Origin of the sequence: Brevundimonas albigilva, from assembly GCF_023503965.1 — a bacterium.
Classification (GTDB): Bacteria; Pseudomonadota; Alphaproteobacteria; order Caulobacterales; family Caulobacteraceae; genus Brevundimonas; species Brevundimonas albigilva.
The window spans coordinates 2,718,076-2,774,726 of sequence record NZ_CP097298.1 but is presented as its reverse complement, the minus strand read 5'-3'; the positions used below and the strand labels follow the sequence as shown (position 1 = coordinate 2,774,726).

Annotated in this window: 49 protein-coding genes, 2 tRNA genes and 6 pseudogenes (2 of these 57 only partly in view); 16 read left to right on the top strand and 41 right to left on the bottom strand. The window is 68.1% G+C overall.

Annotated elements, in window-relative coordinates; all coding sequences use genetic code 11:
• Positions 1-972 (top strand): annotated as a pseudogene (gene alr, locus MU852_RS14620) (alanine racemase) (it extends 64 nt beyond the left edge of the window).
• A 10-nt stretch (positions 973-982) separates the two neighbouring features.
• Here alr and MU852_RS14615 read toward each other — a convergent pair.
• The gene (locus MU852_RS14615; protein WP_249750167.1) at positions 983-1,612 is read right to left on the bottom strand and encodes a Yip1 family protein; all 630 of its coding nucleotides are present in this window, start codon (positions 1,610-1,612) and stop codon (positions 983-985) included.
• A 167-nt stretch (positions 1,613-1,779) separates the two neighbouring features.
• On the opposite strand from MU852_RS14615, the gene radA reads away from it, so the two are divergent.
• The 4 genes from radA to MU852_RS14595 all read left to right on the top strand — a co-directional run bounded on the left by radA (position 1,780) and on the right by MU852_RS14595 (position 6,137).
• Positions 1,780-3,150 (top strand): DNA repair protein RadA, encoded by a 1,371-nt coding sequence (gene radA / locus MU852_RS14610; RefSeq protein WP_249750166.1) that lies wholly within the window; start codon positions 1,780-1,782, stop codon positions 3,148-3,150.
• 32 nt (positions 3,151-3,182) lie between these two features.
• Positions 3,183-3,779, top strand: coding sequence for a CvpA family protein (locus tag MU852_RS14605; protein ID WP_249750165.1), 597 nt, complete (start codon positions 3,183-3,185; stop codon positions 3,777-3,779).
• Between the two features lie 32 nt (positions 3,780-3,811).
• Positions 3,812-5,317 (top strand): amidophosphoribosyltransferase, encoded by a 1,506-nt coding sequence (gene purF / locus MU852_RS14600; protein ID WP_249750164.1) that lies wholly within the window; start codon positions 3,812-3,814, stop codon positions 5,315-5,317.
• 67 nt (positions 5,318-5,384) lie between these two features.
• Positions 5,385-6,137: an SDR family NAD(P)-dependent oxidoreductase gene (locus MU852_RS14595; RefSeq protein ID WP_249750163.1), complete on the top strand. Its 753-nt coding sequence runs from the start codon at positions 5,385-5,387 to the stop codon at positions 6,135-6,137.
• Here MU852_RS14595 and MU852_RS14590 read toward each other — a convergent pair.
• The 8 genes and pseudogenes from MU852_RS14590 to MU852_RS14555 all read right to left on the bottom strand — a co-directional run bounded on the left by MU852_RS14590 (position 6,134) and on the right by MU852_RS14555 (position 12,820).
• A complete protein-coding gene (locus MU852_RS14590; RefSeq protein ID WP_249750162.1) occupies positions 6,134-6,601 on the bottom strand; it encodes an NUDIX hydrolase in 468 nt (155 codons plus the stop codon). The two genes, MU852_RS14595 and MU852_RS14590, sit on opposite strands and share 4 nt — an antisense overlap.
• Before the next feature lie 5 nt (positions 6,602-6,606).
• Positions 6,607-8,235, bottom strand: coding sequence for a ribosome biogenesis GTPase Der (gene der, locus MU852_RS14585; RefSeq protein WP_249750161.1), 1,629 nt, complete (start codon positions 8,233-8,235; stop codon positions 6,607-6,609).
• Positions 8,236-8,267: 32 nt separating this feature from the next.
• On the bottom strand, positions 8,268-9,653 hold the full coding sequence (locus tag MU852_RS14580) for an outer membrane protein assembly factor BamB family protein (RefSeq protein WP_249750160.1): 1,386 nt from the start codon (positions 9,651-9,653) through the stop codon (positions 8,268-8,270).
• A gap of 23 nt (positions 9,654-9,676) precedes the next feature.
• Positions 9,677-10,456, bottom strand: a complete 780-nt coding sequence (locus MU852_RS14575; RefSeq protein WP_249750159.1) for a tetratricopeptide repeat protein — start codon at positions 10,454-10,456, stop codon at positions 9,677-9,679.
• 78 nt (positions 10,457-10,534) lie between these two features.
• Positions 10,535-11,369, bottom strand: a pseudogene (panB, locus tag MU852_RS14570) (3-methyl-2-oxobutanoate hydroxymethyltransferase).
• A gap of 57 nt (positions 11,370-11,426) precedes the next feature.
• On the bottom strand, positions 11,427-11,849 hold the full coding sequence (locus tag MU852_RS14565) for a hypothetical protein (protein WP_249750158.1): 423 nt from the start codon (positions 11,847-11,849) through the stop codon (positions 11,427-11,429).
• Positions 11,839-12,396 (bottom strand): RNA polymerase sigma factor, encoded by a 558-nt coding sequence (locus MU852_RS14560; RefSeq protein WP_249750157.1) that lies wholly within the window; start codon positions 12,394-12,396, stop codon positions 11,839-11,841. Before MU852_RS14560 ends, MU852_RS14565 begins: the two co-directional genes overlap by 11 nt.
• 25 nt (positions 12,397-12,421) lie before the next feature.
• Positions 12,422-12,820 (bottom strand): DUF6249 domain-containing protein, encoded by a 399-nt coding sequence (locus tag MU852_RS14555; RefSeq protein ID WP_249750156.1) that lies wholly within the window; start codon positions 12,818-12,820, stop codon positions 12,422-12,424.
• Positions 12,821-13,024: 204 nt separating this feature from the next.
• Between MU852_RS14555 and MU852_RS14550 the strand changes: the two genes are divergently transcribed.
• From MU852_RS14550 to pip, 3 genes are read left to right on the top strand one after another with little or no spacing between them, the layout of a single operon-like run.
• Positions 13,025-13,264: a hypothetical protein gene (locus MU852_RS14550; RefSeq protein ID WP_249750155.1), complete on the top strand. Its 240-nt coding sequence runs from the start codon at positions 13,025-13,027 to the stop codon at positions 13,262-13,264.
• Positions 13,265-13,266: 2 nt separating this feature from the next.
• A complete protein-coding gene (locus tag MU852_RS14545; protein ID WP_249750154.1) occupies positions 13,267-13,629 on the top strand; it encodes a DUF423 domain-containing protein in 363 nt (120 codons plus the stop codon).
• 37 nt (positions 13,630-13,666) lie between these two features.
• Complete coding sequence (gene pip / locus MU852_RS14540) at positions 13,667-14,641, top strand: prolyl aminopeptidase (RefSeq protein ID WP_249750153.1); 975 nt, start codon at positions 13,667-13,669, stop codon at positions 14,639-14,641.
• A gap of 3 nt (positions 14,642-14,644) precedes the next feature.
• Here pip and MU852_RS14535 read toward each other — a convergent pair whose 3' ends face one another.
• From MU852_RS14535 to rplJ, 3 genes are all read right to left on the bottom strand, one after another.
• On the bottom strand, positions 14,645-15,025 hold the full coding sequence (locus tag MU852_RS14535) for a hypothetical protein (RefSeq protein ID WP_249750152.1): 381 nt from the start codon (positions 15,023-15,025) through the stop codon (positions 14,645-14,647).
• A gap of 114 nt (positions 15,026-15,139) precedes the next feature.
• Positions 15,140-15,529, bottom strand: a complete 390-nt coding sequence (gene rplL / locus MU852_RS14530) for a 50S ribosomal protein L7/L12 (protein WP_249750151.1) — start codon at positions 15,527-15,529, stop codon at positions 15,140-15,142.
• A 62-nt stretch (positions 15,530-15,591) separates the two neighbouring features.
• Positions 15,592-16,107 (bottom strand): 50S ribosomal protein L10, encoded by a 516-nt coding sequence (gene rplJ / locus MU852_RS14525; protein WP_249750150.1) that lies wholly within the window; start codon positions 16,105-16,107, stop codon positions 15,592-15,594.
• A 318-nt stretch (positions 16,108-16,425) separates the two neighbouring features.
• Here rplJ and MU852_RS14520 point away from each other — a divergent pair, with 318 nt between their 5' ends.
• Positions 16,426-17,133 (top strand): glutathione S-transferase, encoded by a 708-nt coding sequence (locus MU852_RS14520; protein WP_249750149.1) that lies wholly within the window; start codon positions 16,426-16,428, stop codon positions 17,131-17,133.
• Here the strand turns inward: MU852_RS14520 and MU852_RS14515 are convergent.
• From MU852_RS14515 to rpsL, 14 genes and pseudogenes are all read right to left on the bottom strand, one after another.
• Positions 17,130-17,645, bottom strand: coding sequence for a DUF2059 domain-containing protein (locus MU852_RS14515; RefSeq protein WP_249750148.1), 516 nt, complete (start codon positions 17,643-17,645; stop codon positions 17,130-17,132). The genes MU852_RS14520 and MU852_RS14515 overlap by 4 nt on opposite strands.
• A gap of 72 nt (positions 17,646-17,717) precedes the next feature.
• A complete protein-coding gene (locus tag MU852_RS14510) occupies positions 17,718-18,170 on the bottom strand; it encodes an NUDIX hydrolase (RefSeq protein WP_249750147.1) in 453 nt (150 codons plus the stop codon).
• Positions 18,171-18,282: 112 nt separating this feature from the next.
• Positions 18,283-19,365, bottom strand: a complete 1,083-nt coding sequence (locus tag MU852_RS14505) for an AI-2E family transporter (protein WP_249750146.1) — start codon at positions 19,363-19,365, stop codon at positions 18,283-18,285.
• 125 nt (positions 19,366-19,490) lie between these two features.
• Positions 19,491-20,182, bottom strand: a pseudogene (gene rplA / locus MU852_RS14500) (50S ribosomal protein L1).
• 4 nt (positions 20,183-20,186) lie between these two features.
• Positions 20,187-20,618 carry a 50S ribosomal protein L11 gene (gene rplK / locus MU852_RS14495; RefSeq protein ID WP_249750145.1) on the bottom strand — a complete coding sequence of 144 codons (432 nt, stop codon included), beginning with the start codon at positions 20,616-20,618 and terminating at the stop codon, positions 20,187-20,189.
• Between the two features lie 314 nt (positions 20,619-20,932).
• Positions 20,933-21,508, bottom strand: a complete 576-nt coding sequence (nusG, locus tag MU852_RS14490) for a transcription termination/antitermination protein NusG (RefSeq protein ID WP_249750144.1) — start codon at positions 21,506-21,508, stop codon at positions 20,933-20,935.
• Positions 21,509-21,521: 13 nt separating this feature from the next.
• A complete protein-coding gene (gene secE / locus MU852_RS14485) occupies positions 21,522-21,818 on the bottom strand; it encodes a preprotein translocase subunit SecE (protein WP_249750143.1) in 297 nt (98 codons plus the stop codon).
• 70 nt (positions 21,819-21,888) lie between these two features.
• Positions 21,889-21,964, bottom strand: a tRNA-Trp gene (locus MU852_RS14480).
• 92 nt (positions 21,965-22,056) lie between these two features.
• Positions 22,057-23,394: a hemolysin family protein gene (locus MU852_RS14475; RefSeq protein WP_249750142.1), complete on the bottom strand. Its 1,338-nt coding sequence runs from the start codon at positions 23,392-23,394 to the stop codon at positions 22,057-22,059.
• Between the two features lie 95 nt (positions 23,395-23,489).
• A complete protein-coding gene (locus tag MU852_RS17550; protein ID WP_283843656.1) occupies positions 23,490-23,624 on the bottom strand; it encodes a hypothetical protein in 135 nt (44 codons plus the stop codon).
• Between the two features lie 291 nt (positions 23,625-23,915).
• A complete protein-coding gene (gene tuf / locus MU852_RS14470) occupies positions 23,916-25,106 on the bottom strand; it encodes an elongation factor Tu (RefSeq protein WP_201216432.1) in 1,191 nt (396 codons plus the stop codon).
• A 110-nt stretch (positions 25,107-25,216) separates the two neighbouring features.
• Positions 25,217-27,295: an elongation factor G gene (gene fusA, locus MU852_RS14465; protein WP_249750141.1), complete on the bottom strand. Its 2,079-nt coding sequence runs from the start codon at positions 27,293-27,295 to the stop codon at positions 25,217-25,219.
• Between the two features lie 136 nt (positions 27,296-27,431).
• Positions 27,432-27,905, bottom strand: coding sequence for a 30S ribosomal protein S7 (gene rpsG, locus MU852_RS14460; protein ID WP_201216437.1), 474 nt, complete (start codon positions 27,903-27,905; stop codon positions 27,432-27,434).
• Between the two features lie 39 nt (positions 27,906-27,944).
• Positions 27,945-28,319, bottom strand: a complete 375-nt coding sequence (gene rpsL, locus MU852_RS14455) for a 30S ribosomal protein S12 (protein ID WP_021697983.1) — start codon at positions 28,317-28,319, stop codon at positions 27,945-27,947.
• 388 nt (positions 28,320-28,707) lie between these two features.
• Here rpsL and MU852_RS14450 point away from each other — a divergent pair, with 388 nt between their 5' ends.
• Positions 28,708-29,505 (top strand): hypothetical protein, encoded by a 798-nt coding sequence (locus tag MU852_RS14450; protein ID WP_249750140.1) that lies wholly within the window; start codon positions 28,708-28,710, stop codon positions 29,503-29,505.
• A gap of 59 nt (positions 29,506-29,564) precedes the next feature.
• On the opposite strand, the pseudogene rpoC reads toward MU852_RS14450, so the two are convergent.
• Positions 29,565-33,760: pseudogene (gene rpoC / locus MU852_RS14445) on the bottom strand (DNA-directed RNA polymerase subunit beta').
• A 117-nt stretch (positions 33,761-33,877) separates the two neighbouring features.
• A pseudogene (gene rpoB / locus MU852_RS14440) lies at positions 33,878-37,991 on the bottom strand (DNA-directed RNA polymerase subunit beta).
• 362 nt (positions 37,992-38,353) lie between these two features.
• Between rpoB and MU852_RS14435 the strand changes: the two are divergent.
• Together MU852_RS14435 and MU852_RS14430 are read left to right on the top strand one after the other, a co-directional pair.
• Positions 38,354-39,330, top strand: a pseudogene (locus MU852_RS14435) (NAD(P)H-quinone oxidoreductase).
• 111 nt (positions 39,331-39,441) lie between these two features.
• Entirely contained in the window at positions 39,442-39,669 is a 228-nt protein-coding gene (locus MU852_RS14430) for a con-10 family general stress protein (protein ID WP_249751975.1), read from the top strand.
• Between the two features lie 69 nt (positions 39,670-39,738).
• On the opposite strand, the gene egtB is transcribed toward MU852_RS14430, so the two are convergent.
• From egtB to MU852_RS14400, 7 genes are all read right to left on the bottom strand, one after another.
• Positions 39,739-41,901 carry an ergothioneine biosynthesis protein EgtB gene (gene egtB, locus MU852_RS14425; RefSeq protein WP_249750139.1) on the bottom strand — a complete coding sequence of 721 codons (2,163 nt, stop codon included), beginning with the start codon at positions 41,899-41,901 and terminating at the stop codon, positions 39,739-39,741.
• 102 nt (positions 41,902-42,003) lie between these two features.
• Entirely contained in the window at positions 42,004-43,215 is a 1,212-nt protein-coding gene (locus MU852_RS14420; protein WP_249750138.1) for an acyl-CoA dehydrogenase family protein, read from the bottom strand.
• Between the two features lie 105 nt (positions 43,216-43,320).
• Complete coding sequence (locus MU852_RS14415; RefSeq protein WP_154726859.1) at positions 43,321-43,626, bottom strand: SCP2 sterol-binding domain-containing protein; 306 nt, start codon at positions 43,624-43,626, stop codon at positions 43,321-43,323.
• Between the two features lie 259 nt (positions 43,627-43,885).
• Positions 43,886-44,176 carry a SemiSWEET family sugar transporter gene (locus MU852_RS14410; protein WP_249750137.1) on the bottom strand — a complete coding sequence of 97 codons (291 nt, stop codon included), beginning with the start codon at positions 44,174-44,176 and terminating at the stop codon, positions 43,886-43,888.
• 70 nt (positions 44,177-44,246) lie between these two features.
• A complete protein-coding gene (locus tag MU852_RS14405) occupies positions 44,247-45,737 on the bottom strand; it encodes an amidase (protein ID WP_249750136.1) in 1,491 nt (496 codons plus the stop codon).
• Complete coding sequence (locus tag MU852_RS17980) at positions 45,671-46,000, bottom strand: prolyl oligopeptidase family serine peptidase (protein ID WP_347342399.1); 330 nt, start codon at positions 45,998-46,000, stop codon at positions 45,671-45,673. Before MU852_RS17980 ends, MU852_RS14405 begins: the two co-directional genes overlap by 67 nt.
• Entirely contained in the window at positions 45,889-47,937 is a 2,049-nt protein-coding gene (locus tag MU852_RS14400) for a S9 family peptidase (RefSeq protein WP_347342312.1), read from the bottom strand. The genes MU852_RS17980 and MU852_RS14400 overlap by 112 nt, the downstream gene beginning before the upstream one ends.
• Positions 47,938-48,074: 137 nt before the next feature.
• Between MU852_RS14400 and MU852_RS14395 the strand changes: the two genes are divergently transcribed.
• On the top strand, positions 48,075-48,860 hold the full coding sequence (locus tag MU852_RS14395) for a ferredoxin--NADP reductase (RefSeq protein WP_249750135.1): 786 nt from the start codon (positions 48,075-48,077) through the stop codon (positions 48,858-48,860).
• Positions 48,861-48,898: 38 nt separating this feature from the next.
• On the top strand, positions 48,899-49,231 hold the full coding sequence (locus MU852_RS14390) for a chorismate mutase (RefSeq protein WP_249750134.1): 333 nt from the start codon (positions 48,899-48,901) through the stop codon (positions 49,229-49,231).
• Here MU852_RS14390 and MU852_RS14385 read toward each other — a convergent pair.
• The gene (locus MU852_RS14385; protein ID WP_249750133.1) at positions 49,228-49,581 is read right to left on the bottom strand and encodes an Hpt domain-containing protein; all 354 of its coding nucleotides are present in this window, start codon (positions 49,579-49,581) and stop codon (positions 49,228-49,230) included. The two genes, MU852_RS14390 and MU852_RS14385, sit on opposite strands and share 4 nt — an antisense overlap.
• 181 nt (positions 49,582-49,762) lie before the next feature.
• Here MU852_RS14385 and MU852_RS14380 point away from each other — a divergent pair.
• Positions 49,763-49,838: transfer RNA gene (locus tag MU852_RS14380), tRNA-Lys, on the top strand.
• A gap of 36 nt (positions 49,839-49,874) precedes the next feature.
• Here MU852_RS14380 and MU852_RS14375 read toward each other — a convergent pair.
• The 5 genes from MU852_RS14375 to MU852_RS14355 form a co-directional block, all read right to left on the bottom strand.
• Complete coding sequence (locus tag MU852_RS14375; protein WP_347342311.1) at positions 49,875-50,834, bottom strand: aldo/keto reductase; 960 nt, start codon at positions 50,832-50,834, stop codon at positions 49,875-49,877.
• Positions 50,835-50,904: 70 nt separating this feature from the next.
• Positions 50,905-51,312: a response regulator gene (locus MU852_RS14370; protein WP_249750132.1), complete on the bottom strand. Its 408-nt coding sequence runs from the start codon at positions 51,310-51,312 to the stop codon at positions 50,905-50,907.
• A 68-nt stretch (positions 51,313-51,380) separates the two neighbouring features.
• Positions 51,381-53,321 carry a PAS domain-containing protein gene (locus MU852_RS14365; protein WP_249750131.1) on the bottom strand — a complete coding sequence of 647 codons (1,941 nt, stop codon included), beginning with the start codon at positions 53,319-53,321 and terminating at the stop codon, positions 51,381-51,383.
• Between the two features lie 58 nt (positions 53,322-53,379).
• A complete protein-coding gene (locus tag MU852_RS14360; RefSeq protein ID WP_249750130.1) occupies positions 53,380-54,588 on the bottom strand; it encodes a cell wall hydrolase in 1,209 nt (402 codons plus the stop codon).
• A gap of 93 nt (positions 54,589-54,681) precedes the next feature.
• Positions 54,682-55,161: a Dps family protein gene (locus tag MU852_RS14355; RefSeq protein ID WP_249750129.1), complete on the bottom strand. Its 480-nt coding sequence runs from the start codon at positions 55,159-55,161 to the stop codon at positions 54,682-54,684.
• Positions 55,162-55,291: 130 nt separating this feature from the next.
• On the opposite strand from MU852_RS14355, the gene MU852_RS14350 reads away from it, so the two are divergent.
• Positions 55,292-56,651: the beginning of a PAS domain S-box protein gene (locus tag MU852_RS14350; RefSeq protein ID WP_249750128.1), read on the top strand. The gene runs 2,108 nt beyond the window's last position; only the first 1,360 of its 3,468 coding nucleotides appear in the window; the start codon lies at positions 55,292-55,294; its stop codon lies off the right edge, out of view.

Below are 56,651 nucleotides of genomic sequence, written 5' to 3'. Positions count from 1 at the left end.
AGGCCCTGACCGGCGCGCCCGTGCATCCTGTGGTCAAGGCCGACGGCTACGGCCTGGCGCCCCGGCCTGCGCGACCCGCCTGATGGCCGAGGGCGCGCGGACCTTCTTCGTGGCGCGCGCCGCCGAGGGCCAGGCCCTGCGCGCGGCCCTGGGCGCCGAGCCGACCATCTATGTGCTGGACGGCTGCCATGAGGGCGCGGCGGCGGAACTGAAGGCGACCGACCTGCGGCCGGTGCTGAACCAGCCGCGCCAGATCGACGCCTGGCGCCAGGCCGGCGGCGGCGCCTGCGGCCTTCAGATCGACACCGGCATGAACCGGCTGGGCTTCCGGCCCGAGGACGCCCCCGAAACGTTCGACGGCGTCTCTTTGGTGATGAGCCACCTGGCCTGCGCCGACGAACCGGCCCAGCCGATGAACCGCCGCCAGCGCGACCTCTTCGCCGCGGCCGCCCAGCGCTATCCCGGCGCGATCCGCTCCTTCGCCAACTCCGGCGGCTGTTTCCTGGGGCCGGACTTCGCCTTCGACGCCGTGCGGCCGGGCATCTGCCTCTACGGCGGCGGGCCCGAGGGGCGGACCGACGACCGGATCGCGCCCGTCGCCACGCTCTGGGCCGAGGTGCTGCAGGTGCGCGAGGTTCCGGCGGGCGAGAGCGTCGGCTATTCGCGCGGCTTCCGGGCCGACGCGCCCGTGCGGGTCGCCACCGTGGCGGCCGGCTACGCCGACGGCCTGCTTCGGTCCTACAGCCCGCGCGGGGCGGCCTGGGTGGCGGGCCAGACGCGGCCGCTGCTGGGCCGGGTGTCGATGGACGTCTGCGCCGTGGACGTCACGGGCCTGGACGTCGCCGTCGGCGACCGGGTCGAACTGTTCGGCCCCAACCGCCGGCTGGACGACGCGGCGGCGGCGGCGGGCACCATCGCCTACGAACTGCTGACCTCGATCACCCCCGCGTCCCGCGCGCCTATGTCGATTGACGCCGGCGGGTCAGAGACCGGCCAGGCCGCTCATCGCCGCCGTGCTGGCCACGAACATCATGCTGATGCTGCCGATCACGGCGCTGATGATGAAATAGACCACGATGCTGAGGATCAGCGTGACGATGAAATAGCCGACCTTCTTGTCTTCCGGCGTCTTCATCAGGATCGGCAGGCCGACGAACAGCAGATAGAAGGAGTAAAGGCCCAGGATCGCCAGCACGCCCAGCATGGGAATCAGGCCGAACACCCCGGCCAGCCAGGCCGCCGTCCACGAATAGACCGCCACCTTCATCGCCTGGATCTTGCTGGGGACCGAGCCGAAGCTGGGGGCCAGGGCGTTGATGATCAGGCCCAGCAGGAAGACGCCCAGCAGCGACAGCAGATAGCTGACCACGGCCACCACCAGCGCCGCGGTGATCGGCATCCGCATTCCGAAGATCGGCAACAGCTGGCCGCCCAGCAGGCTGCACACCGGGCCGATGGCGGCCAGGATCATGGCGTAGCGGGTGAACAGGGTCTGGGTGGTGGCGAACTCGCCGTCGATCCGCTCCCACTCCGCCCGGGGCTGAAGCAGGATGCCCTTGACGCGCGCCACCAGGGCGGGATCGACGGCGGGTTGGCTCGGCTGGTCGGTCATGGAGGGCGCTCGGGGGCTGGGAGAACAGGGTGCGGCATACTGACCCCGGCTTGGCCATAGATGCAAGATGCTGAGAGTCAGTCTCATTTCCACACCCACGTCAGTTCCGGTCGCAGACGGGCGGCGGGCGGATAGCCCCCGCCGCGGCATCTGCTAGACAGGCCCACATGGCTCGCGACACCGCCCTCTACGTCTGTCAGTCCTGCGGGACGGTCCACGGCAAATGGTCCGGCCAGTGCGGATCGTGCGGCCAGTGGAACACCCTGAGCGAGGAGAGCCGATCCGCCCCGCCCGGCGCCATCAAGCCGGCCGCCTCGGCCGCCGCGCGCGGCCGGGGCCTTCAGTTCGAGACGCTTCAGTGCGACACGCCCGAGCCGCCCCGCATCGCCACCGGCGTGGCCGAGTTCGACCGGGTCTGCGGCGGCGGGGTCGTGCCGGGATCGGCCATTCTGCTGTCGGGCGATCCGGGGGTGGGCAAGTCGACCCTGTTGCTGGAGGTCGCGGCCAAGGCCGCGCTGCGCGGCGCCAAGGTCGCCTACATCTCCGGCGAGGAGGCGGTCGAGCAGATCCGCGCCCGGGCCAAGCGGATGGGGCTGGCCGACGCGCCGGTCGATCTGGCCGCGGCCACGGCGCTGCGCGACATCCTGGGCACGCTGAAGCGCGAGACGTTCGACATCGTCATCGTCGATTCGGTGCAGACGCTATGGTCCGACGTGCACGAGAGCGGGCCGGGCTCCATCACCCAGGTGCGGGCCTGCGCCGGGGAACTGGTGCGGCTGGCCAAGAACGGCGGCCCCGCGGTGGTGCTGGTCGGCCACGTCACCAAGGACGGCCAGGTCGCCGGCCCCCGGGTGGTCGAACACATGGTCGACGCCGTCATGACCTTCGAGGGCGAGCGCGGCTATCCCTTCCGCATCCTGCGCGCCGGCAAAAACCGCTTTGGCGCGACCGACGAGATCGGCGTCTTCGAAATGGGCGACAGCGGCCTGCGCGAGGTCGCCAACCCCTCGGCCCTGTTCCTGGGCGAGGGCAAGGACCGCGCGCCGGGCGCGGCCGTGTTCGCCGGCATCGAGGGTTCGCGGCCCGTGCTGGTCGAGATGCAGGCCCTGGTCGCGCCCTCGGCCTACGGCACGCCGCGCCGGGCCGTGGTCGGCTGGGATTCGGGCCGGCTGGCCATGCTGCTGGCGGTCTTGGAAGCGCGCTGCGGCCTGGGGTTCGGGGACAAGGACGTCTATCTGAACGTCGCGGGGGGCCTGCGCATCAACGAGCCGGCGGCGGATCTGGCCGCGGCGGCGGCGCTGATCAGCTCGGCCCTGGACGTGCCCCTGCCGCAGGGTTGCGTCGTCTTCGGCGAAATCGGCCTGTCGGGCGAGGTCCGCAGCGTCGGCCGCGCCGAGGCCCGTCTGCGCGAGGCCCAGAAGCTGGGCTTCGACCAGGTCCTGTCCCCGCCCCTGTCGGCCAAGACCAGGGGCGTGAAGACCACGGCGGCCACGCGCCTGTCCGAAGTGGTCGAACGAATCTCGCAGAACCGGTATTAGAGAGCCGTGAGCCCCGCCAGGAACCCCGCCGCGTGACCGGATACGACGTCTTCGTCATCGTGGTTCTGCTGTTCTCGGCCGCCGCCGGCTGGGTGCGCGGGGGCGTCCGCGAGATCGTGACCCTGCTCAGCGCGCTGCTGGCCGCCCTGGTCGCCCTGATCGCCCTGCCCTTCACCGCCATGGCCGGGCGCGCCGTGGTCGATCCCGACTGGGCCGGCACGGTGCTGGCGGCCATCCTGACCTTCTTCGTCGTCTATTTCGGCCTGCGGATCGCCGGATCCCTGCTGTCCAAGAGCGCCAAGGCGCATCCGTCCCTGGGCGGCCTCGATCGCGTGCTTGGCCTTGCCGTGGGCGCCGTGCGCGCCCTGATCCTGATCGGAGCGGTCCATCTCGTCATCGTGGCCGCCTTGCCTGGCGAACGCACGCCCCGCTGGCTGAACGGCGCCCTGACCTATCCGGTCAGCGCGCTCGGCGCGCGGGCGATCCAGATGGTCCTGCCCGGCATCGGCCGGGGCGTCGACGCCATCTCCCCCGTGGTGGATTCCTCCGTACGCAAAGGGTTTTCCGATCGGGAAGCCTTGCCCCAGCCGCAATCCGGGACTACTTCGCCGCGCGAAGCCGCCCCCTAGTGTCCCAAGTCCCAGGTCATCGGAGCCCGACGATGCGCCACCATATCGCCGATCCCGTCGTTCACCGCGAACATTGGCGCGAGCCGGAGGACGACCAGCTTCGCCTGGAATGCGGCGTCTGCGGCGTCTGGGGCGCGGAAGAGGACGAGGGCTCGGCCGTCGTCGCCCTGGGCCTGCACGCCCTGCAGCATCGCGGCCAGGAAGCCTGCGGCATCGCCAGCATCAAGGACGAACGCTTCTACACCGAACGGCACCAGGGCCTGGTGGGCGAGGCCTTCGGCGGCGCCGACCTGGCCGGCCGGATGCCCGGCCGGGCGGCCGTGGGCCATACCCGCTATTCCACCGCCGGCGGATCGTTTCTGCGCAACATCCAGCCGATGTTCGCCGATCTGGACCAGGGCGGCATCGCCATCGCCCACAACGGCAACCTGACCAACTTCAAGTTCCTGCACAGCCAGCTGGTCGGCGAAGGCGCCATCTTCCAGTCGACGTCGGACTCCGAGGTCATCCTCCACCTGATCGCGCGCAGCCGTAAGGCCAAGATCGTCGATCGCTTCATCGACGCCCTGGCGCGGATCGAGGGCGGCTACGCCCTGGTCGCCCAGACGCGGCACAAGATGATCGGCGCCCGCGACCCGCTGGGCATCCGTCCGCTGGTGCTGGGCCGGGTCGGCGAGGCCTGGGTGCTGGCGTCCGAGACCTGCGCCCTGGACATGATCGGCGCGACCTTCGTGCGCGACGTCGAGCATGGCGAGGTCGTCGTCATCGACGAAAGCGGCCTGCGCTCGCTCAAGCCCTTCCCCGCCCGCGCCGCCCGCCCCTGCCTGTTCGAATATGTCTATTTCTCGCGCCCCGACTCGGTCGTGAACGGCCGCTCGGTCTATGAGGTCAGGAAGGAGATGGGGCGGGGCCTGGCGCGCGAATTGGGCGTGGAGGCCGACATCGTCGTGCCGGTGCCGGACTCTGGCGTGCCGGCGGCCTTGGGCTACGCCCAGGAGAGCGGCATCCCCTACGAGATGGGCATCATCCGCAGCCACTATCTGGGCCGCACCTTCATCCAGCCCAGCCAGGGCGCCCGTCAGAAGGGGGTGCGCATGAAGCACAGCCCCAACAAGTCGGCCCTGGCCGGCAAGCGCGTGGTGCTGATCGACGACTCCATCGTGCGCGGCACCACCTCGCTGAAGCTGGTCCGCGCCGTGCGGGCGGCGGGGGCGACCGAGGTCCACCTGCGCTCGGCCAGCCCGCAGATCCTGTTCCCGGACTTCTACGGCATCGACATGCCGGAACGCGCGCAGCTGCTGGCGGCCAACAAGACGCTGGAAGAGATGCGCGACATGCTGGAGGTCGACAGCCTGGGCTTCCTGTCCATCGACGGCCTGTACCGGGCGATGGGCGAGACGGGCCGCGACAAGGCCAACCCGCAGTTCACCGACCACTATTTCACCGGCGACTACCCGACCCGCCTGCTGGACCGGGAGATCGAGGAAGGCGGCCGCGAATTCGGCGCCCGGCAGTTGTCCCTGCTCGTCAGCGCCTGAAGCCAGGCGGACGGCGCCGGGCGAATAGCGGCTTGGCGGGCCGGCCTCGCGCGCGCTATCAGGCGCCATGTCCGAACTCCCCCTTTCCGGCCGTATCGCCCTGGTCGTCGGCGCCTCGCGCGGCATAGGCTATGAAAGCGCCCTGGCCCTGGCCAAGGCCGGCGCCCACGTCATCGCCACGGCGCGCACCCAGGGCGGCCTGGAAGAGCTGGACGACGCCGTCTTCGCCGCGACGGGCCAGCACGCCACCCTGGTTCCCTTCGACCTGGTGGACGGGGGCGCCATCGACCGGCTGGGCGGGGCCATCTTCGAGCGGTTCAAGAAGCTGGACATCTGGGTCCAGGCGGCGGCGACCATGGGGCCGTCGGGCCTGACGCCGGTGTCCCACGCCGACCCGCGCGAGTTCGCCAAGGTCGAAAAGACCAACTTCACCGCCGTCTATCGCCTGATCCGTTCGCTGGAGCCGCTGCTGCGCGCCTCCGACGCGGGGCGCGCCATCCACCTGACCACCAGCGTGGCGGCCAGGCCCCGCGCCTTCTGGGGCATGTACGCCGCCACCAAGGCGGGCGCCGAAGCCCTGGTGAAGGCCTGGGCCGACGAGATCGAGAGCACGCCGGTCGGCGTCAGCATCGTCGATCCCGGCCGGATGCGAACCCAGATGCGCGCCCAGGCCTATCCGGGCGAAGACCCGCAGGGCCTGCCCCATCCGTCCGAGATCGCCCCCCTGATCGTCGAACTGGCCCGCGGCGACCTGACGCCGCCGCTGACGGTGTCCTTCAGGGACTGGAAGTCGGAGCCGTCCCCGGAAGCCCTGGTCTAATCGCGAAGATCGTCGAGGAGATCGGGCAGTTCGGCGGGCCAGATCGCCTCGGTGGAGGCCCGGATGTCGGCCGCCGTCCACCAGCGGTGCTCGACCAGGACGCGCCGCTCCTCTTCCGTCCAGCCCCCGGGCGCGACGACGAAGCGCTCGGCGCGCAGCAGGAAGAAGCGCTGATCCACGTCGGCCATGCGGCCGTCAGGCAGGCGAAAGGCCACGCGGACGCGGGCGACCTGGGGACCGGGATCGGCGACGGACAGGCCCGTCTCCTCGAACAGTTCGCGACGCGCGGCGTCCTCGAAGCTTTCGCCCGGCTCGCAGCCGCCGCCGGGCGTGGCCCAGAAGACGGTTCCGGACAGCGGCCCCTCGGCGAAGACGAAGCGGAACAGCAGCACCCGGCCCTGCGGGTCCAGGATCAGCCAGCGGGCGGTCGGCCGCGCGGGAAGCGTCGCGTTCCCCTCGCTCATGGGCGTCAGCGCTTGGCGCCGCCCTTCTGGCCGCTGCGGACGCGGCCCGAGCGCGAGACCTGACGGGCGCCGCCACGCGCGCCCTTGCCGACGATGGCGTTGGTCCCGGACTTCTTGGAGGCGCTGGCCTTCAACCCGCCCAGAGGCTTCACCTTGGGCTTGATCCCCGCCTTGGCCTTCTGCTCCAGCGCCTTGCCCGGCAGATTGGACAGCCGCTCCTCGGCCTTTTCGGCCTTCTGGATGCGGCGCGGCGCGGTCTTGGCCGCGCCCTTGAACCGCTCCGGGCCCGACTTGGCGCCGCCGTCGACATAGGGGTTGGCCCCGCTGGTCTTGACGTTCAGCCGGATGGGCGTGCCCGGCAGGTCGAAGCTCTCGCGGATCGAGTTGATCAGATAGCGCTTGTAGTGGTCGGGCATGGCCGAGGCGCGGCTGGCCATCAGCACGAACGTCGGCGGACGCGCCTTGGTCTGGGCGATGTACTTGGGCTTGATCCGCTTGCCGTCCACCGCGGGCGGCGGATGGCGCTGGGTGGCCATGGACAGCCAGGTGTTGAGGTCCTTGGTCTTCACCTTGACCGACCAGATGTCATAGGCCTGGAGTACGGCCGGCATCAGGCGGTCGACGCCGCGGCCGCTGTGCGACGACAGGGCGACGAAGGGCGACCCCTTAAGCTGGGGCAGCTTGTCCTCGGCCAGCCGTTTCAACTCGGCCAGGCGCGCCTGCGGCTCCTCCTCCAGATCCCATTTGGAGGCGACATAGACCAGGGCCCGCCCCTCGCGCTCGACCAGGTCGGCCAGCTGCAGGTCCTGGGTGTCGAAGGCGTCGTCCTTGTCCATGACCAGGATGACCACCTCGGCGAAGGTGATGGCGCGGATGGTGTCGGCGACCGACAGCTTCTCCAGCTTCTCCTGAACCCGGGCCTTGCGCCGCATCCCCGCCGTGTCGATCAGGCGGATGTTCTTGTCTTCCCACACCCAGTCGACCGAGATGGAATCGCGCGTGATGCCGGCCTCCGGCCCGGTCAGCAGCCGGTCGTCGCCGATCAGGCGGTTGATCAGGGTCGACTTGCCGGCGTTCGGGCGGCCGATCACGGCGATGCGGATCGGCTTTTCCGGCTCGTCCTCTTCCTCGATGAAGATGTCTTCGGACGCGGTGACGATGGCCTGATACAGGTCGGCCATGCCCTCGCCGTGCTCGGCCGAGATGGCGACCGGCTCGCCGAAGCCCAGGGCGTGCGCTTCTCCGACACCGCCGCCCGAGGCCTGGCTTTCCGATTTGTTGGCCAGCAGGATCACCGGCTTGTGCTGGCGGCGCAGGCGTTCGGCGAAGATGCGGTCCAACTGGGTCACGCCCTCGCGCGCATCCATCATGAACAGGATCAGTTCGGCGTCGTCCAGCGCGGCCTCGGTCTGCTCGCGCATCCGGGCTTCCAGGCTTTCGTCGGTGACGTCCTCATACCCGGCCGTGTCGATCAGCGTCAGGTCCATGTCGCCGATATTGCCGTCGGCGTAGCGCCGGTCGCGGGTCACGCCGGGGCGATCGTCGACCAGCGCCAAACGCTTGCCAACGAGGCGGTTGAACAGGGTCGACTTGCCCACATTGGGGCGGCCGACAATGGCGACCTTCAGAGCCATGTCGGCCTTCTAACCCAGTTTGCGACGAAACGTCAGCGGATGCAGATCAGCTGACCGGAATCCGTCAGCACATAGAGGGCGCCGTTATAGGCGCTGGGGGCGATGAAGGCGGGCGCGCCCAGCTTCAGGGTCGCCTGCGGCGCGCCGGTCTTCGGGTCGAAGGCGACGGCCTCGCCGAACGAGTTGACCATCACCAGGCGGTTCGACGCCAGGATCGGCCCCGACCATTGCGGGCGAAGCTCATGATCGAAGAAGCCCAGGAAACCGCCTTCCTTGCGGACACGCCCCTCGTTCAGCTCGCGCGTCCAATAGACCTGGCCGGTGTCGCGGTTGGCGGCGATCAGTTCGCCGGCCTTGGAGACGACATAGACCGCGTCGCCGACCGGCAGCGGGGCGTTGACGCCGACGATGGGCAGCCGCCAGCGCGGCTGGCCCGAGCGGATGTCGATGGCCGCCATCTGGCCCGAATGGCTGACGCCATAGACCATGCCGCGGCTGATGACCGGACGCCCGGCGATGTCGCGCACCTCGGACAGGGCGCTGGTGCGGCTGGTGTTGGACAGGGTCTCTTCCCACACCGGCTGGCCGTTGTTGGTCCGCAGGGCGACCAGCTGGCCCGAGGCGAAGGGGGCGATCACCGTCTCGCCCGTCACCGCCGGGCTGGAGGCGCGCAGGACCCGCGCCGGCTCGCCGATGCCGCGATAGGCCCAGGCCTGGGCGCCGGTGGCGGCGTCGAAGGCGAACATCTGGCTGTCGACATCGACCACGAAGACGCGGCCGCCCGCGACCGTGGGCGCGCCGTGCACCGGGGCGTCGACGTTCTGGCTCCAGACCACGGCGCCGCTGTTGGCGTCCAGCGCCGAAACCACGCGCGTTCCCGACGAGACGAACACCCGCCCGCCGGCCACGGCGACGCCGCCGCCGAAGCCGTTGTCGCGGCCGCGATCGCGACCCTCGGGCTTCACGTCGGCCTTCCACAGCACCGCGCCGGTGTCGGCCGAGACGGCCGTGACGGTCGAGCGGCCGTCCAAGACGAAGATCTTGCCGTCGGCGGCGACCACCGGGGACATGACGTCGCCCGGATTGGCCGAGCCGGCGCCGATGTCGCGGCGCCAGGCGATCTGGAAGTTCGGCGCGGCGATGACGTGCTCGACCAGGTTCTCGGGCGTGCCGCCGGGCTGGGTCCATGCCGTCACGGCCTGCGGGCCGGGCAGGAAGATATCGCGGCCGGCCAAGGCCGCCGAGGGCGCCAGCTGCTCGTCGAAGGCCAGCACCGAAATACGCTGCCCCTCCGTCGCCGTGGCCTGGGGCTGGTCGCTGCGACCCAGGCCGAACGGCAGGGACCGGCGCACGGCGCCGCACGACGCGACCGTCAGGGCGACGCCGCAGACCAGCGCGACTTTCAGAGCTCGGTTCATCGAAGGCGTCCTGTCCGGTGACGTCACTGTTGGGTCGGCGCAGCGGCCGGGGCCGGGGCCGAGGCCGGGGATGCAGCCTGCGATGCGGGCGCGACTTGCGGCGCGGCGGGCGGCGGCGCGGCCTTGGCGGCGTCGACGATCTTGGGCAGGGCGGCGACCGTGCCGGAATCGATCATGGCGATGGCCGCCTGGGCCTGCTGGCGGATGGCGTCGGGCACGTCCTGGCCCAGTTGCAGCACCACCAAAGCCGAGCGGGCCTCGGCCGCCTTGCCGTGCTGGAGGCGGGCCAGGGCCAGCGCATGCTGGGCGAAGGCGTGCAGCGGGCGGTCGTCCTCGGCCAGCGGGGTCAGGCGGCTTTCCAACTCGGCCAGCGGCGCGGTGTCCATCAGCAGCCACGCGGCCTTGAGCGAAGCCGTGTCGGACAGGATCGGGTCGCGCGTCGCCTTGGCGGATTCGTCGAACAGGCGCACCGCGTCGGGAACCTTGTTGGCGTCCAGGGCCTGGGCGGCCTGCTGCTGAAGGGCCAGGGCCTTATAGGCGCCGTTGCCCTGCTCGACCGCTTCCTGGAAGGCGGCGCGGGCGTCGGCGGGCTTGCTTTCGCGCAGGGCTTCCAGGCCGCGATCATAGGCCTCGGCGCCCTTGGCGGCGCGATTGGACTGATAGCTGTCCCAGCCCCACCAACCCAGCGCGCCGATCAGCGCGACGATCACGACCACGGCCGCGACGGGCAGCCAGGTGCGGGCCAGGCGCTTATACCGGTCGGAGCGGAGCTCCTCCTCGACCTGCTCGAAGACATCAACCACGGAAACGTCGCCCCAAAAGATCGCTGCACGGAATCCGGCGGACCCTAGAGGGTCGCCCTCACGCCCGCAACGAAGCCGTTACGGCGAAGCCGGTTTTTTCGAGAAGTAGGTCTCGACTTCGGCAGGAAAACGGCGGGACTTCACGTCAGAGGCGAAGGCGGCGGCGGCGCGGTCGATCTCTCCGCGCAGATCGGCGTACTTGCGGACGAATTTGGGGGTCCAGTCGAACATTCCCAGCATGTCGTTGACCACCAGGACCTGGCCGTCGCAGGCGGCCGAGGCGCCGATGCCTATGGTGGGGACGTCGATGGTCTGGGTGATTTCGCGCGCCAGGGATTCGGCCACGCCCTCGATGACGATGCAGAAGGCGCTCGCCTCGGCCACGGCGACAGCCTCGGCCAGCACGCGCTCGCGTTCCGCGTCGGTTCGGCCCTTGGCCTTGAAGCCGCCTTCGGCCAGCACCGCCTGGGGGCGCAGGCCGATGTGGCCCATCACCGGAATGCCGCGCCGGACCAGGAACCGGACGATGGGCGCCAGCTCCGCGCTGGTCTCCAGCTTCACCGCCTGGGCGCCGGTTTCCTTCATGACCCGCGCAGGCGTCGTAGGCGGCCTGCTCGCCGCCCTCGTAGGCGCCGAACGGCATGTCCACCACCACCAGGGCCCGGCGCGAGCCCCGGACCACCGCCTGGCCGTGCAGGATCATCATCTCCAGCGTGACGCCGACGGTGTTGGGAAGGCCGTGCACCGCCATGCCCACGCTGTCGCCCACCAGCAGCACGTCGCAGTGGGGGTCCAGCAGGGCCGCCATCGGCGCGTCATAGGCGGTCAGGCAGACGATCGGTTCGCCGCCCTTTCTCGCCGCGATGTCGGGCACGGAAATGCGCCGGACGGTCTCCTGGGCGTGAATGGACATCGGCGGGCCTCCTGTCTGATCGGCCGTCAGATAGGCGCCCGCGCCGCCCGAGTCACCCTAGATGTCCTGAGAAAGCCGCACCGCGCCGGCGGCCAGCAGCGCGACCAGCGCCCCGGCGACGATCCAGAACGCCGCCATGCCCGACCCGCTCATCAGGTCGATCGAGCCCAACCCCAGGGAGTCCAGCCCCAGACCGCCCAGACCGGACTGGACCGCGCCTTGGGCCGTGACGGCGACCGCCTGCGCGCCCTGGCCCAGCGTCGTCACCTCGGCCTCTCCGCCGGTGAAGTTCAGATTGATCCCTTCGCGCACCGCGATCAGCCCGCCGATCAGCCCCGCGCCGGTCAGGGCCACGCCGCGCCAGCGCGAACGCTTCTCCAGCCGCGTGCGGAACTCGGCGACGAACAGGGCGTCGTCGGCCATCCTGGGGGCGCGGGCGAACAGTCGCTCGATCGCCGGGTCGAATTCGTCAGCCGACATGAGCCGACCTCCCGCCTGAAGCCGCCGGCTGAAGCCGAGCGCGGAGTTTATCCAGACCACGTTTGACATGGGATTTCACCGTTCCGAGCGGCAAATTCATGGCCGCGGCGATTTCCGGATGGGACATGCCGGCGCCGTGGCACAGCGACACGCACACCCGTTCGGTCTCGTTCAGCGCCTTCAGCGCCTCGTCCAGGTCCAGCGCGCCGGCCTGGTCGACCGGCGTCGCCGCCTCCTCGGCCTCGATCTCGGCGACATAGCGGGCCTCGCGGGCGACGCGCTTCAGATAGAGGCGCGCGGCGATCTTCTTGACCCAGCCGGCGAAGGTCCCCTGCCCCCGAAACTCGGCGCAGCGCTGGAAGCCCTGCAGGAAGGCGTCCTGGGCCACGTCGTCGGCCAGCGACGGGCTGGCCCCCATCCGGCGCAGCAGGCCCCGGACCGCCGAACCGTGCCGGCGCACCAGCTCGCCATACTCCCGCCGCCCGCCGGCGGCCGCCTGGGCCGCCAGCTCGACGTCGTGAAGATCGTGCAAGGATGTCCTGTTCATGACGGTTTCCCCCGATCGGTCGCCGTCAGTCCTTGTTCGGGTTGAAGAAGCTCAGGACGATGAAGGCGATCCCGATGACGGCGGGAATGCAGGCGATGCCCAGCAGGCCGTTGTCCATGCCGCCGTTCCAGCCGTTTCCGCCCAGGTCGCTGACGACGCCGAAGGCGGCGACGCCGATGCCGACCGCCAGCCAGATGATGCCGCGGCGGATGTCCCGGGTGCGCGACGGCAGGGTCTTCTGCACGTCCTTGGTCATGGCGTCGATCAGTTCGGACGGCAGGTCCTGGCCCTTGTCGACCGCGTGGCGGACGGTCTCCTGCATGTCGCGCTTCTCGCGGTACTTCAGGAAGGTCGGGCCGACGATGATGGCCGTGATGGTGCCGAAGACGGCGAAGATGGCGAAGATCGGAATGAAGTCTTCCATGGCGATACCCCTGTGATCCCTTGCGGCCCAGCCTGATGCGGCGGCCTTCTGATCACAAGAGGCCGCCAGGCGCCCCCACGGATGCGAAGCCTTTGGTGAAATCTTCGTAAGGTCGGCCGCGCCGGCGTTCGGCGTCGCTGGAATCGGTTTCGGGCGCCGCCGGTTCGCGCTAGCGTCCGCCGACATTTCCAGAAAGGCATTCCCATGAGCCATGTCACCTATCGCATCGTCGAACACGACGGCGGCTGGGCCTATCGGTCGGGAGACACCTTCTCCGAGACCTTCGCCAGTCACGATCTGGCCCGGGCCGCCGCCGTGCGCGCCGCGCACGAGCAAAAGGTCCCGGATGAAACCGCGATGATCGAATACGAAGGGCCTGACGGCGAATGGATCACCGAGCGGGCCGACGGCCACGACCGCCCGGCCACTGACGTCGAAGGCTGAGCATGGCCAGTCGCGACCTGATCGTCTTTTCCGCGCTGAATGGAGCGCTGGCCGTAGCGCTGGGGGCTTTCGCCGCCCACGGCGCGGGTCTGCAGGTCAAGACCCTGCTGACCACGGGCGCGCATTACCAGCTGGCGCACGCCGTCTTCGGCCTGGCCTGCGCCCTGTGGACGGGCGGGGGCCGTCTGGCGCGCCTGGCCGGCTGGCTTGGGGCGGCGGGCGGCCTGGTGTTCAGCCTGGCTCTGGCCTTCATCGCGCTGCTCAGCCTACCCGCCATGGGCGCGGTCGCGCCGGTCGGCGGGGTTCTGATGATCGCCGGTTGGCTTTGCGTCGCGTTTGCGGCATTGCAAGGCCGCTCCTCTTAAGGCCAAGTTTCGCCTTCTCAGAAAGACCGTTCGATTCATGGCCTTCCCCGCGCCTGCCGATCCCCGTCGTGAGCTCTATCCCGAGATCGAACCGTTCGCCTCGGGCTGGATGGAGACCGACGGTCCTCACCAGATCTATTACGAGGAATGCGGCAATCCGCAGGGGCGCCCGGTCCTGGTCCTGCATGGCGGACCGGGCGGCGCCGTCAATCCGGGCATGCGGCGCTATTTCGATCCGGCCAAGTACCGCATCGTCCTGTTCGATCAGCGCGGCTGCGGCAAATCCCGCCCGAACGCCTCGCTGGAAGACAACACCACCTGGACCCTGATCGAGGATATCGAGCGGCTGCGCGCCCGTTGCGGCGTGGACAGGTGGGTGGTGTTCGGCGGCTCCTGGGGCTCGACCCTGTCGATGGCCTACGCCATCACCCATCCCGAGCGGTGCCTGGCGCTGGTGCTGCGCGGCATCTTCCTGCTGAGCCGCAAGGAACTCCACTGGTTTTACCAGGACGGCGCCTCGATGATCTTCCCCGATGCGTGGGAGCGGTTCGTCGTGCCCATCCCCGAGGCCGAGCGCGGCGACCTGATGGGCGCCTATTACAAGCGACTGATCGGCGACGACGTGGCGGAACGCGAGCGCTGCGCCATCGCCTGGTCCAGCTGGGAAGGCGAGACCGTCAGCGTAGAGGGCCCCGACGCCCGGCCCGACAAGTTCGCCGAGCCCGAGTTCGCGGTCGCCTTCGCACGGATCGAGAACTGGTTCTTCACCAACGGCGGCTTCTTCCCCGAGGAAGACTGGATCCTGAAGAACGTCGACCGGATGCGGGACATTCCTTGCTGGATCGCGCAAGGCCGCTTCGACGTGGTCACGCCGATCTCGGGCGCCTGGGCGCTGCACCGCGCCTGGCCCGAGGCCCGGCTGGACATCGTGCCCGACGCCGGCCACGCCTCGTCCGAACCCGGCATCATCGACAGCCTGATCCGCGCCACGGACTGGGCGGCGACCGTCTAGCGATTAATCGCTCTTCAGCTCTATCCGAATGGCGCGGAATACGCCGTCGCCGGCGTTATAGATGGCGTGCGGCCCTTCTGGCGGAAACCATAGCGCCTCGGGCGGCGGTCCAGGCGGTAGGGGCGTGCGCCGGACCTCGGCAAGACCGTCCTCGCCCCTCTCGTAGAGGATATCGACCAGCGGCTGCGCCGATTGGATGTGCATCACGCTGGACCAGCGGTGAACGTGCGGCGCCTCTGTCTCGCCCGGCTGCACAGTCACCCTGAGAACGCGGACCCGATCATTCTCTAGGATCACCACGTGATTTTCCGGCGCGGCGACGACCGCATCCAGCGGGTCCAGCTGCAGACCGCTCAAAGCAGCGACGACAAAGGCGAGGATCATGGCGCGTCTCCATCGAAACCGAACCGTGTCACGCCGCGCCTCGGAAGGATAATGAAAAAGGCCCGGCGGTTTCCCGCCGGGCCTTTCGATCTTCAGCGGACGCTGAAGCCCAGATTACTTGATCTGGACCTTGGCGCCGGCTTCCTCGAGCTTCTTCTTCAGCTCTTCGGCGGCTTGCTTGGAGACGTTCTCGACGACGTTCTGCGGAGCGCCTTCGACCAGGTCCTTGGCTTCCTTCAGGCCCAGGTCCGAGCGAGCGCCGCGAACTTCCTTGATGACGTTGATCTTCTTGTCGCCGCCGTCGACCAGGACGACGGTGAACTCGGTTTGCTCTTCGGCGGCTTCAGCCGGAGCGCCGCCAGCGGCGCCGCCAGCCGGCATGGCCATGGCGACCGGAGCGGCGGCGGAAACGCCCCACTTTTCTTCCAGCAGCTTGGAGAGTTCAGCGGCTTCCAGAACGGTAAGCGCGGACAGGTCTTCGACGATCTTGGCGAGGTCGGCCATTGTCAGTTTTCCTTCGGAGGATTGGTTTCAGAGAGGGATGCAGAGATGAAAGGGTCCGCCGCTTACGCGGCTTCCTTGGTGGCGTAGGCGTTGAACACCCGGGCCAGCTGACCGGCGGGCGCTTGCAGCACGCCGGCGACCTTGGTCGCGGGCGCGTTGAGCAGGCCGATGAGTTGGCTGCGGACTTCGTCCAGCGTCGGCAGCTTGGAGAGCGCCTCGACGCCCTTCTGGTCGACGACGGTTTCGCCCATGAAGCCGCCGACGATCTTGAAGCGATCGTTAGCCTTGGCGAACTCGGTGGCGACCTTGGCGGCCGTACCGGGGTTCTCGGCGTAGGCGATGCCCACGGGGCCCTTGAACAGGCCGTGGTAATCGCTGCCTTCTTCGGCTTCGAGCGCCTTCAGCGCCAGGCGGTTCTTGACCACCTTGAACGCGCCGCCGGCGGTACGCAGCCGGCCACGCAGGTCTTCCATTTCCGCAACGGTCAGACCCAGGTTGTGGGTCACGACCACGGAGCCGGCGTCGGCGAACACGCCCTTGAGCGTCTCGATCGACTCGGCCTTTTGTGCGCGGTCCATTGCGGTCTCCAGTCTTGGCATTCGCCGCCGGGCTTATTCCCGACGACGGATTTGGCCAAAGCGTCGCGCGTCGCCGCGAGACGTTCAGGCCGGTCGTATTGTCCGAAGGAAGCGACTGACGGCGTCCGTCCCGGAATGCGGGCCGACATCTGCCAGTTTGCGTCCCCATCTCCCCACGGCGCCAGGGGGCTCCCTGACGGTTACGGCGCGGGTGGCCCCCACGCCCCGAAGTTCTCGGACAGGACCGTCAAAGGCGAACCTTCGACGGGAAGCGGCGCTCATACAGGGACAGGTCCGATAAATCAAGGAGCGTGACGCATGGCCTATGAACTCTATTACTGGCCGACGATCCAGGGGCGCGGAGAGTTCGTCCGCCTGGCGCTGGAGGCGGCCGGCGCGGACTATGTCGACGTCTCGCGCCAGGACGACGGCGAGGCGATGATGCGCCTGATGAAGACGGCCGACACCCCCGCCTTCGCCCCGCCCTTCCTCAAGCTGGGAGAGCGCACCATCGGCCAGGTCGCCGCCATTCTGGCCTGGATCGGTCCGCAGCTGGGTTTGGCCCCCGACGGAGACAGCGACCGCGCCTGGGTCAATCAGGTCCAGCTGACGCTGGCCGACCTGGTCGTCGAGGCGCACGACACCCACCACCCTGTCGACCTGGCCGCCTATTACGACGAGCAGAAGCCCGAGGCCGCACGGAGGGCCAAGGGGTTCCGCGACCAGCGCATCGGCAAATTCCTGGGCTGGGCCGAACGCGTCCTGGAACGCAACCGCGCCGGTTCGGACTGGCTGGCCGGCGACCGCATGACCTATGCGGACCTGTCCCTGTTCCAGGTGGCGGAGGGCCTGCGGTACGCCTTTCCCCAGGCGGCGGCTCGGGTGATGCGGGACACGCCCCGCGTCGTCGCCGTGCGCGACCGCGTCGCCGCCCTGCCCCGCATCGCCGCCTATCTGGACAGTCCGCGTCGCATCGCCTTCAACGAGGACGGAATCTTCCGGCGATATCCGGAGTTCGACGGCTAGCGGGTCGGCTTGGCCGCCGCCTGGCCGCCGACCGCGTCACAGTCGAACTCGGCGCAGAACTTCGCCTCGAACTCGGTCATCATCGCCAGGACGGCGGTCTGAAGCACAGTTTCCTGGCCCGTCGCCAGTTCGATGGTCTTGGCCGCGATCTGTCGACCGACCGGCGAGCGGAAGAAGGCGATCTGCGCCTCAAGCTCCTCGATCGTGAAGGTGTCGGCGTACACCGGCGCCAGGTCCGCCATGATGCGGTTCGTCATCCGGCCGATCATGGCGGGCATGTTGGCGCGCACCCATGCGGCTTCTTCGTCATCCTGACCCGCGATGGTCTTCTCCATCTCGGCGGCGGCGTAGCCTTCGACGGACTTGGCCAGGTTGGGGCCGGTCGAGACGGCGATCAACTCGCGCGACAAGATCAAGCGTTGTTCCCGCCCGGCGTCCTGCGCCGCGGCGGGGCCGCCCGCGGCCAGCGCCGCGCTGAAGACGGCCAAGGCCGCCAGCATCATGATCCGCATGGCGGCCTCCTCCTGACCGCCTCTTATCGGGTCGCGGCGGGGCCGAGACCAGCGAAAACCACTTGCGGTTGCTCAATCCGCCAGGGGCGTGGCGTCGAAGTCGCGGATCAGGGCCGCCAGATCCGGCTCATGCACCGCCTCGGCGGCTTCGGCGAAGGTCATCCACCGCCGTTCGCGCTGATGGGCTTCCGGCCAGGCGCCGAGTTGGATCAGCACCTCCAGCGGATAGACGGAGACCACGCAGCGCCGCTCGCTGTCGTCCTTGAGCCGCTTCAGATACCGGAAGACGCCGATGGACTGGTCATGCACCTGCCCTTTCACGCCGGCTTCCTCCAGCGCCTCCTGGGCCGCCGCCTCGGCGTCCGTCAGGCCGACCATTCGCCCGCCCTTGGGAATGACCCAGCGCCGTGTCTCACGCGACGTGATCATCAGGATGCGACGCCGCCCGTTTTCCAGGCGCCACGGCAGGGCGGCGACCTGCCGGGTCTCGGACCGCGCGGTGCGCTTTACTTGTTCGCCCGTCACCTGTCGCTCCCTGCGGCGCCTGCGACCGAATTCATCCGCCCTGGGACGACCTGCCCACCGGCAAACGGGATCGCGAGGCCTGCGTCAAGTCGTCTCGCTCCGATCGGAACGATTATCGCTGTCCCGGCGCCCGGGCGTCCGGATCCTTCAGCACGTCCTGGCGGTAGAGCATGGTCACCAGCGTGTGCAGCACCAGCGCCAGCGGCGTGGCGAACAGCACGCCCAGCGGGCCGAACAGGGTGCCGATTCCGACCACGGCGAAGATGCCCAGCACCACGGGCAGGTTCGCCACGTTCTTCTGCACCATCGGCGTGATGAAGTTGCTCTCCAGCTGTGAGACCACGACATAGAGCGCCAGGGTCATCAGGGCGGTCTCCCATCCCTGGGTGGCGCCCACCAGCACGGCCGGCACGGTGGAGACGATGGGTCCGACGATCGGCACGAACTGCGCCAGCCCGGTCAGCAGCCCCAGACCCAGGGCGGACGGCACGCCGATGACCGCCAGACCGACGCCGGTCAGGGTGCCGACAAGAACCATCGAGAACAGTTGCGCCTTCAGCCAGCCCTTCAGGGCGTGACCGCAGCTGTCCAGGACTTCCCGCAGACGCGGGCGGTGCTGCATGGGCGCCAGGGCCAGCAGTCCTTCGCGCGACTTGGCCGGCTTGATGGCTAGGAACACCCCCGCCACCACCACCAGCACCAGCGTCGTCACCCCGGAGGCGAAGCTGAGGGCGAAGCGCTGCGCCACCTGCAGGGCCTGGCCCGCGCGATCTCCCAGCCCCTGCAGCTGCTCGAACAGCTGGCCGGCGTAGGGCTGGGCCTGGATCCAGGACTGCACCTGCGCCCAGCCCTGGGGCACGACCGCGGACAAGGCCGCCACCTGCTCGACGATCTGCGCGCCGAACAGGGTCAGCACCCCCGCCAGCACGGCCACCACGATCAGCAGCGACAGAAAGACCGCCAGGGGATCGGGCGCCTTGAACCAGCGGACGATGGGGTCGGCCAAAGCGCGCAGAATCACGGCCACCACCACGGCGCCGAAGATCAGCAGCCACAGCGTCTGCAGCGTGATGACCAGTTGCACGGCGAAATAGGCCGCCACCAGCACCACGGCGCCGAACGCCAGCCTGCCCTTCCACGGATCGCCTCCGCCCGCCGCGCCCACGCCGCCGCCCCGTCTTCCCAGTCCGAACATCGTCACATCCCCAAAGGTCGCGGACAGAACGCACCCCCAGCGTGACCGTTCGCCGCCGATGGAAAAAGAAAACGGCCCCGGAGATTGCTCTCCGGGGCCGTCTCGATTCAGTCGCGAACCGGGGATCAGGCTTCCAGCGAAGCCGGATCGACTTTGATGCCCGGGCCCATCGTCGAGGACAGGCGATGATGCGCTTGACGTAGGTGCCCTTGGCGCCCGACGGCTTGGAGCGGTTCAGGGCGTCGACGAACGCCTTGACGTTGGCTTCCAGCGCGTCCTGCGTGAACGAGGCCTTGCCGATGCCGCCGTGCACGATGCCGGCCTTCTCGACGCGGAACTCGACGGCGCCGCCCTTGGCGTCCTTGACGGCCTGGGCGACGTTCGGGGTCACGGTGCCGACCTTGGGGTTCGGCATCAGGCCGCGCGGACCCAGCACCTTACCCAGACGGCCGACCAGGGCCATCATGTCCGGCGAGGCGATCACGCGGTCGAACTCCATGAAGCCGCCGTTGATCTTCTCGTACAGGTCTTCGGCGCCGACGTGCTCGGCCCCGGCCGCCTTGGCTTCCTCGGCCTTGGCGTCCTTGGCGAAGACGGCGACGCGGACGTCGCGGCCGGTGCCGGACGGCAGGTTGACCACGCCGCGGACCTGCTGGTCGGCGTGACGCGGGTCGACGCCCAGGTTGACGGCGATCTCGATCGACTCGTCGAACTTGGCCTTGGCGTTGTCCTTGACCAGCTTGATGGCGTCGGCGAACGGGACCAGGTCCTGGGTGACGCCGGTGCGGGCCTTCTGAGCCTTGGTTTGCTTGGCCATGTGCTTAGCCCTCCACCACTTCGAGGCCCATCGCGCGGGCGGAGCCTTCGATGATCTTGGCCGCAGCGTCGAGATCGTTGGCGTTCAGATCCTTCATCTTCTTTTCGGCGATCTCGCGCAGTTGCGTCTGCGTGATCTTGCCGGCGATCTCGCGGCCGACCAGCTTGGCGCCCGACTTCAGGCCGGTGGCCTGCTTCAGGTACCAGGTCGCCGGCGGCGTCTTGGTCACGAAGGTGAACGACTTGTCCTGATAGACGGTGATGACGGTCGGAAGCGGGGTGCCCTTGGCTTCCTTCTCGGTCCGCGCGTTGAACTCCTTGCAGAAGCCCATGATGTTGACGCCGCGCTGACCCAGGGCCGGGCCGATCGGCGGCGAAGGCGTGGCCGAACCGGCCGGCACTTGCAGCTTGATATAGCCGAGAATCTTCTTGGCCATTGGTCTCTCCTATGAATGATCCCCGGACTTCGATCCGGGACCGGTGAGCCGTGGTCCGGCATGGCGGCCTCCCACGGATTTGCCGCACCGCGAACCGAGGTCCGCCGAGCGAAGGCGCGCGTGTATCAGAGACGCGGGGTCGAGGCAACGTCTTCTCCCTTTCCGTCCGGGGAGGGAGGTCGAAGCGAAGCGGAGACCGTGTGGGAACGGCAAGGCCCGTCAGGCTCAGCCAGCAAAAAGGCGGCCCGTCGACGAGCCGCCTCCAACCGGTCGCTGCGCGACCTGCTCTCCCCGGACGGGGGAGACTTCCAGCCTCAGCCCGCGACCTTCTCCACCTGGCCGTATTCTAGCTCGACCGGCGTCGCGCGGCCGAAGATGGAGACGGCGACGCGCAGGCGGGCGTTCTCCTCGTCCACGCTCTCGACGGCGCCGTCGAAGCTGGCGAAGGGACCGTCGGTGACCTTGACCTTCTCGCCGATGTCGAAGCGAATGGTGGGCTTGGGACGCTCGACGCCCTCTTCCACGGCCCCGATGATGTTCTGAACTTCGCGTTCCGAGACCGGCAGGGGCTTGGTGCCGCCCGCGGCGCCCAGGAAGCCGGTGACCTTGGGCGTGTTCTTGACCAGGTGATAGGCCTGGTCGGTCATCTCCATCTTCACCAGGACGTAGCCCGGGAAGAACTTGCGCTCGGAGTTCACCTTGCGGCCGCGACGGATCTCGACGACGTCCTCGGTCGGCACCAGGATTTCGGAGAAGGCGTCTTCCAGCCCCTGCTGACGGGCCTGTTCGCGCAGCTGCTCGGCGACCTTCTTCTCGAAGTTCGAATAGGCGTTGACGATGTACCACTTGTGCCGCGGGTTGGCCGGCTTGGCGGGCGCTGCGTCGGTCATGGGGGCGTCTTTCTTACGAGCCGAGAGCGATGATGTAGCGGAAGGCGAAGCCGAGGCCGGTGTCCACCACCCAGAAGAAGATCGAGGCGATCAGCACCATGATGAAGACCATCACCGAGGTAATCCAGGTCTCCTTGCGGCTGGGCCACACGATCTTGCGGCCCTCGGCGCGCACCTGGCTGAAGAACTGAGCCGGGCTCGTCTTCTTCTTGGGCTCGGTCGCCTCGACGGCGATGGTCTGGCCCGCCGGTGCGGTCTGCAGCTTCGAGCCCATCTGCGGGCGCTTGCCGGGGTTCTTGGCCTTGGCCATCAGATGCTCTTCAAACAATTGATCCTGTCGCCCCAGATGGGAAGTCCCATCCGGAAGCGACAGGGGGAAATGGCAGGAGTTGGGGGACTCGAACCCACGACCCCCGGTTTTGGAGACCGGTGCTCTACCAGCTGAGCTAAACTCCTAGACAAAGGCCGCCCGCCATCGGCAAGCGTCTTCGCCAGAGGGGCGCGTATGCCTGACGCGGCCCGGCATTTCAAGGGCGGATGTGGCGCGCCTATTCCTCTTCCAGGTGCGCGGCGACCGCCTGCTTCTCGTCTTCGGCTCGGACCAGTTCCTTGAAGATCAGCTTGTCGATCCGGCGATCGTCCATGTCGACCACCTCGACCTCGTAGCGCCCGACCTGCAGCACCTCGCCCTCGTCGGGCACGCGCGACAGCTGGTGCAGGATCAGGCCGGCGACGGTGTGGAAGCCTTCATGGTCGCCGAAATCCTCGCCCAGGGCGTCGGCCAGTTCGTCCAGGTCGGTCTGTCCGTCGACCAGCCAAGAGCCGTCCTCGCGCTGTCGCAGATAGGCCTCTTCCTCGTCGTGCGATTCGTTGAAGTCGCCGGCGATCATCTCCAGCAGGTCGGTGGCGGTGATGACGCCTTCGAAGGCGCCGAACTCGTCGACGATGAAGGCCATGTGGACCTTGGAGCCCTTGATGATCTCCAGCGCCTTCAACACCGAGGTCGACTGCGGGATGAAGGCGGGCTCCTGCACCAGGCGTTCGACGTTGAACTCGCCATTGTCCAGCAGGCTGTCCAGCAGGTCCTTCTTGTGGACGACGCCCAGCGGATTATCGACGTCGTTGTCGCGCGCCACGACGATGCGGGAATAGGGACAGGTCCGGATTTCCTCGCGCAGTTGCTTCTCGCTGTCGTCCAGGGCGATCCAGAACACCTCGTGACGCGGCGTCATGGCCACCCGCACCGGACGGTCGCCCAGCCGCAGGATCTCCTCGATCATCTCCTGCTCTTCCGGCTCGATAAGGCCGGCCGAGGTGCCCTCGGCCAGGATGGTCGCCACCTCTTCCTGGGTGACGTCCGACCCATCCCGGTCCTTGACGCCCAGCAGCTTCAGGATGCCGGACGTCGAGGCCGTCAGCAGCAGGACGAAGGGCTTCATCACCAGCGCCAGGCTGGAGATCGGCTGCGCCATCTTGGACGCGATGGTCTCCGGAAAGATCAGCGCCAGACGCTTGGGCACCAATTCGCCGACGATCAGCGAAACATAGGTGATGCAGATGACGACCACGGCGGTGGAGAAGAATTCGGTGTAGGCGGCCAGGGCCGGAAAGCTGGTTTCCAGGATGCGGTCCAACTCGCCGGCGATGGTCGCCTGGCCGTAGGCGCCCGCCAGAATGCCGATCAGGGTGATGCCCACCTGCACCGCCGACAGGAACTGCGTGGGCTCCTCGGACAGCTTCAGGGCCTTGCGCGCCCCGCGATCCCCCTTCTCGGCCCGGCTTTGCAGCTTGGATTTCCGGGACGACACGACCGCCAGTTCGGTCATGGCGAAAAGGCCGTTGAGCACCACCAGGAGCAGAACGACGACGATAGCGATGAGTAACATCTAGGGGGTTATAAGGACCGACGCGGCGCGACAAACGGCGTCCGCAAGGACGACAGTAGGCGACAATCGCCCTCAGCGCCACGATTTCCTTGAAATCAGCCCGTGCGGCCGGCCTCGACGGAGCCATAGGCGCCCGAAACGGGGCGTCCCTGCGCGTCGTATTGCGTCGCGCAGGCCGACATCCCGATCAGGGTGCCGATGAACAGACCGATGCGAACCGCGCGAAACATAGGGTTACCAAATCCTTAACGTCCACAGCCGAACGTAGATGGGGGATTTGGGTTGCGGGCAAGCCCTCACGCCTGAAAGGCGAACATCAATGCAGAAACGGCCCCCGGATCGCTCCGGGGCCGCTCTGTACGCTACGAATGGCTTGTCAGCCGCAAGGCCGACGCGCTCAAGAAGCGAGCGATCGCTTCACGCGCGTTAGCGCATCAGAACGTCGATTACTCGACGATCTTGGCCCCTGCGGGAGCATGGCTCCCGCAGCATCGCAAGGATGCGTGGCCTGGGATCGTCGATTACTCGACGATCTTGGCCACGACGCCGGCGCCGACGGTGCGGCCGCCTTCACGGATGGCGAAGCGCAGGCCCTGGTCCATGGCGATCGGGGTGATCAGCTCGACGTTCAGCTCGGCGTTGTCGCCCGGCATGATCATCTCGACGCCTTCCTTCAGGTGCACGATGCCGGTCACGTCGGTCGTGCGGAAGTAGAACTGCGGGCGGTAGTTGGTGAAGAACGGCGTGTGGCGGCCGCCTTCTTCCTTGGTCAGGATGTAGGCCTCGGCCAGGAACTTGGTGTGCGGGGTGATCGAACCCGGCTTGCACAGGACCTGACCGCGCTCGACGTCCTCACGCTTGGTGCCGCGCAGCAGCACGCCGACGTTGTCGCCCGCCTCGCCCTGGTCCAGCAGCTTGCGGAACATTTCCACGCCCGTGCAGGTCGTCTTCTGGACCGGACGGATGCCGACGATCTCGACTTCCTCGCCGACCTTGATCACGCCCTTCTCGACGCGACCCGTCACCACGGTGCCGCGGCCCGAGATCGAGAATACGTCTTCCACCGGCATCAGGAACGGCTGGTCCACCGGACGGGCCGGCTGCGGGATGTAGGCGTCGACCGTCTCCATCAGCGCCAGCACGCGCTGCTCGCCGATCTCCGGGTTCACGCCGTCGGTCGCGGCCTTGGCCGAGCCCTTGGTGATCGGGATTTCGTCGCCCGGGAACTGGTAGCTGCTCAGCAGCTCGCGCACTTCCATCTCGACCAGCTCGAGCAGCTCTTCGTCGTCGACCAGGTCGACCTTGTTCATGAAGACCACCAGCGCCGGCACGCCGACCTGACGGGCCAGCAGGATGTGCTCGCGCGTCTGCGGCATCGGGCCGTCGGCGGCCGAGACCACCAGGATCGCGCCGTCCATCTGCGCCGCGCCCGTGATCATGTTCTTCACATAGTCGGCGTGGCCCGGGCAGTCGACGTGCGCGTAGTGACGGTTGGCCGTCTCATATTCCACGTGCGCCGTGTTGATCGTGATGCCGCGCGCCTTCTCTTCCGGCGCCGCGTCGATGTCGGCGTAGTTCATCGCCTTCGCACCGCCCGCCTTCGCCAGCGTCATCGTGATCGCCGCCGTCAGCGTCGTCTTGCCGTGGTCGACGTGACCGATCGTGCCGATGTTGCAGTGCGGCTTCGTGCGTTCGAACTTTTCCTTGGCCATTCTCTAGCTCCTAGGTCCCCGAACCGGGGTTCCTTTTGGTTTGGGGGTTAAGGACGCCCGGCCTGTGACCGGCCGGGCGCTTTTAGGTCCGCTTTCCGAAAAGGGAAAGCTTAGGCGTACTTCTTGATCACTTCGTCGGCGACGTGCTGCGGCACCGGCTCATAGTGGTCGTACTGCATGGTGAACTGGGCGCGGCCCTGCGACATGCCGCGCAGCGTGTTCACATAGCCGAACATGTTGGCCAGCGGCACGAAGGCGTTCACCACCGTGGCGTTGCCGCGCATGTCCTGCCCCTGGATCATGCCGCGACGGCCGTTCAGGTCGCCGATGACCGAACCCAGGTACTCTTCCGGCGTCACGACCTCGACCGCCATGATCGGCTCGAGCAGCTTGGGGCCGCCCTTCTCACGCAGTTCCTTGAAGGCGGCGCGCGAAGCGATTTCGAACGCCAGCACCGAGGAGTCGACGTCGTGGAAGGCGCCGTCGACCAGGGTGGCCTTGACGTCGATGACCGGGAAGCCGGCCAGCAGGCCGTTGTCCTTGGCCGACTTCAGACCCTTCTCGACGCCCGGGATGTATTCCTTGGGCACCGCGCCGCCGACGATGGCGGACTCGAAGACGAAGTCCGAACCCGGCTCGCCCGGCTCGAACACCAGCTTGACGCGGGCGAACTGGCCCGTACCGCCGGTCTGCTTCTTGTGGGTGTAATCGATCTCGGCCTTGCGGCTGATGGATTCGCGATAGGCCACCTGCGGCGCGCCGATGGTCGCTTCGACCTTGTAGGTGCGCTTCAGGATGTCGATCTTGATGTCCAGGTGCAGCTCGCCCATGCCCTTCAGGATCGTCTGGCCCGACTCGTGGTCGGTCGAGACGGTGAAGGACGGGTCTTCCGACGCCAGCTTGGCCAGGGCGACGCCCAGCTTTTCCTGGTCGGCCTTGGTCTTGGGCTCGACGGCGATCTCGATGACCGGGGCCGGGAACTCCATGCGCTCCAGGATGACCGGCGACTTGATCGGGTCGCACAGGGTGTCGCCGGTGCGGGTGTCCTTCAGGCCGGCCAGGGCGACGATGTCGCCGGCGTAGGCTTCCTTGATGTCCTCGCGGTTGTTGGAGTGCATCAGCAGCATGCGGCCGACGCGTTCCTTCTTGTCGCGGGTCGAGTTCAGCAGCGACTGGCCGGTTTCCATCTTGCCCGAATACAGGCGGCAGAACGTCAGCGAGCCGACGAAGGGGTCGTCCATGATCTTGAACGCCAGGACCGACAGCGGCTCGTCGTCCGACGCCTTGCGGACCACGGGCTCTTCCGTCTTGAAGTCGATGCCCGGGGTCGGCGGGATGTCGATCGGCGACGGCAGGTAGTCGACGACGGCGTCCAGCAGCGTCTGCACGCCCTTGTTCTTGAAGGCCGAGCCGCACAGGATCGGATAGAAGGCGCCCGTCAGCACCGCCTTGCGGATGCACTTCTTGATGGTTTCTTCCGAAGGCTCGTTGCCTTCCAGATAGGCTTCCATCGCCTCGTCGTCGAGTTCGACGGCGTTGTCGATCAGATACTGACGCGCTTCATCGGCCTTGGCCTTCAGGTCCGCGGGGATTTCCTCGTCGCGGAAGGAGGCGCCCAGGCCGTCGTTGTCCCAGATGACCGCCTTCATGCGGACCAGGTCGACCAGGCCCGAAAGGTTGGATTCGGCGCCGATCGGGAACTGGATCGGCACGGCCTTGGCGCCCAGACGGTCGCGGATCGACTCGACCGACTTGTCGAAGTCGGCGCCGATCTTGTCCATCTTGTTGACGAAGACGATGCGCGGAACCTTATACTTGTCGGCCTGACGCCAGACGGTCTCGGTCTGCGGCTCGACGCCGGCGTTGCCGTCCAGCACCGTCACGGCGCCGTCCAGGACGCGCAGCGAACGCTCGACTTCGATGGTGAAGTCCACGTGGCCGGGGGTGTCGATGATGTTGAGGCGCTTCTCTTTCCAGAAGGCGGTCGTCGCGGCGGACGTGATGGTGATGCCGCGTTCCTGCTCCTGGTCCATCCAGTCCATGGTGGCGGCGCCGTCGTGCACTTCGCCGATCTTGTGCGACTTGCCGGTGTAATACAGGATCCGCTCGGTCGTCGTCGTCTTGCCCGCGTCGATGTGGGCCATGATGCCGAAGTTGCGGTAGTCTTCGATTTTATGCGTGCGGGGCATGAGAGCGTCCCTTGGGGGCTTTGGCGGACGCCAGGGCGCCCTCGGAAATGTCGGATAAGGCGGCGCGGGCGATTTAGCTCAAACCGCCCGCGCCGGATAGTCTCAGATAGTCATCGTCGATGACGCTTTGAAGGCGTTACCAGCGATAGTGGCTGAAGGCGCGGTTGGCTTCGGCCATCTTGTGGGTGTCTTCGCGCTTCTTGACCGCGGTGCCGCGGTTGTTCGAGGCGTCCAGCAGCTCGGCGGCCAGCTTTTCGGTCATCGTGTTTTCGCCGCGGTTGCGCGCGGCGTTGACCAGCCAGCGAATGGCCAGGGCGCGGCGACGGTCCGGACGGACCTCGACCGGCACCTGGTAGGTGGCGCCGCCGACGCGGCGCGAACGGACTTCGACCGACGGGGCGACGTTGTCGAGCGCCGAGTGGAAGGTCTCGACCGCGGTCTGGTCCTTCTTCTTGTCGGCCAGGATGTCGAAAGCGCCGTAAACGATGTTTTCGGCGACGGCCTTCTTACCTTCGTACATCACGTAGTTCATGAACTTGGTGACGATCAGGTCGCCGAACTTGGGATCCGGCAGGACTTCACGCTTCTGGGCGCGGTGACGACGGGACATGGATGTATCCTCTTAGAATCTGATGACGCGCAGGGCGGCTTACTTCGGACGCTTGGCGCCGTAGTGCGAACGGCGCTGCTTGCGGTCCTTGACGCCTTGCGTGTCCAGCACGCCGCGCAGGATGTGGTAGCGAACGCCCGGCAAGTCCTTCACGCGGCCGCCGCGGATCAGCACGACCGAGTGTTCTTGCAGGTTGTGGCCTTCGCCGGGGATGTAGCACACGGCTTCGTAGCCGTTCTTGGCCAGGCGCACCTTGGCGACCTTACGCAGAGCCGAGTTCGGCTTCTTCGGGGTCGTCGTATAGACGCGGGTGCAGACGCCGCGGCGCTGGGGCGAGCCTTCCAGGGCCGGAACCTTGTTGCGGACGGGCTTGGGCTTGCGCGGCTTGCGGATCAGTTGGTTGATCGTAGGCATTGAGACAGGTCTCGACTTCTGTGGGGGGCGTGTGTCTTTCGACCGAGGCGCCCCGCGCCTTCTTTTGTGAACGAGGGACCATTCCCCCGCCCGGGTTGTCATCGAGACCGAGACGCTGTCCTCAAACAGAAAAACCGGAACGCGCGCTTCGGGCGTTCCGGCGGCGCACAGGCCGTCCGTTCGATTGTGATCGTCTCAGCGGACGGCGAACCGGCCACGCCTCGAAAGTGGGCGGCTTCTACGCGCGATGGGCGTTCGGGTCAAGCGCATCCCCCGTCCCGCCGCGTTTCGGGGGACCGACGCACAGCCGCGACGCGAACAAGTCGCCGCGCCGCCTGAAAGCGGCCATGCTTGCCGCCCAGCTTGGCGTCGAACCGGGAGGGGCGGCGTGACGGGCGACGGGCGCATCGACACCAGGCGCAAGGCTGCACTGGCCCTGGGGGCCGTCGCGGTCAATGGCGGCCTGATCCTGGCGCTGTCGCTGAACGCCCTGGGGCCGCGCAGGGTCGCCCGCCCCGAGCCCCCGCTTATCCTGCTGGAAATCCAGCCCCGCCCCCTGCTGCGCGACGAGCGCCCGCGCCCGCCCGTGGCGACGACCGAACCCGACGCGCCGATTCAGGGCCGGGCGCGCGACGACGCCGCCCCGCAGGCGCGCCGGCCCGATCCCGCCTATGAGGGCCGTCCGGCGCCCGTCCAGCCGCGCCTGGCCGTCCAGCCCCCCGCCGGCGCCCCTGCCCCGGACACGGCCTGGCGGGTCGATCCGACCGACCGGCGCGGGGCCATGTCGCGCAGCCTGCGGCTGGGCGCCGCCGGCTGCGCCTCGCCCGAACTGCTGAACGAGGACGAACGGCGACATTGCCGCCAGCGGTTCGGCGAACGCGCGGCGGCGGCCCCGCCCATCCACGGCTCCGGCGATCCCGAGCGCGACGCCGCCTTCGCCCGCGAGGGCGCCCGCCGGCTGCAGCAGTGGGAGGCCCAGCGTCGTCCGCTGTCGGGCGGCGTCGGCGTGGTGGGCCCGGCCGACTGCATCGGCTCCAACTTCGGCACGGGCTGCGCCGGCGCGCATCTGGATCCGTCGCTTGCGCCCGACTCCTCGCGCAACGTCCGCACCCGCCGCGACGGCCCGCCGGCCTCTGGCGCGCCGCTGGTCCCCGGGGCCTCCGGGCCTGGGCGCGAACCTCAATAGAAAAGGGCGGCGCCGTCGCCGGCGCCGCCCTTCTCAGGTCTTCGCTCCGAAACCGGAGATCAGCCTTCGCTGCTCTCCAGCTCCAATTGCAGGTCGGCCGGCAGCGGCTCGACCGCGTCTTCGCGGGCCTGGGTCAGTTCCGCGTCGCGATCGTTGGCGATCTTCTGCAGGCTGCGCAGGTAGGCGCCCGTGCCGGCCGGGATCAGGCGGCCGACGATGACGTTTTCCTTCAGGCCTTCCAGCGTGTCCTTCTTGCCGTTGACCGAGGCGTCGGTGAGGACGCGGGTGGTCTCCTGGAAGGACGCCGCCGAGATGAAGCTGCGGGTCTGCAGCGACGCCTTGGTGATGCCCAGCAGAACCGGCTGGGTGATCGCCGGACGACCGCCGCGCTTTTCGACCTTGGCGTTCTCAAGCGCCGCCTCGGCCACTTCGACCGTGTCGCCCTTGATCAGGGTGGTCTCGCCGGAGTCGATGACCTCGACCTTCTGCAGCATCTGGCGAACGATCACCTCGATGTGCTTGTCGTTGATCGGCACGCCCTGCAGTCGATAGACCTCCTGCACCTCGTTCACCAGATACTCGGCCAGCGCCTCGACGCCCTGGATGCGCAGCAGATCGTGCGGATCCGGGTTGCCGTCGATGATGTAGTCGCCCTTCTGGATCAGGTCGCCGTCGTGGACGGAGATGTGCTTGCCCTTGGGGATCAGGAACTCGACCGGTTCGCCCTGGACGCCGTCGGCGTTGACTTCCGGGGTGATCTTGATCCGGCGCTTGTTCTTGTAGTCGCGACCGAATTCGACGCGGCCGTCCATCTCGGCGATGACCGCGCAGTCCTTGGGACGACGGGCTTCGAACAGCTCGGCCACCCGCGGCAGACCGCCGGTGATGTCGCGGGTCTTGGCGCCTTCGGTCGGGACGCGGGCGACGATCTCGCCCGGCTTGACCTCGTCGCCGTTCGCCACGGACAGAACCGCGCCGACGGGCAGCAGATAGCGGGCGTCGGACCCCGACGACAGCTTGGCATAGGCCTCGCCTTGGGTGACCCCCAGAGCCGGACGCAGGTCCGAGCCGCGCGGGCTGGCGCGCCAGTCGGTGACGACGCGCTGGGCGATGCCGGTCGCCTCGTCGGTTTCTTCCTTGACCGACAGGCCGTCGACCAGGTCCTCGAAGCGGACCACGCCGCCCACTTCCGTCAGGATGGGGGTGGTGTAGGGGTCCCACTCGGCCAGGCGCTGGCCCTTCTTGACCTCGCCGCCGTCCTTGACGCGGATGCGGGCGCCGTAGGGGGCCTTGTGCGTCTCGCGGTCCTTGCCGTCCACGACCACCGTCACGGTGACGTTGCGGCTCATGGCCACCAGGTCGCCGTGCGGCGCGACGACGGTCGGGCCGGCGATCTTGGCCGTACCGGCGTTGGTCGCCTCCATGAACGAGGTTTCCGCAACCTGCGCCGTGCCGCCGATGTGGAAGGTCCGCATCGTAAGCTGGGTGCCCGGCTCGCCGATCGACTGGGCGGCAATGACGCCGACCGCTTCGCCGATGTTGACGTTGGTGCCGCGCGCCAGGTCACGACCGTAGCAGTGACCGCAGATGCCGGCTTCGGCCTCGCAGGTCAGGGCCGAACGCACCTTCACCGACTGCACGCCGGCGGCCTCGATCGCTTCCACGACCTCTTCCACCAGATAGGTGTCGGCGGGGAACAGGACGGTGTCCGCGCCCGGCTCCTTGATGTCCTCGGCCGCGTAACGGCCCAGGATGCGGGCGCCCAGGGACACCAGCACGTCGCCGCCTTCCATGACCGCGCGCAGGGTGATGCCGCGCGTCGAGCCGCAGTCGTCCTCGGTGACGATGGAGTCCTGCGCCACGTCCACCAGACGACGGGTCAGATAACCCGAGTTGGCGGTCTTAAGCGCGGTGTCGGCCAGGCCCTTGCGGGCGCCGTGGGTCGAGTTGAAGTATTCAAGGACGGTCAGGCCTTCCTTGAAGTTCGAGGTGATCGGCGTCTCGATGATCTCGCCAGACGGCTTGGCCATCAGGCCGCGCATCCCGCCAGCTGCTTCATCTGCGCCTGCGAACCGCGGGCGCCCGAGTTGGCCATCATGAAGACCGAGTTGATGTCGGGGTTCTCGCCCTCGATCAGCACGCGCGGCTGCGCGATCTCGCCCATCATGGCGTCGGCGATCCGGTCCGTGGCCTTGGCCCAGGCGTCGACGACCTTGTTGTACTTCTCGCCGCGCGTGATCAAGCCGTCGGCGTACTGTTGCTCGTACTCCTCGACCTGGGCGCGGGTCTCGTTGACCAGCTCGACCTTCTTGGCCGGGATGACGATGTCGTCCTTGCCGAACGAGATGCCCGCCTTGGCGGCCTCGCGGAAGCCCAGACCCATCATCTGATCGGCGAAGATGACCGTCGCCTTCTGACCGCAGTGACGATAGACCACGTCGATCAGGTTGCCGATCTCCTTCTTGGTCAGGTTCTTCTCGAGCAGGCGATAGCCGACGTTCGGGTTCTGCGGCAGCAGGGCGGCCAGCTTCATCCGACCCGGGGTCGTGTCGATCACCTTGGTGACCAGTTGCCCTTCGGCGTTCATCTCGGTCCAGCGGGCCTTGATGCGCGTGTGCAGGGTGACGACCTTGGCGTCCAGGGCCGCGTCGATCTCGCCGATGTTGGCGAACAGCTTGCCCTCGCCCGGCTCGCCGTCCTTGACCAGCGACAGGTAGTACAGACCCAGGACGATGTCCTGGGACGGCACGATGATCGGCTTGCCGTTGGCGGGCGACAGGATGTTGTTCGTCGACATCATCAGGACGCGCGCTTCCAGCTGGGCCTCGAGGCTCAGCGGAACGTGCACGGCCATCTGGTCGCCGTCGAAGTCGGCGTTGAAGGCGGTGCAGACCAGCGGGTGCAGGCGGATGGCCTTACCCTCGATCAGCTTGGGCTCGAACGCCTGGATGCCCAGGCGGTGCAGCGTCGGCGCGCGGTTCAGCAGCACCGGGTGCTCGCGGATCACCTCGTCCAGGATGTCCCAGACGGCGGGCTGCTCGCGCTCGACCATGCGCTTGGACTGCTTGACGGTGCCCGACAGGCCCTTGGCGTCCAGACGCGCGTAGATGAACGGCTTGAACAGCTCCAGCGCCATCTTCTTGGGCAGGCCGCACTCGTGCAGCTTCAGTTCCGGTCCCACGGTGATGACCGAGCGGCCCGAATAGTCGACGCGCTTGCCCAGCAGGTTCTGGCGGAAGCGGCCCTGCTTGCCCTTCAGCATGTCGGCCAGCGACTTCAGGGGCCGCTTGTTGGCGCCGGTGATGACCCGGCCGCGACGGCCGTTGTCGAACAGGGCGTCGACCGATTCCTGCAGCATCCGCTTTTCGTTGCGGATGATGATGTCCGGCGCCCGCAGCTCCATCAGGCGCTTGAGGCGGTTGTTCCGGTTGATGACGCGGCGATACAGGTCGTTCAGGTCCGACGTCGCGAAGCGGCCGCCGTCCAGCGGCACCAGCGGGCGCAGTTCCGGCGGGATGACCGGCACGATGGTCAGGATCATCCACTCGGGCTTGTTGCCCGATTCCAGGAAGGCCTCGATCAGCTTCAGGCGCTTGGACGCCTTCTTGGCCTTCATTTCCGACGGGTTGTCGGCCAGTTCGGCACGGTGCTTCTCGGCTTCGGCGTGCAGGTCGATGCCCATCAGCAGGTTGCGCACGGCCTCGGCGCCGATCTCGGCGGTGAAGCCGTCGTCGCCGAACTCTTCCTGATAGCGATAGAATTCGTCTTCCGTCAGCAGCTGGTTCTGCTTCAGCGGGGTCAGGCCCGGCTCGGTGACGATGTAGTTCTCGAAGTACAGGACGCGCTCGACGTCCTTCAGCGCCATGTCCAGCATCAGGGCGATGCGCGACGGCAGCGACTTCAGGAACCAGATGTGGGCGACCGGCGCGGCCAGTTCAATGTGGCCCATCCGCTCGCGACGGACGCGGGCCAGGGTAACCTCCACGCCGCACTTCTCGCAGATGATGCCCTTGTACTTCATGCGCTTGTACTTGCCGCACAGGCATTCGTAGTCCTTGGTTGGGCCAAAGATACGGGCGCAGAACAGGCCGTCACGCTCAGGCTTGAACGTGCGGTAGTTGATGGTTTCCGGCTTCTTGATCTCGCCGAACGACCACGACCGGATCTTCTCCGGCGAGGCCAGGGCGATCTTGATCTGGTCGAAGGTCGGGGTGACCGGGACCGGGTTGAAGATGTTCAGGACTTCCTGGTTCATCTTGGTTCCTTGCTGCGGCAACCGCCGCGAAAAGTATTCAGAGGGAGAACTGCGCCGTGATTGGTGAGTGGTGAGTCGTGACGAGCATCGGCCCATTCACGACTCACGCGTCACGCCTCACGAATTCTCCAGCTCCACGTTCAGACCCAGCGAACGCATTTCCTTGATGAGCACGTTGAAGCTCTCGGGAATGCCGGCCTCGAAGCTGTCGTCGCCGCGGACGATGGCCTCGTAGACCTTGGTGCGGCCGGCCACGTCGTCGGACTTCACCGTCAGCATCTCCTGCAGGGTGTGGCGGCGCCGTAGGCTTCCAGCGCCCAGACCTCCATTTCCCCGAAGCGCTGACCGCCGAACTGCGCCTTGCCGCCCAGCGGCTGCTGGGTGACCAGCGAGTACGGGCCGATGGAGCGGGCGTGGATCTTGTCGTCGACCAGGTGGTGCAGCTTCAGCATGTAGATGTAGCCGACCGTGACCGGACGCTTGAACTGCTCGCCGGTCTGGCCGTCGTACAGGATCGACTGGGCCGACTTGTTCAGCCCCGCCTCTTCCAGCAGGCGTTCGATGTCGCCGATGTGCGCGCCGTCGAAGACCGGGGTCGCGAAGGGCACGCCCTTGGACAGGTTCTTCGCCAGTTCGACCAGCTCTTCCTCGTCCTGCGGCAGGGGGGTGTCTACGCCGTAAATCTCGGTCAGGCGCTCGACCAGGGCCTGCTTCTGACCGCCGTGCTGCCAGGCTTCCAGCAGACCGGAGATCTGCTTGCCCAGGCCCGCGGCCGCCCAACCCAGATGGGTCTCGAAGATCTGGCCGATGTTCATGCGCGACGGCACGCCCAGCGGGTTCAGCACGATGTCGACGTGGGTGCCGTCTTCCAGGTGCGGCATGTCCTCGATCGGCAGGATCTTGGAGATGACGCCCTTGTTGCCGTGACGGCCGGCCATCTTGTCGCCCGGCTGCAGCTTGCGCTTCACCGCGACGAACACCTTGACCATCTTCATCACGCCCGGAGGCAGTTCGTCGCCGCGTTGCAGCTTCTCGACCTTGTCCTCGAAGCGACGGTCCAGCGCCTTGCGGGCGTCCTCGAACTGGCGCTTCATGGCCTCCAGCTCGCCCATCGCCTTTTCGTCGTCGAGCGCGATCTGCCACCACAGGCCGCGGCTGACCTCGGCCAGCTTCTCGTCGGTCAGTTCGCCGCGACCGATGCCCTTGGGACCCGACACGGCGTTCTTGCCGACCAGCAGGGGCTTCAGGCGGCCATAGACGTTGCGCTCCAGGATCTTGAGCTCGTCGTCGCGGTCCTTGCCCAGGCGTTCGATTTCGGCGCGTTCGATGGCCAGGGCGCGCTCGTCCTTGTCGACGCCGTGACGGTTGAAGACGCGCACGTCGACGATGGTGCCGGCCACGCCCGGCGGCAGACGCAGCGAGGTGTCGCGCACGTCCGAAGCCTTCTCGCCGAAGATGGCGCGCAGCAGCTTCTCTTCCGGAGTCATCGGGCTTTCGCCCTTCGGCGTCACCTTGCCGACCAGGATGTCGCCCGGCTGGACCTCGGCGCCGATGGCCACGATGCCCGCCTCGTCGAGGTTGCGCAGGGCTTCCTCGCCGACGTTGGGGATGTCGCGGGTGATTTCTTCCGGCCCCAGCTTGGTGTCGCGGGCCGCGACCTCGAACTCTTCCAGGTGGATCGAGGTGAAGACGTCGTCGCGCACGATGCGCTCGGAGATCAGGATCGAGTCCTCGAAGTTGTAGCCGTTCCAAGGCATGAAGGCGACCAAGGCGTTGCGGCCCAGGGCCAGTTCGCCCAGGTCCGTCGACGGACCGTCGGCGATGACGTCGCCGGCCTTCACCGCATCGCCCACGCGCACGATCGGGCGCTGGTTGATGCAGGTCGACTGGTTCGAGCGCTGGAACTTCGACAGGCGGTAGATGTCGACGCCCGAACGGGCGGCGTCCACGTCGCCGGTGGCGCGCACGACGATGCGGGTGCCGTCGATCTGCTCGACGACGCCGTCACGACGGGCGACCACGACGGCGCCGGAGTCCACGGCCACCACCGCTTCCATGCCGGTGCCGACCAGCGGCGCGTCCGACTGCACCAGCGGCACGGCCTGACGCTGCATGTTGGCGCCCATCAGCGCGCGGTTGGCGTCGTCGTTTTCCAGGAACGGGATCAGGGCGGCGGCGACCGAAACGACCTGCTTCGGCGACACGTCCATCATGTCCACAGCGTCCTTGTTCAGGAGCTGGGATTCACCGTTGATCCGGCCGGGGACCAGATCCTCGACGATCTGGCCGTCTTCAGTTCGATGTTGGCCTGGGCGATCGTGTACTTCGACTCCTCCATGGCCGAGATGTAGACCACCTCGCCCTGGGCCTGGCCGTCCTTCACGCGACGATACGGGCTCTCGATGAAGCCGTACTTGTTGACGCGGGCGTGGGTGGCCAGCGAGTTGATCAGGCCGATGTTCGGGCCTTCCGGCGTCTCGATCGGGCAGATGCGGCCGTAGTGGGTCGGGTGCACGTCGCGGACTTCGAAGCCCGCGCGCTCACGCGTCAGACCGCCCGGGCCAAGCGCCGACAGGCGGCGCTTGTGGGTGATTTCCGACAGCGGGTTGGTCTGGTCCATGAACTGCGACAGCTGCGACGAACCGAAGAACTCGCGCACCGCCGCGGCGGCAGGCTTGGCGTTGATCAGGTCGTGCGGCATGACCGTGTCGATATCGACCGAGGACATGCGCTCCTTGATGGCGCGCTCCATCCGCAGCAGGCCGACGCGGTACTGGTTTTCCAGCAGTTCGCCGACCGAACGGACCCGGCGGTTGCCCAGGTTGTCGATGTCGTCGATCTCGCCGCGGCCGTCCTTCAGGCCGACCAGGATCTGCAGCACCTTCAGCACGTCTTCCTTGCGCAGGACGCGGATCTCGTCGGAGACCTCGGGGGTTTCCAGGCGCATGTTCATCTTGACCCGGCCGACGGCCGACAGGTCGTAGCGCTCGCTGTCGAAGAACAGCGAGTTGAACATGGCTTCGGCGGCTTCCGGCGTCGGCGGCTCGCCCGGACGCATCACGCGATAGACGTCGAACAGGGCGTCCTCGCGGTTGTCGTTCTTGTCGACGCGCAGGGTGTTGCGCATGTAGGCGCCGACCGTGACATGGTCGATGTCCAGCACCTCGATGGTGGTGAAGCCGTTCTGCTCCAGCACCTCGATCGTGGGGGCGTCCAGTTCGTCGCCCGCCTCGGCGAAGATCTCGCCGGTCTCCATGTTGACCGCGTCATTGGCCAGATACTTGGTGACCAAGGCGTCGGCGGCCAGCGACAGCGACTTGACCGTGTCGCCCAGCTTCTTGGCGGCGCGCGCGCTGATCTTCTGGCCGGCCTGGGCGACCACCTCGCCGGTGTCGGCGTCGATCAGGTCGAACTCGGGCTTCACCCCGCGCCAGCGTTCCGGCTTGTAGGGCGTGACCCAGCCTTCGCCGCGCTTCTCGTAGGGGACGGTCTCGTAGAAGGTCTTGAGGATTTCCTCGCCGTCCATGCCCAGACCCATCAGGAAGGTCGAGGCCGGCAGCTTGCGACGGCGGTCGATGCGGACATAGACGATGTCCTTCGCGTCGAACTCGAAGTCCAGCCACGAACCGCGGTACGGGATCACCCGCGCGGCGAACAGCAGCTTGCCCGAAGAGTGCGTCTTGCCCTTGTCGTGGTCGAAGAAGACGCCCGGCGAACGGTGCATCTGGGACACGATCACCCGCTCGGTCCCGTTGACGATGAAGGTGCCCTTGTCCGTCATGAGCGGGATGTCGCCCATATAGACGTCCTGCTCCTTGATGTCCTTGACCGAACGCGCCTGCGTTTCCTCGTCGGTCTCGAACACGATCAGACGCAGCTTGACCTTCAGCGGCGCGGCGTAGGTCATGTCGCGCTGGATGCATTCCTCGACGTCGTACTTGGGCTCCTCGAACTCGTAGGAGACGTATTCCAGGATCGCGCGCTCGTTGAAGTCCTTGATCGGGAAGACCGACTTGAAGACCGCTTCGATCCCCTGCTCCTTGCGCTCGCCCGGACGGACCTCGCGCTGCAGGAACTGTTCGTAGGACGCGCGCTGGACCTCGATCAGGTTCGGCATCTGGATCGCTTCGGGGATGCGCCCGAAGGACTTGCGGATGCGCTTCTTGCCGGTGAACGAGGTGGCGGAGGCGACCTGACCGTTGATGGCGAGATCGTGGGCGACGTCAGTCATTCAGTTTTTCCCAATCCGCGCGGCCCGGGGAAAACCACGCGTCAAATGCGGCAGCCACGGTCCGCCGTTCGGCGTCCGCGACCAGTGTTTTCGGCGTCTGCCCTCGGCCCGCGAACGGACCGGACGCCTGAAATCATTGGGCTCCCTTGGGAAGGAGCCGCGCCTTCGCTCCGGTCGGAGGGCGACGGACCGGGCCTCGGCGCTTTACGCGCAGACTCATGCGGAGTGTTGCGGAACGCGGACATATACGCGCTTCCACGGCGAAATAAAGACCCCGGCGGCGCGTTAAGCGTCTTTTGGGGATTTGTCCCGGCCCCGGCCAACGGGCACAACCCTCCAAGACCGCCTCAAGGAGCCCGATCATGGATCAGACCCGCATGAACGCCATCATCGTCGACGGCGGCAAGGGACCGCCCGAGGCGCTGAAATGGGTCGATACGGACCGTCCCGTCCCGGCCGACGGCCAGTTGCTGATCCGGGTGCGGGCGGCCGGGGTCAACCGGCCCGACCTGCTGCAACGGCGCGGCCTCTATCCGCCGCCGCCCGGCGCTCCCGAAACCCTGGGCCTTGAGGCAGCGGGCGAGGCGGTCAACGACGCCGGCCGGTGGCGCGCGGGCGATCGGATCACGGCCCTGCTGGGCGGCGGGGGTTACGCCGAATACGCCGTGGTCGATGCGCGCCACGCCCTGCCCCTGCCGGCGGGCCTGTCGTTCGAGGACGCCGCCGCCCTTCCCGAGACGGTCTTCACCGTCTTCGCCAATGTGTTCGAGCACGGGCGACTGGCCGCCGGCGAAACCCTGCTGGTGCACGGCGCCAACTCCGGCATCGGCGTCACGGCGATCCAGATGGGCAAGGCGGCCGGCGCGCGCGTGGTCGGCACCTGCAGGGCGCGGCGCGGGCCGAGGCTCTGACGGCGCTGGGCGCGGACCGCGTCATCGATGTCCAGGCCGAAGACTTCGGCGCGGTCGTCGAAGACATGGGCGGCGCCGACGTGGTGCTGGACATGATCGGCGGCGCCTATCTGGAGCGGAACCTTCGCGCCCTGAAGATGGACGGCCGGATCGTCTATATCGCCGCCCTCGACGGCGGGACGCTGGAGGTCCCCGTCATGGCCCTGATGCGCAAGCGCGCGACGCTGACCGGATCGACCCTCAGGAACCGCCCTGCCGACGAGAAGGCGCGGTTGGCCCAGCGGATCGAGGCGACCGTCTGGCCCTGGATCGAGGCGGGCCGGTTCCGCCCCGTCATCGACGCCGTCCTGCCCCTGTCCCAGGCGGCCGAGGCGCACCGACGCCTGGAAGCCGGCGCCCACCTGGGCAAGATCATCCTGAAAGACTGAACAGCCTTCACTCAGACGACGGAAGTAAAAACCTGGGTTCCATTCGGAACCGGCCGGGATTCCGAACGGTTGATCTCCCACAAGCGCAACAGCAGCGGGAAAGGACAACCGATGGAAGGTCAACCGACGCGGGGCTCGGGCGTCTCGAAGCGAGGCTTCGCTTCGATGGACCCAGAACGTCAGCGTGAGATCGCGCGCAAGGGCGGCGCAAGCGTGCCCAGCGAGAAACGCAGCTTCTCCCAAGACCGCAGCCTGGCGGCGCAGGCGGGCCGCAAGGGCGGCGAGGCCTCCCACGGCTCGCGCAAAGATCAAGCCGCGCCGCAACGGCCTCAGGAATAGATCGCCGCTGGTTGGCGAAAGAAAGGGCGGCGCTTTCGGCGCCGCCCTTTTTGCTTGCCGGCCGTCGCCTCAGCTGGACAGCAGCGCCAGGGCCACGCTGGGCTCGGCGGAGGCGTCGAAGCGGACCAGACGCCACCCCGCCTCGGCGGCCATGTCTTCGACCGCCTCGCGCGTGAACTTGCGCGAACTCTCGGTGTGGATGGTCTCCCCCTGCTGGAACCGGAAGGCGCGGCCATCGACCCGCGCCGTGGTCGGCGCCTGGGCCTGAAGGTGCATTTCGATCCGCGACTGTTCCGCGTTCCACACCGCGCGGTGGGCGAACGCGTCCAGGTCGAAATCGGCGCCGAGCTCGGCGTTGGCGCGGACCAGGACATTGCGGTTGAAGGCCGCCGTCACGCCTCGGCTGTCGTCATAGGCGCGCACCAGGACGGCCGGGTCCTTGACCAGGTCGACGCCCAGGACGAACAGCGCCCCCTCCCCCAGCATCCGCCGCGCCGCGCCCAGGAAGCGCACCGCCTCATCGGGTGAAAGATTGCCGATCGTGGAGCCGGGGAAGAAGCCGATCCTGCGCCCGCGCGGCAAATCGCCCGGCAGGGGGGCGAGGTTCTCGAAATCGCCCAGCAGCGGCCTCACCTCCAGACGGGGATAGGCCCGGCGCAGACGCTCGGACGCCTCGAACAGGGCGCTCTCGCTGATGTCCAGCGGCACATAGGCCCCCAGGTCCGGGGCCGCGTCCAGCAGGATGCGGGTCTTCTCGCTGGCGCCCGAGCCGAACTCGACCAGCACCGCGCCCGGCCCGAACGCCGTCGCCAGATCGTCTGCGCGCTCGCGCAGCAGGGCCGTCTCCTGCCGGGTCGGATAGTATTCCGGCAGGTCGGTGATGGGCTCGAACAGGCGCGAGCCCTCGGCGTCGTAGAACCACTTGGGCGGCAACGCCTTCTGCGGGCGCGACAGTCCTTCGACCAGGTCGTCGCGGAAGGCCCGCGTCGTGTCGTCCTCGAAATCGGTCTTGCGCCCGGCGGGCGCATCCTCGGCCAGTCTCACGCCCATGAAGGCCCACCTCTGAAAGGGATAGAAGAAGTTGCGATAGGTCGGCCGGTCGTGGCCTTCGGGCGTGGCGAAGGCGCCGCCGCGCAGGACCATTTGGTTGGCCATGAACTTGCCGTTGTACTCGGCGGCCGTGCCCTGCGTGGGCGTGAACCCCGGATAGGGCGCATAGGCGCTGGACGTCCACTGCCACACCTCGCCCGACAGGTTCGAAAACGCCTCCGGCGCGCTGGTCGCGGCGTGTTCCCATTCGAACTCGCTGGGCAATCGCTTGCCCGCCCAGCGGGCGTAGGCGTCGGCCTCGTAGAAGCTGACGTGACGGACCGCCGCCGAAGGGTCCACGGGCCGGCGCCCGGTCAGGCCCATCACGGTCCAGCCGTCGTCCCCCCGCCGCCAGTAGAGCGGAGCCGTCCAACCCTCGGCCTTCACGGCGGCCCAACCGTCCGACAGCCACAGTTCGGGCCGGCGATATCCGCCGTCGTCGATAAAGGCGATCCAGTCGCCGTTCGTGACCAGGTCATGCGCCAGGGCGAAAGGCTCAAGCCAGACGCGATGCGCCGGCCCTTCGTTGTCGAAGGCGAAGCCCTGGGCGCCATGACCCGCATCGATCAGGCCGCCTTCGAACCGGCTCGCCCCGCCCCGCGCCGGCTCGGGCGGGTGCCGACGCGGCTCCTGGGCGTAGGCCGCCGGGTCCAACGGCGAGCGCGACATCAGGTTCAGCAGGTCCATCAGGAACAGCTCCTGATGCTGCTGGTCATGGTGCAGGCCCAACTCCAGCAGATAGCGCTCTCGCCCGCCCGTCGGCGCCTGCGCGATCCAGGCGGCCATGCGCCGGTCGATCTCGCGGCGATAGGCCAGAACCTCGTCCAGCGACGGTCGGGTCATCAGGCCGCGTTCGGGGCGCGCCACCCGCTCGCCCAGCGCCTCGTAATAGCTGTTGAACAGCTGCTGAAAGCGCGGATCGACCGGACGATAGTCCGGGTCGGCGGGGGCCAGGATCATGGCCTCGAAAAACCAGCTGGTATGCGCCAGATGCCACTTGCCGGGACTGCAGTCGGCCATCGACTGGGCCGAAAGATCCTCCGCCGACAACCCCTCGGCCAGGGCCGGCATGGCGGCGCGGACCGCCCGGAACCGCGCCAGGTCCGCCGTCACCCGTGCGTCGGGCTCGAAGCGTGCGTTCATGATGCGGCGTTCCCTGCGGCGCGGCGTCGCGTCCAAAAGGCGAACGTCACGCCAAGGCTCAGGTTCCCCTCGCACGGGCGAGGGGCGGCCCGATCAGCTTAGTCAACGCGCGGATTTGCCTCCATGTTTGGCGTATTCCAGGCGCGCGATTGTGCGGTTGTGGACCTCGTCGGGACCATCGGCGATCCGCAGGGTGCGAACCCCGGCGTAAAGTTCGGCCAGAGGCGTGTCGCCTGACACCCCCGCCCCGCCGAAGGCCTGGATGGCGTCGTCGATGACCTGCAGCGCCATCTTCGGCGCCGCCACCTTGATCTGGGCGATCTCGGAGCGGGCGTTCTTCGCCCCGGCCACGTCCATCATCCACGCCGCCTTCAGCACCAGCAGGCGGCACATCTCGATATTGGTGCGGGCGTCGGCGACGCGCTGTTCCCACACCGAATGCTCGGCCAGCTGCTTCCTAAAGGCGGTGCGGTTCAGCAGCCTTTCGACCATCAGTTCCAGCGCGCGTTCGGCCGCGCCGATCACGCGCATGCAGTGGTGGATGCGACCCGGCCCCAGGCGCCCTTGCGCGATCTCGAAGCCGCGGCCCTCGCCGGCGATCAGGTTCTCGACGGGCACGCGGACGTTCTCCAGCACCACCTCGGCGTGGCCGATCGGCTTTTCGTCATAGCCGAACACCGACAGCATTCGCTCGACGCGGAAGCCGGGCGTGTCGACCGGCACGATGATCTGCGACTGCTGGGCGTGGGTGGCGGCGTCGGGGTCGGTCTTGCCCATCACGATGGTCATGGCGACGTTCGGATGGCCCATGTTGGTCGACCACCACTTGCGGCCGTTGATGACATAGTGGTCGCCGTCGCGCTCGATCCGGGTCTGGATGTTGGTGGCGTCTGACGAGGCGACCTCGGGCTCGGTCATCAGAAAGGCCGAGCGGATTTCTCCGGCCATCAACGGCTTCAGCCAGCGCGCCTGCTGCTCGGCGTTTCCGTAGAGGTGCAGCACCTCCATGTTGCCGGTGTCCGGCGCGTTGCAGTTGAACACCTCGGCCGACCACAGATGACGGCCCATCAGTTCGGCCAGCGGCGCGTATTCCAGATTGGTCAGGCCCGCGCCGTGGTCGCCGGGCAGGAACATGTTCCACAGGCCCGCCTCGCGCGCCCTGGCCTTCATCTCCTCCATGACCGGCGGCTGGCGCCCGGCGTCCTCGCGCACCTGGGCGAAATAGTCGGCTTCGCGAGGAATGACCTGCTCGTCCAGGAAGCGGCGAACGCGGTCCTGCCATTCGCGGGCGCGGTCAGAAGGTTGGAAATCCATGGTCGTGTCCTCTTGTCCCGATTGCGCCTCTGTCGGACGCTGAAACGAAAACGGCGCGATCCCCTCAGGGACCGCGCCGTCAAGGTGGTGACGTTCAGCGCGTCATCAGCGCTTCAGCAACGGAGCCAGCTTCTGGGCGATCATCATGTCGCCGGCGATCTTCAGCTTGCCCTGCATGAAGGCCATCATCGGATCCAGCTTGCCTTCCGACAGAGCCATGAAGTCATCCCACTTCATCGACACCGTGGCGTCGGCGGGCTTGTCCTCATTGGTGACGGTGTTCGGCACCGACGCGCCGTCGATGAAGATCTTGCCCTCGTCGCCGAGGTCGAGCTTCACGGTCTTGCCAAGGCCGGAGTTGTCGCCGACGGCGCCGCGGATGTGTTCAGTGACTTGAGCGAGATCAGGCATGGGGGCGTCTCCCTTGAGAACGGTTGAAGGGACGGCGTAACCCGCATCGGCCAGGGCGCCAAGATCACGTCGGGTAAAGCTGGCGTCACTTGGGCCCGGCGTTGGACCAGATGCTCCCCCCGCCCAGGGCGCCCATGAAGACGGCGAAGGCGGCGACGACCAGGATGACGACGGGAATGGCGGATTCGGGCATGGGGTCTCTCCTTTGACCGCATGTTGGACGCCGGACGGGTCCGACGCCTTGATCCGCATCAATTCGTCACGTCCCCTCTTTCGCTTCCGGGTCGCCGTCGCGGAAGCGCCACTTCATCGCCAGCACACAGGCCGCCATCACCAGGGCGCAACTGTTGGCCGCCGTCACCGGCCAGGCCTGGGTCATCACGCCGTAGACGACCCACAGGGCGAAGCAGGTGACGGTCAGCGAATAGGTCTTCAGACTGACCGAGGAGGCGTCGCGCTCCTTCCAGATCTTGATCGCCTGGGGCGCGAAGCTGGTCACCGAACAGACGGCGGCCGCCGAGCCGAAGATGTTGGCTATGACGTCGCTCATGGGGCCTCCCCGGCGGCGGCGCCCCAGCGGCCCGCCCACACCTCAAGCCCGCGCCGGCCTCGCCGGTTCCTCAGTGCGGAACCGCACCTGGCGGGCGGCGCGCCTGGGTCGCCCGCTCGAAGGCGTAGCCCAGCGACAGGATGCGGGCGTCGTCCCATTTCTTGCCGATGAAGCTCAGGCCCACCGGCATGCCCCGGTCGAATCCCATCGGCACGGTCAGGTGCGGATAGCCGGCGACGGCGGCCATTCGGCTGGCCGATCCCTCCATGTCATCGTCGTCCTCGGGATCGTTGGTCCAGGCGCGCGAGGTCGTCGGCGCGATCAGGGCGACCAGGCGGTGCTCGCGCATCAGGCGGTCGATGCCTTCGGGCCCCGCCAGGCGCAGGGACGTGGCGCGCGCCTCGATATATTCCGGATCCTCCAGACCCGCCGTGGCCTGCGCCCGCTCGAACAGGTCCTGCCCGAACAAGGCCGTCTCGCGCGGCTCGGCGGCGTTGAAGGCGATGACGTCGGCCAGGGTGCGCGTCTCCACCTGCGTCGGGTCGGTCGAGGCCAGGTAGGCGTTCAGATCGTGCTTCAGCTCATGAAGCAGCACCTTGATCTCGGCCGCGCCCAAGGTCCTGCCGTCCGGGCCCTCGGGCAGATCGACCAGGACGGCGCCCGCGTCGCGCAGGACCTGAAGGTTCTGCTCGAACACGGCCTGGGTCTCGGGCGAATAGCCCTTCAGGAACCGCATCACCCCGATGCGCGCGCCGTGCAGCGCCCCGGCATCCAGGGCGGCGGCGTAGTCGACCTTGCGTGCGTCGGCCTCGGCCGTCGCCGGATCGGCCGGGTCGGACCCTGCGATCGCGGTCAGCACCCGCGCGGCGTCGCGCACGGTCACGGCCATCGGTCCGGCGGTGTCCTGCGAATGGCTGATCGGCACGATGCGGGTGCGCGACACCAGTCCGACCGTCGGCTTGAAGCCCACCACGCCGTTGACGGAGGCCGGGCAGGTGATCGAGCCGTCCGTCTCGGTCCCGATGGCGACCGGAACCAGCCCCAGCGCCACCGCCGCCCCGCTGCCGGAGGACGAGCCGCAGGGTGTCCGCGCGGGGTCATAGGGGTTCAGCGTCTGCCCGCCGACCGCGCTCCAACCGCTGATCGAGTCCGACGCGCGGATGTTGGCCCATTCCGACAGATTGGTCTTGCCGACGATGGCGGCGCCGGCGGCCCGCAGACGCGCGACCAGCGGCGCGTCGCGACCCGGCGCATTGTTGGCGAGCGCCAGCGATCCTGCGGTGGTCGGCATGTCCGCCGTCTCGATATTGTCCTTCAGCAGGATCGGCATGCCCGCCAGCGGGCCGCGCATCGGCGCCGAAAGCGCGTCGTTCCAGCGGATGACGGCGTGCGCGGTGTCGGCCGCGCGCCCGGCTTCCACCACCGCCGCGGGGGCGGGATAAGCGGCCTGCCCGGCCGCGCAGCCCGACAGGGCCAGCGCGGCCGCGACCGCGATCAGTCGGTTTTGGAAACCGAGCGCGGCCCGATCGTGCGGTCCAGGAAGTCGAGATAGGTTCGCCATTGCTGCAGCTGCCTGGGATCGCCACGGACGCCGTGCCGCTGGCCGGGATAGAGCATCATCTCGAACGGAACGCTCTTGGCCTGAAGCGCGTCGATGACGCGCGTGGCGTTAGCGAAGATGACGTTGTCGTCGGCCATGCCGTGCAGGATCATCAGGCGGCCCGTGAGGTCGTCCAGGCGCGGCAGGATGTCCGTCTCGGCATAGCCTTCCGGATTGTCCTGCGGCGTCGACATGTACCGCTCGGTGTAATGGGTGTCGTACAGGCTCCACTCGGTCGGCGCGGCGCCGGCCAGGGCGGCGGCCAGGCCCGCCTCGGGGGCTGGGTCAGGGTCAACAGGCTCAGAAAGCCGCCGAAGCTCCAGCCCATGACCGCGATCCGGTCGGGATCGACATAGGGCTGCTGCTTCAGCCACTGGGCGGCCAGGGTCTGGTCCTCGACCGCCGCCAGGCCCAGCCGGCGATAGATGCTGGTCTCGAACCGCTGCGACCGGTCGCCTTCGCCCCGGTTGTCCAGGCGGAAGACGACATAGCCGGCGTCGGTCAGCAGCTGGTTGGTCAGCGGTTGCCAGCTCTTCTGAACGCCCGCCCCGGTGCCGGGCCCGCCATAGACCTGCATCACTACCGGATACTTCTTCGACGGATCGAAGCCGGGCGGCGTGGTCATGCGCCACACCAGCGTCTCGCCGTGGCTTTGCAGCGTGCCGTATTCGGGCGTCGGCAGATGCGAGACATAGGGGCTGAACGGATGGGCGGCGTCCAGCCGGTTCTCCTCGATCCAGCGGATGCGCTGGCCGTCGATGCTGTACAGCGCCGACTGCGGCGGCGTCTTCGGATCGGAATAGTTGCCGACATAGGCGGTCGCCGGTCCGTTGACCGACACGTTCCACCAGCCGCCCGCCGGCGTCACCGCCACCGGCTCGACCGTGCTGTTCAGGCTGGCGCGGAACATCTGCTGCTCGATCGGCAGTTCCTCGCCGTCGCGCATGGAGGCGGTGAAGAAGACGTCGCCGGTCGTCTCGTCCACCCCGTCCAGGTGCTTCACCGGATAATCGCCGCGCGTCACGGGCCGCACCAGGCGTCCGTCGCGGTCGTACAGATACAGGTGCCGCCAGCCGGAATCCTCGTTCGACCACAGGAAGCGGCCGTCCTTCAGCACGCGGAAGTCGTTGTTCAGGTCGACCCAGGCGTCGGCCTTCTGGCTCAGGATCACGCGCGAAGCGCCCGTCGCCGGGTCCACGCTCAGCAAGTCCAGCGTCTTCTGATCGCGCGAGTGGCGCTGGACGTACAGCGTCTTTCCATCGCCGGCCCAGTCGACCCGCGCCAGATAGATGTCGGTGTTTGCGCCCAGATCGACCTTCACGCGCTGGCCGCTCTGCCGGTCCTGCACATACAGTTCGACCAGGGCGTTGGGCCGGCCGGCGCGGGGATAGCGCTGCTGCACCACCGTCGCGCCGTCCCCGCTGATCTCGAAGCGCGGCACCACGTCCACGGGGCTTTCGTCCACGCGCGTCAGGGCGATGTAGCGTTCGTCCGGGCTCCACCAATAGCCGGTGTCGCGGTCCATTTCCTCCTGGGCGATGAACTCGGCCGTGGCCCACGTGACCAGGCCGTCGCCGTCGGTCGTGACCGGCGTCTCCCGGCCGTCGGCCAGGTCATAGACGACCAGGTCCTGGTCGCGGACATAGGAGACGAAGTTGCCCAGCGGCGAGACCTTGGCGTCGATCTCGTCGGCCTCGGTCTCGGTCAGGCGCCGCACCGAGCCGTCCGCGCGCGTCGCCAGGAAGATGTCGCCTTCCAGCGGCGCCAGGATATAGCGGCCCTGCTTGTCCCAGGAATATTCCACCACGCCGCGCGCGCTGACCCGCATCCGCTCGCGCCGCGCCTTCTCGGCCTCGGACAGCTCCCCGGCGTCGGGGACCAGGGCGCGGGAATCGATCAGCTTGTAGGGCTCGCCCGGCCCGACCGGCGCGGCCCACAGGTCCTGGACGTCGTTGTCGTCCTCGCGCGGGCGTAGGAAGGCGACCAGTTGTCCGTCCGGCGACAGGCTGACGCCCCGCGCCACAGGGCCGTTCAGCCCGGGGCTGGAGAAGACGCGTTCGGGCGTCAGGATCGAAGGATCGGCGCTTGCTCCTCCTTGCGTCTGGGCATGGGCCGAACCGGCCGAAAGAAGGATGGTCGAGGCGAGCAGGAGATGGCGCATGGCCGGCAAGCTAGCGGCCGGGCTTACAGCCGTCACGAGGAAATCTCGTCGTGCCCGGCCCGGCTTTTCCTTCCCTGCGAAGGGTTCTCACATTAGATAGCGCGCGATGACCGACGCCGCCCCTCTCCCCCGCCCCCGTGAAGGCCAGCCCCTTCCATGACCTGGAAGTGCTGTGGGTTCGCCACTGGACCGACAGCCTGTTCAGCTTCGGCATCCGCAGGCCCGAGGACTTCCGCTTCCGCTCGGGCGAGTTCGTGATGATCGGCCTGCCGGGCGAGGACGGGGGCAAGCCCGTGCTGCGCGCCTATTCCATCGCCAGCCCCTGCTGGGCCGAGGAGTTGGAGTTCTTCTCCATCAAGGTCCAGGACGGCCCGCTGACGTCCCGCCTGCAGAAGATCCAGCCCGGCGACACGGTGCTGATGGGCAAGAAGCCGACCGGCACCCTGGTGCTGGACGCCCTGACGGGCGGCGAGCGGCTGTTCCTGATCGGCACCGGCACGGGCCTGGCGCCCTGGCTCAGCGTGGCGCGCGACCCAGAGACCTATTCCCGCTTCGGCCACGTCTATGTGATCCACACCGTGCGCAACGTCGCCGACCTGGCCTATCGCGACTTCTTCGGCGGCGAGATCCACGACGACCCGCTGGTCGGCGACGAGGCGCGGGCGCAACTGACCTACTACCCCACCGTCACGCGCGAGGAGTTCCAGACCCCCGGCCGGATCACCGACCGCATCAAGTCCGGCGACTTCTTCCGCGACCTGGGCCTGCCCGAGGGCTTCGACCCGGCCAGGGACCGCGCCATGCTGTGCGGTTCGATGGCGATGATCAAGGAAGCTGGCGAACTGCTGGAGACCTATGGGCTTAAGGAAGGCTCCAACGCCGAACCCGCCGACTATGTGCTGGAGCGCGCCTTCGTCGGCTAAGGGTTGAAAAATCCGGCCATTCCGGCGAAAGCCGGGCCATGCATCACCCTGCCCTTGTCGCCGTCGATCCCCGGGTCGATCCCGCCGAATGCCAGACGATGGCCGAGGTCCGTCAGGGCGTCGACGCCCTGGATCGCGCCCTGGTCGCCCTGATCGCCGAACGCCAGCGCTACATGGACGCCGCCGCCCGCATCAAGCCGGATCGCGACGCCGTCTTCGACCAGGCCCGCATCGACGACGTGGTGGCCAAGGTGCTGGCCTCGGCCCAGGCTCACGACCTGTCGCCCGACATCGCCGAGCCGGTCTGGCGCCTGCTGATCGACCGCTGCATCGCCCACGAATTCGCCACCTACGACCGGACGCGGTCCTAGCGCCTCAGGCCCGCCAGCATCAGTTCATGTCGATAGGCCGCCACGTCGGCCAGGGCGGCGTCCAGAGCGGTCCTGACGCGATCCAGCGCGGGAGCGGCCAGGGCCTGCTCGGCGGCTTCCGCCTGGGCGCAGACCCGCGCCAGTTCGCCCGCGCCGACACCCGCCGCCGCGCCGCGGATCGTGTGCACCGCGTCGCGCCAGCCCTCGCCTTTCGGATCCAGCATGGCGGACCACAGCCCCGCCTGCTCGACGAACAGGCCCAGCACCTCTTCGGACACCGCCGCATCGCCGCCCGTCATCGTTTCCAGCACGGCGAAATCGACCGCGCCGGACAGGTCCCGACGCGCCATCAGACAGCCCCCGCTTGTTCGTGAATCATCGCCTGCGCCTTCCGTCACGTCGCGTCTCGGGTGCGACCATAGACCGGCGAAGAAAGTTTGCGAAAGCGCTTGCCAAGGCCGAACGGGCTGGGTAGTAGGAGCGCCCTTCGCCAAGGGCGCTCGCGCCCTGACGAAGCCAAGACGACCGGTCGGGTGATTAGCTCAGTTGGTAGAGCAGCTGACTCTTAATCAGCGGGTCCACAGTTCGAACCTGTGATCACCCACCATCGTCTTTCCTTTCCTTCCCTGCGGATATCGTCGCCTCAATAGGCTGAGGCGTCCGTAAGATCGGCCAGGTCCTCTTTCGACAGCTGCAGCGTCGCCGCCTTCAGGGTGTCGTCCAGCTGCGCCGTGGAGGTGGCGCTGACGATGGGCGCCGTCACGCCGGGTTGCGCCAGAAGCCAGGCCAGGGCGACCTGGGCCGGGGTCGCCTCGTTCTTCTGGGCCACCGCATCCAACACCGCCAGGATCCGCACGCCCCGCTCGTCGAACTTGCCCTCCAGCATGCCCTCGCGCGCGGTGCCCGCGATCTGGCCGGCGTTCTTGTACTTGCCGGTCAGGAAGCCGCTTTCCAGGCTGAAATAGGTGATGACGCCCAGCCCGTGCTCCACCGCCAGGTCCTGCAGCGCCCCTTCGAAGGTGTCGCGGCTATAGAGGTTGTAGTGCGGTTGGATCGACGAATAGGCCGCCAACCCCTCGCGGGCGGAGATGTCCAGCGCCTGGCGCACCTGCGCGGCGTCGTGGTTCGACACGCCGATGGCGCGAACCTTGCCCGCCTGCACCAACCGATCCAGCGCCCGCAGCGTCTCTTCCTGCGGCGTCTCGGGGTCGGGCCAATGGGTCTGATAGAGGTCGATATAATCCGTCTGAAGCCGGCGCAGAGACGCCTCGACCGCCTTTTCGATCCAGGCGGGCGACAGGTCGTTGCGCCCCTGGCCCATGTCCGAGCCGACCTTGGTGAAGATCTTGACGTCGTCGCGTCGGCCGCGCGCCTGCAGCCACTGGCCGATCACCGTCTCGCTTTCGCCGCCTTCGTGACCCTGGACCCATCGCGAATAGGCGTCCGCGGTGTCGATCGCGTCGAAACCGGCGTCCACGAAGGCGTCCAGCAGGGCGAAGGAGGTCGGCTGGTCGGCCGTCCATCCGAACACATTGCCGCCGAACACCAGGGGGGCGATCTCAAGGCCGCTATCGCCAAGGGCGCGCTTGGTCAGTTCGGTCATGGCAGGCTCCGGTTCGGGGAACCTTCGACATAGGCGCGGCCGGCGCCGCCGCAACCGCTGCGGCCGCCGATCAGCCGAAAAGCTGCAGTCCCGGCGGCGCGTAATCGATCGGCTGGCCCTGGCGTCGGCGCAGCGCATAATCGACCGCCGTCTGCACCGCCCGTTCGTCGGTGGGCTTGGACAGGACGCCGATGGTGCCGGCCACTCCCTGTCGCACCATGCCGGGGTTTGCGGTCATGAAAAGGACGCTGACGCCCATCTCCTGACCCAGGCGTCGCCCCAGTTCGATCCCCGTCGCGCCGTCCGACAGGTGGATGTCGACAAGGGCCAGATCGATTTCCGTCTCGCGCACCGCGTTCAGCGCCGACCTGGCCGTCGCGCAGATGTCGACGACCTCGTGCCCCAGGTCCTCGAGCACGAATCGAAGCTCCATGGCGACCAGGGCTTCATCTTCAACGATCAGGATGCGCGGGCTCATGCGGGGGCTTATGTTCGGGAACGCACATAACGCGATGCGTCGCGATGGGTTTCAGCGTAGCGCCAAATTTAACGCGACTTCTCGGCCGCACGGCGGCGCGATAGCGCAGTCGCCGGCAAATCTGCAACGATCTTCAAGCCTTCCGGGCGCCATTCCCGCGTCAGCCGGCCGCCCAGCTGGCCCTCCACCGACAGCGTCGCCAGCGATGATCCGAACCCGGCGCGCGTCGGCTCGGCCGTGATTTCTGGGCCGCCGCGCTCGGTCCAGATCAGGATGAAGCGATCGCCGTCCCGACGCGTGGTCAGGTCGATCGTGCCGCCGTCTTGCGAAAGCGCGCCGTATTTGGCGGCGTTGGTGGCCAACTCGTGGAACAGCAGCGCGACCGAGGTCGCCGCCTGATCGTCGAACACCGCGTCGTCGCCGGACACGATGACGCGGGCCGCGCCCGTGTGATCGGCGTAGGCGGTGAAAAGGTCGTTCAGGAAGGAATGCAAGGTGGTGGCGCCGACCGTGATGCGCGACGTCTCCGTATGCGGCCTGACGAACTCGTGCGCCCGCGCCAGGGCGTTGATCCGGGTCCTCAAGGAGGCCGCGAAGGCGCGCGCTTCGGGATACTGCCGCGCCGACAGGGCGACCAGGGCGCTGACCACCGCGAAGATGTTCTTGATCCGGTGGCTCAGTTCCTGGCTGACCAGCTCGCGTCCCTGCTCCAGCTTCTTCAGCTCGTCGATGTCGGTGCAGGTGCCGAACCAGCGGGTGATCCGTCCCTCGTCGTCGCGGATCGGCATGGCCCTGCCCAGGGTCCAGCGATAGACGCCCGAGTTGTGCTTCAGCCGGTATTCGATCTCATAGGGTTCGCCGGTGGACAGCGAATGCCGCCAGCGCGACCAGGCGCGATCCTGATCGTCCGGGTGGAACATGTCGTTCCAGCCCTCGCCGTCGGTCGAGCCGAAGGGCGCGCCGGTGAACTCGTACCACCGCGCGTTATAGTAGTCGTGCAGTCCGTCCGGCGTCGTGGACCAGACCATCTGCGGCATGGCGTCGGCCAGGGCGCGGAATCCCGCCTCGCTCTGCCTCAGCCGGGCGGCGATGGCGGCCAGATCCTCGTCCTTCTGCCACCGCGCCGTGATGTCGACCGCCACGCCGGGGAAACGCACGGGCGCGCCGTCCTGATCGAAATAAACCTGCCCGCGCGCCAGCATCCAGCGCACCGAGCCGTCCGGCCTGGCGATGCGGTATTCGCTGGCGAATTCGCCCTGCCCCTCGATCGCCGCAGAGACCTCGGCGCGGACGCGTTCGGCGTCGTCGGCGTGGATGTGGCGCATGAACTCCGCGATCGGCGAGCCCTCCGCCGCCACGTCGGGGGCGACGCCGTACATCGCCGCAAAGCGTTCGTCGGCGGTAACCCGGTCGGCGACGATGTCCCATTCCCACGCGCCCACATATTCGGACACCGCCAAAGCCCTTCGCGTGGCGTCCTGGCTCAGGTCGCGCTGCCGCAGGGCCCGGCGCAGTTCCAGCTGGCTCATGACCTGGCCCGCCAGCGTGTCCAGGGTCAGCGCCTGAAGCTCGCTCAGCCCCGCAGCGCGCGACTGCGTGTCCAGCACGGCCAGGGCGCCCAGCGGCAGCCCCTCCGGCGTCGTCAGCCGCCGCCCGGCGTAGAAGCGGATGTGGGGCTCGCCCGTCACCAGCGGATTGCAGTCGAAACGGGGATCGCTCCGAGCGTCCGGCACGACCAGCCCGTCGGTCTCCATCATGGCGAGGGCGCAGAAGGACGTGCTCAGGGGCGTTTCGGACACGCCCAGCCCGATCTCGGCCTTGAACCACTGCCGCCTCGCGTCGACCAGGCTGATGACCGCCATCGGCGCTTCGCAAACCCGCGCCGCCAAAGTCACCAACTCGTCAAAAGCCTTTTCCGGACCTGTATCCAGGATGCCGTATTCCCGCAGGGCGGCTAGGCGGTCGGACTCGTCCCAGGCGGGAAGAACGGCGTCTGGGGCGGTCGTCAAGCGGGGGTCTCCGGAATGGGCGTCGCCCAGCGATAAGGCAGTCAACGCGCCAGACGGATCAAGCGTTGCAACTAGGCGCCGGATCCGTTCGCGGGCTTGCCCACCTCTTCCACGGCCATGGCGGCGGCGCCCGGCACGGGGCGCTGGGCGCGCCTGCAGAGGCCGTCGGCTTGGGCTGCTCGAACGCCTGCAGGCGGGCGTTGATGGCGGCGACTTCCTCGTGAGTGGGCAGACGACGTCCGCCCAGGCTGGCCACGCCGACCACGCGCGGCTGGCCGTCGATCTCGACCGTGCGCATCGGCGCAGCCGGCTTATCGGGATCGGGACCGCCAGTGGCCTCGCCGGCCGAGGCGGCGACCATCCGCGGACGGGCGAAGCGCGCCTCGTCGATCGTCGGCTCGTGGCCGTTATAGACGGCGCGGAAGGCGGCCGGCTCCCCGTAGATGCCCTTCCAGCGGTAGAAGATGTGCGCTCCGATCTGGTTGACCTTGGCCACGGTGGGCGCCCACCAGGGGTGGACGTAATCGGCGTGGTAATGGGTTGCGGTGCCGACGCTCTGGGCCACCTGTCCGGCCAGCGCCCTTTCCGCGACCTTGCGCGCCCGTTCCCAGGCCCATGCCACGGGCGCCTGCGACAGGGAACCGTCGCAGGTGAAGCTGAACTGGCAGCCGGTGGTGCGCTCGGCGCCCTCGAACACCACGCCGCAGACCGTATTGGCGTAGTTGGGATCGCGAACCCGATTCAACACCACCTGGGCGACCGCCGCCTGACCGGCGTCGGGTTCAAGCGCGGCCTCATAATATACGGCCTGCGTCAGGCAACGCAGCGCCCGTCGGCGATCGTCGGCGTCGCCCTTGAACACGAAGGGCTGGGCGGGCCGCAGGGCGCCCGACGTCACGGGAAGCGCCGCATTCATCTGCTGGGCCTCAAGGCCGACGGCGCCCGGCTCCAGACCCGGCTTGCCCGCCAACGTCAGGCTTTCCCATCCGGGGGTCAGGCCATACAGGGCCGGTCCGATGCGTGTCGGATCGTGCCGCTCGGCCTGGGCCAGCTGCGAAGGGGTCAACCGCGCGCGCAGGGCCGCCAAGCCCTTGGCGGTCAGGTCCCCGCCGGTGACGCGCGCCACCGCCTCGGCCGTGCGGTCCGCGTCCGGGCGCGGCGCCGACCCGGCGGCCATGGCGACGCCCAGCACCGCGCCGGCGGCCGGCATCGCCGCCGCCGAGCGCCTTAGCGCCGTCCAGATCGCCTTCCAGTCCGGGTTCAGCATGGAGTCCTCGCGTCCGCCCTCAGATGAGGACTGCGTCGTCCCACGGCAATGCCCGGACTTATGGGCGGTTTTCGGGCGTTCCGTAAATCGGCGTTATCGGCCGCCCAGGGTCGAACGCAGCATCCAGGCGAACTTCTCATGGGCGCCCAGGCGTTGGGTCAGCAGATCGACCGTCACGTCGTCGCCGTCGTCGTCCGCGACTTCCAGGGCCGCGCGCATCGTCGCGATCAGCGTCTCGTGATCGCGCATCAGTTCCCGCAGCATGTCCGGCGCGTCCTTCTCGGGGTCGCCGTCCCTGATGCTGGTCAGGTTGGCGAAGGTGCCGTACCCCTGCGGCGCCAGCTCGCCCAGCGCCCGGATGCGTTCGGCGATGTGGTCCAGCGCCTCCCACTGGTCGCGGTACTGCTGCTCCAGCAGGTTGTGGAGCGCGAAGAATTCCGGCCCCCGCACGTTCCAGTGATAGCCATGCGTCTTCAGATAGACGGCGTAGGCGTCGGCCAGGACGCGGGTCAGCTGCTCGGCGACATCGCCTCGGTCTTCCGCGGAAATGCCCGTGTCGATAGTGGCGGTCATGCTTGCTCCATGGATGCGAATAGGCCTACGCCGGGAACCCGACGCTTTTGGGTGTTAAGGAACGCCAGTGGGGCCGAAGCGTTGCAACAGAAGCGCACGACCTATCGACGCGCCGGGGAGACGTGGGGGAATGAGCAGAGCGGCTGTCGGCAAGGCCCTCTCCGGCGTCGACGCCTTTTTGATGCGGCTGCCCCGCCTTACGCAGAAATCCACACTCGGCGCCGTCCTGATCGGCGTCGTCTGCGCGGTGATCGGCCTGGCCGTGCGGGCTGCGGCGGCGCGCTACTATGCGGAAATCTCCGGCTTCATCATCCTGCTGCCCGCCGTGATCCTGGCGGCCGTTTCGGCGGGTCGCGCCGGGGGCTGGGCGGCGCTGGCGACCTGCCTGGCGGATGGATGGGCCGTCGTGGTGCTGACCACGCCCGAAGGGCGGGCCATGCCCCCGAACCTGGGCCGGATCGCAACCACCAACTTCTTTCTCGTCGGTCTGTTCTGCACCGAGACGGGAGCCTGGCTGAGGCGCAGCCTGCACCGGCTGGAGGATTCCCTTTCCGAGCTGACGCGCAGCCGATCGGAACTGCAGGCCCTGGTCGACCAGTCGGCCGCGGGCATCGTCCGCCTAGACCGCGAGGGCCGGATCACAGCCATCAATGGACGCTACGCCGAGCTTCTGGGTCTCTCGCCGGAGGAGGCGGTCGGCCGAACCACGTTGGATGTGTCCCACCCCGAGGACGCCGAAAGCACCCTGGCCGCCCTCAAGGCCATCGCCCAGGGACGGTCGGGCGACCAGCTAGTGAAGCGCTATGTCCATCCCGACGGCCGGGTGGTCTGGGCCCTGGTCAGCGTCCGCGCCCTGCTGGGTCCCGACGGCGCCCCGATCGGCTATATCGCCGGCGGCGTCGACATCACCGCCTCGCGCGAAGCCGAAGCGGCGGTCCGCGAGAGCGAGAGCCGCTTCCGCCTGCTGGCCGACATCGCCCCCGCCCCCATTTGGCTGACCGACGCCCGAGGCGGCATCGAGTTCGCCAACGCCGCCCTGGTCGATTTCTGTGGACCGGACAGCGCCGCCCTCGCCGGTCAGGGCTGGCGCAAGCTTGTGCACCCCGACGACGCCGACAGGGTCATGGCCGGCCAGATCCAGGCTCGCGACGACGGCGCGGCCCATGCCTTCGAGGCCCGCTTCCGGCGCCACGACGACGCCTGGCGCTGGATGCGCGTGGTGGTCAAGCCCCGCCTGGACGACGCGGGCGGCCTGCTGGGCTTCGCCGGCATGGCCTTCGACGTCACCGAGACCCGTGAGGCCCTGGACGCCGCGGCCCGCCAGCAACGGCGCCAGGCCTTCCTCCTGGCCCTGGTCGACCGCCTGCGCGACATGACCGATCCGCTGGTCATCATGACCGAGGTGGAGCGCGCGCTGGGCGATCTCATGGAGGTTCACCGCGTCGGCTACGGAGAGGTCGACGAAGACGCCGGCGTGGTGTCGATGACCC

Bases quoted from the DNA above. Each gene is read 5' to 3' on its own strand.
- MU852_RS14415 (WP_154726859.1), bottom strand. From the start codon at position 43,626: ATGCCTGATCTCGCTCAAGTCACTGAACACATCCGCGGCGCCGTCGGC.
- egtB (WP_249750139.1), bottom strand. From the start codon at position 41,901: ATGAACGCACGCTTCGAGCCCGACGCACGGGTGACGGCGGACCTGGCG.
- MU852_RS14360 (WP_249750130.1), bottom strand. From the start codon at position 54,588: ATGCTGAACCCGGACTGGAAGGCGATCTGGACGGCGCTAAGGCGCTCG.
- MU852_RS14590 (WP_249750162.1), bottom strand. From the start codon at position 6,601: ATGAGCGAGGGGAACGCGACGCTTCCCGCGCGGCCGACCGCCCGCTGG.
- MU852_RS14400 (WP_347342312.1), bottom strand. From the start codon at position 47,937: ATGCGCCATCTCCTGCTCGCCTCGACCATCCTTCTTTCGGCCGGTTCG.
- MU852_RS14410 (WP_249750137.1), bottom strand. From the start codon at position 44,176: ATGAGCGACGTCATAGCCAACATCTTCGGCTCGGCGGCCGCCGTCTGT.
- MU852_RS14535 (WP_249750152.1), bottom strand. From the start codon at position 15,025: ATGATCCTCGCCTTTGTCGTCGCTGCTTTGAGCGGTCTGCAGCTGGAC.
- MU852_RS14355 (WP_249750129.1), bottom strand. From the start codon at position 55,161: ATGACCGCCACTATCGACACGGGCATTTCCGCGGAAGACCGAGGCGAT.
- nusG (WP_249750144.1), bottom strand. From the start codon at position 21,508: ATGACCGACGCAGCGCCCGCCAAGCCGGCCAACCCGCGGCACAAGTGG.
- tuf (WP_201216432.1), bottom strand. From the start codon at position 25,106: ATGGCCAAGGAAAAGTTCGAACGCACGAAGCCGCACTGCAACATCGGC.
- fusA (WP_249750141.1), bottom strand. From the start codon at position 27,295: ATGCCCCGCACGCATAAAATCGAAGACTACCGCAACTTCGGCATCATG.
- rplL (WP_249750151.1), bottom strand. From the start codon at position 15,529: ATGGCCGACCTCGCCAAGATCGTCGAAGACCTGTCCGCGCTTACCGTT.
- MU852_RS14420 (WP_249750138.1), bottom strand. From the start codon at position 43,215: ATGGATTTCCAACCTTCTGACCGCGCCCGCGAATGGCAGGACCGCGTT.
- purF (WP_249750164.1), top strand. From the start codon at position 3,812: ATGCGCCACCATATCGCCGATCCCGTCGTTCACCGCGAACATTGGCGC.
- pip (WP_249750153.1), top strand. From the start codon at position 13,667: ATGGCCTTCCCCGCGCCTGCCGATCCCCGTCGTGAGCTCTATCCCGAG.
- MU852_RS14370 (WP_249750132.1), bottom strand. From the start codon at position 51,312: ATGAGCCCGCGCATCCTGATCGTTGAAGATGAAGCCCTGGTCGCCATG.
- MU852_RS14385 (WP_249750133.1), bottom strand. From the start codon at position 49,581: ATGGCGCGTCGGGACCTGTCCGGCGCGGTCGATTTCGCCGTGCTGGAA.
- rplJ (WP_249750150.1), bottom strand. From the start codon at position 16,107: ATGGACCGCGCACAAAAGGCCGAGTCGATCGAGACGCTCAAGGGCGTG.
- secE (WP_249750143.1), bottom strand. From the start codon at position 21,818: ATGGCCAAGGCCAAGAACCCCGGCAAGCGCCCGCAGATGGGCTCGAAG.
- MU852_RS14550 (WP_249750155.1), top strand. From the start codon at position 13,025: ATGAGCCATGTCACCTATCGCATCGTCGAACACGACGGCGGCTGGGCC.
- MU852_RS14565 (WP_249750158.1), bottom strand. From the start codon at position 11,849: ATGTCGGCTGACGAATTCGACCCGGCGATCGAGCGACTGTTCGCCCGC.
- rpsL (WP_021697983.1), bottom strand. From the start codon at position 28,319: ATGCCTACGATCAACCAACTGATCCGCAAGCCGCGCAAGCCCAAGCCC.
- MU852_RS14515 (WP_249750148.1), bottom strand. From the start codon at position 17,645: ATGCGGATCATGATGCTGGCGGCCTTGGCCGTCTTCAGCGCGGCGCTG.
- MU852_RS14545 (WP_249750154.1), top strand. From the start codon at position 13,267: ATGGCCAGTCGCGACCTGATCGTCTTTTCCGCGCTGAATGGAGCGCTG.
- rpsG (WP_201216437.1), bottom strand. From the start codon at position 27,905: ATGTCCCGTCGTCACCGCGCCCAGAAGCGTGAAGTCCTGCCGGATCCC.
- MU852_RS14520 (WP_249750149.1), top strand. From the start codon at position 16,426: ATGGCCTATGAACTCTATTACTGGCCGACGATCCAGGGGCGCGGAGAG.
- der (WP_249750161.1), bottom strand. From the start codon at position 8,235: ATGGCTCTGAAGGTCGCCATTGTCGGCCGCCCCAATGTGGGCAAGTCG.
- MU852_RS14405 (WP_249750136.1), bottom strand. From the start codon at position 45,737: ATGGCGAACCTATCTCGACTTCCTGGACCGCACGATCGGGCCGCGCTC.
- MU852_RS14560 (WP_249750157.1), bottom strand. From the start codon at position 12,396: ATGAACAGGACATCCTTGCACGATCTTCACGACGTCGAGCTGGCGGCC.
- MU852_RS14375 (WP_347342311.1), bottom strand. From the start codon at position 50,834: ATGACCGAACTGACCAAGCGCGCCCTTGGCGATAGCGGCCTTGAGATC.
- MU852_RS14475 (WP_249750142.1), bottom strand. From the start codon at position 23,394: ATGTTACTCATCGCTATCGTCGTCGTTCTGCTCCTGGTGGTGCTCAAC.
- MU852_RS14595 (WP_249750163.1), top strand. From the start codon at position 5,385: ATGTCCGAACTCCCCCTTTCCGGCCGTATCGCCCTGGTCGTCGGCGCC.
- MU852_RS14430 (WP_249751975.1), top strand. From the start codon at position 39,442: ATGGAAGGTCAACCGACGCGGGGCTCGGGCGTCTCGAAGCGAGGCTTC.
- MU852_RS14615 (WP_249750167.1), bottom strand. From the start codon at position 1,612: ATGACCGACCAGCCGAGCCAACCCGCCGTCGATCCCGCCCTGGTGGCG.
- MU852_RS14555 (WP_249750156.1), bottom strand. From the start codon at position 12,820: ATGGAAGACTTCATTCCGATCTTCGCCATCTTCGCCGTCTTCGGCACC.
- MU852_RS17550 (WP_283843656.1), bottom strand. From the start codon at position 23,624: ATGTTTCGCGCGGTTCGCATCGGTCTGTTCATCGGCACCCTGATCGGG.
- MU852_RS14390 (WP_249750134.1), top strand. From the start codon at position 48,899: ATGCATCACCCTGCCCTTGTCGCCGTCGATCCCCGGGTCGATCCCGCC.
- radA (WP_249750166.1), top strand. From the start codon at position 1,780: ATGGCTCGCGACACCGCCCTCTACGTCTGTCAGTCCTGCGGGACGGTC.
- MU852_RS14580 (WP_249750160.1), bottom strand. From the start codon at position 9,653: ATGAACCGAGCTCTGAAAGTCGCGCTGGTCTGCGGCGTCGCCCTGACG.
- MU852_RS14505 (WP_249750146.1), bottom strand. From the start codon at position 19,365: ATGTTCGGACTGGGAAGACGGGGCGGCGGCGTGGGCGCGGCGGGCGGA.
- rplK (WP_249750145.1), bottom strand. From the start codon at position 20,618: ATGGCCAAGAAGATTCTCGGCTATATCAAGCTGCAAGTGCCGGCCGGT.